This is a genomic window from Streptomyces sp. NPDC104226 (assembly GCF_055584085.1).
This window is the reverse complement of sequence record NZ_JBVJMS010000006.1, coordinates 166,937-222,017: the sequence shown is the minus strand read 5'-3', so window position 1 is coordinate 222,017 and position 55,081 is coordinate 166,937. Positions and strand designations below refer to the sequence as shown.

62 protein-coding genes and 1 tRNA gene (2 of these 63 cut by a window edge) are annotated in these 55,081 nt (G+C 68.0%); 5 read left to right on the top strand and 58 right to left on the bottom strand.

Annotated elements, in window-relative coordinates; genetic code table 11:
- The 41 genes from ACZ60J_RS20335 to rfbB form a co-directional block, all read right to left on the bottom strand.
- Positions 1-194 carry the 5' end (the start) of a glycosyltransferase family 87 protein gene (locus tag ACZ60J_RS20335; protein ID WP_469683593.1) on the bottom strand. The gene continues 1,066 nt to the left of window position 1, outside the view, so 194 of the gene's 1,260 nt are visible here — the first part of the coding sequence; it begins with the start codon at positions 192-194; the stop codon falls past the left edge of the window.
- Positions 195-260: 66 nt separating this feature from the next.
- Positions 261-1,880 (bottom strand): ABC-F family ATP-binding cassette domain-containing protein, encoded by a 1,620-nt coding sequence (locus ACZ60J_RS20330; RefSeq protein ID WP_469683591.1) that lies wholly within the window; start codon positions 1,878-1,880, stop codon positions 261-263.
- Positions 1,881-1,939: 59 nt separating this feature from the next.
- Complete coding sequence (gene truA, locus ACZ60J_RS20325) at positions 1,940-2,791, bottom strand: tRNA pseudouridine(38-40) synthase TruA (RefSeq protein WP_469683590.1); 852 nt, start codon at positions 2,789-2,791, stop codon at positions 1,940-1,942.
- Positions 2,792-2,895: 104 nt separating this feature from the next.
- Entirely contained in the window at positions 2,896-3,360 is a 465-nt protein-coding gene (rplQ, locus tag ACZ60J_RS20320; RefSeq protein ID WP_250751467.1) for a 50S ribosomal protein L17, read from the bottom strand.
- Between the two features lie 108 nt (positions 3,361-3,468).
- Positions 3,469-4,491, bottom strand: a complete 1,023-nt coding sequence (locus tag ACZ60J_RS20315; protein WP_008739666.1) for a DNA-directed RNA polymerase subunit alpha — start codon at positions 4,489-4,491, stop codon at positions 3,469-3,471.
- Between the two features lie 146 nt (positions 4,492-4,637).
- Positions 4,638-5,042, bottom strand: coding sequence for a 30S ribosomal protein S11 (gene rpsK / locus ACZ60J_RS20310; RefSeq protein ID WP_003956432.1), 405 nt, complete (start codon positions 5,040-5,042; stop codon positions 4,638-4,640).
- Positions 5,043-5,096: 54 nt separating this feature from the next.
- Entirely contained in the window at positions 5,097-5,477 is a 381-nt protein-coding gene (rpsM, locus tag ACZ60J_RS20305) for a 30S ribosomal protein S13 (RefSeq protein WP_254387356.1), read from the bottom strand.
- A 200-nt stretch (positions 5,478-5,677) separates the two neighbouring features.
- Positions 5,678-5,791: a 50S ribosomal protein L36 gene (gene rpmJ, locus ACZ60J_RS20300; RefSeq protein ID WP_003956441.1), complete on the bottom strand. Its 114-nt coding sequence runs from the start codon at positions 5,789-5,791 to the stop codon at positions 5,678-5,680.
- A gap of 76 nt (positions 5,792-5,867) precedes the next feature.
- Entirely contained in the window at positions 5,868-6,089 is a 222-nt protein-coding gene (gene infA, locus ACZ60J_RS20295) for a translation initiation factor IF-1 (RefSeq protein ID WP_003956442.1), read from the bottom strand.
- 184 nt (positions 6,090-6,273) lie between these two features.
- On the bottom strand, positions 6,274-7,125 hold the full coding sequence (gene map, locus ACZ60J_RS20290; protein WP_250751465.1) for a type I methionyl aminopeptidase: 852 nt from the start codon (positions 7,123-7,125) through the stop codon (positions 6,274-6,276).
- 99 nt (positions 7,126-7,224) lie between these two features.
- Positions 7,225-7,872 (bottom strand): adenylate kinase, encoded by a 648-nt coding sequence (locus ACZ60J_RS20285; protein ID WP_469683587.1) that lies wholly within the window; start codon positions 7,870-7,872, stop codon positions 7,225-7,227.
- Positions 7,872-9,188, bottom strand: a complete 1,317-nt coding sequence (secY, locus tag ACZ60J_RS20280) for a preprotein translocase subunit SecY (protein ID WP_469683585.1) — start codon at positions 9,186-9,188, stop codon at positions 7,872-7,874. The genes ACZ60J_RS20285 and secY overlap by 1 nt, the downstream gene beginning before the upstream one ends.
- A gap of 186 nt (positions 9,189-9,374) precedes the next feature.
- Positions 9,375-9,830, bottom strand: coding sequence for a 50S ribosomal protein L15 (rplO, locus tag ACZ60J_RS20275; protein ID WP_254387359.1), 456 nt, complete (start codon positions 9,828-9,830; stop codon positions 9,375-9,377).
- Between the two features lie 2 nt (positions 9,831-9,832).
- Positions 9,833-10,015, bottom strand: coding sequence for a 50S ribosomal protein L30 (gene rpmD / locus ACZ60J_RS20270; protein WP_215079434.1), 183 nt, complete (start codon positions 10,013-10,015; stop codon positions 9,833-9,835).
- Entirely contained in the window at positions 10,015-10,614 is a 600-nt protein-coding gene (rpsE, locus tag ACZ60J_RS20265; RefSeq protein WP_469683583.1) for a 30S ribosomal protein S5, read from the bottom strand. The genes rpmD and rpsE overlap by 1 nt, the downstream gene beginning before the upstream one ends.
- A gap of 45 nt (positions 10,615-10,659) precedes the next feature.
- Complete coding sequence (gene rplR, locus ACZ60J_RS20260; RefSeq protein WP_030008471.1) at positions 10,660-11,043, bottom strand: 50S ribosomal protein L18; 384 nt, start codon at positions 11,041-11,043, stop codon at positions 10,660-10,662.
- Positions 11,044-11,045: 2 nt separating this feature from the next.
- Positions 11,046-11,585, bottom strand: a complete 540-nt coding sequence (rplF, locus tag ACZ60J_RS20255) for a 50S ribosomal protein L6 (RefSeq protein WP_382972165.1) — start codon at positions 11,583-11,585, stop codon at positions 11,046-11,048.
- Between the two features lie 20 nt (positions 11,586-11,605).
- Positions 11,606-12,004 (bottom strand): 30S ribosomal protein S8, encoded by a 399-nt coding sequence (gene rpsH / locus ACZ60J_RS20250; protein ID WP_008739698.1) that lies wholly within the window; start codon positions 12,002-12,004, stop codon positions 11,606-11,608.
- A gap of 223 nt (positions 12,005-12,227) precedes the next feature.
- Positions 12,228-12,413 carry a type Z 30S ribosomal protein S14 gene (locus tag ACZ60J_RS20245; protein WP_003956452.1) on the bottom strand — a complete coding sequence of 62 codons (186 nt, stop codon included), beginning with the start codon at positions 12,411-12,413 and terminating at the stop codon, positions 12,228-12,230.
- Between the two features lie 5 nt (positions 12,414-12,418).
- A complete protein-coding gene (rplE, locus tag ACZ60J_RS20240) occupies positions 12,419-12,970 on the bottom strand; it encodes a 50S ribosomal protein L5 (protein WP_030008469.1) in 552 nt (183 codons plus the stop codon).
- Positions 12,970-13,293 carry a 50S ribosomal protein L24 gene (gene rplX / locus ACZ60J_RS20235; protein ID WP_469683582.1) on the bottom strand — a complete coding sequence of 108 codons (324 nt, stop codon included), beginning with the start codon at positions 13,291-13,293 and terminating at the stop codon, positions 12,970-12,972. The genes rplE and rplX overlap by 1 nt, the downstream gene beginning before the upstream one ends.
- A gap of 2 nt (positions 13,294-13,295) precedes the next feature.
- Positions 13,296-13,664, bottom strand: a complete 369-nt coding sequence (gene rplN / locus ACZ60J_RS20230) for a 50S ribosomal protein L14 (protein WP_023539336.1) — start codon at positions 13,662-13,664, stop codon at positions 13,296-13,298.
- Between the two features lie 124 nt (positions 13,665-13,788).
- On the bottom strand, positions 13,789-14,070 hold the full coding sequence (gene rpsQ, locus ACZ60J_RS20225) for a 30S ribosomal protein S17 (protein WP_243333368.1): 282 nt from the start codon (positions 14,068-14,070) through the stop codon (positions 13,789-13,791).
- Positions 14,070-14,294, bottom strand: a complete 225-nt coding sequence (rpmC, locus tag ACZ60J_RS20220; RefSeq protein ID WP_030201568.1) for a 50S ribosomal protein L29 — start codon at positions 14,292-14,294, stop codon at positions 14,070-14,072. The genes rpsQ and rpmC overlap by 1 nt, the downstream gene beginning before the upstream one ends.
- Positions 14,294-14,713 (bottom strand): 50S ribosomal protein L16, encoded by a 420-nt coding sequence (gene rplP / locus ACZ60J_RS20215; RefSeq protein WP_365042062.1) that lies wholly within the window; start codon positions 14,711-14,713, stop codon positions 14,294-14,296. The genes rpmC and rplP overlap by 1 nt, the downstream gene beginning before the upstream one ends.
- A gap of 5 nt (positions 14,714-14,718) precedes the next feature.
- The gene (rpsC, locus tag ACZ60J_RS20210) at positions 14,719-15,561 is read right to left on the bottom strand and encodes a 30S ribosomal protein S3 (RefSeq protein ID WP_469683579.1); all 843 of its coding nucleotides are present in this window, start codon (positions 15,559-15,561) and stop codon (positions 14,719-14,721) included.
- The gene (rplV, locus tag ACZ60J_RS20205) at positions 15,561-15,908 is read right to left on the bottom strand and encodes a 50S ribosomal protein L22 (protein ID WP_007265904.1); all 348 of its coding nucleotides are present in this window, start codon (positions 15,906-15,908) and stop codon (positions 15,561-15,563) included. Before rplV ends, rpsC begins: the two co-directional genes overlap by 1 nt.
- Positions 15,909-15,951: 43 nt before the next feature.
- Positions 15,952-16,233 carry a 30S ribosomal protein S19 gene (rpsS, locus tag ACZ60J_RS20200; RefSeq protein ID WP_003966956.1) on the bottom strand — a complete coding sequence of 94 codons (282 nt, stop codon included), beginning with the start codon at positions 16,231-16,233 and terminating at the stop codon, positions 15,952-15,954.
- Between the two features lie 12 nt (positions 16,234-16,245).
- Positions 16,246-17,082, bottom strand: coding sequence for a 50S ribosomal protein L2 (gene rplB, locus ACZ60J_RS20195; protein WP_469683577.1), 837 nt, complete (start codon positions 17,080-17,082; stop codon positions 16,246-16,248).
- Between the two features lie 39 nt (positions 17,083-17,121).
- Positions 17,122-17,445: a 50S ribosomal protein L23 gene (gene rplW, locus ACZ60J_RS20190; protein WP_030154694.1), complete on the bottom strand. Its 324-nt coding sequence runs from the start codon at positions 17,443-17,445 to the stop codon at positions 17,122-17,124.
- Entirely contained in the window at positions 17,445-18,095 is a 651-nt protein-coding gene (gene rplD, locus ACZ60J_RS20185; protein ID WP_254387363.1) for a 50S ribosomal protein L4, read from the bottom strand. Before rplD ends, rplW begins: the two co-directional genes overlap by 1 nt.
- Before the next feature lie 4 nt (positions 18,096-18,099).
- Positions 18,100-18,744, bottom strand: coding sequence for a 50S ribosomal protein L3 (gene rplC, locus ACZ60J_RS20180; protein WP_469683575.1), 645 nt, complete (start codon positions 18,742-18,744; stop codon positions 18,100-18,102).
- A 14-nt stretch (positions 18,745-18,758) separates the two neighbouring features.
- Positions 18,759-19,067 (bottom strand): 30S ribosomal protein S10, encoded by a 309-nt coding sequence (gene rpsJ / locus ACZ60J_RS20175; RefSeq protein WP_003948644.1) that lies wholly within the window; start codon positions 19,065-19,067, stop codon positions 18,759-18,761.
- Between the two features lie 457 nt (positions 19,068-19,524).
- Positions 19,525-20,655, bottom strand: a complete 1,131-nt coding sequence (locus tag ACZ60J_RS20170) for a hypothetical protein (RefSeq protein WP_469683574.1) — start codon at positions 20,653-20,655, stop codon at positions 19,525-19,527.
- Positions 20,656-20,857: 202 nt separating this feature from the next.
- Complete coding sequence (locus ACZ60J_RS20165; RefSeq protein WP_469683573.1) at positions 20,858-22,690, bottom strand: hypothetical protein; 1,833 nt, start codon at positions 22,688-22,690, stop codon at positions 20,858-20,860.
- Between the two features lie 39 nt (positions 22,691-22,729).
- Positions 22,730-23,629 carry a glycosyltransferase family 2 protein gene (locus ACZ60J_RS20160; RefSeq protein WP_469683571.1) on the bottom strand — a complete coding sequence of 300 codons (900 nt, stop codon included), beginning with the start codon at positions 23,627-23,629 and terminating at the stop codon, positions 22,730-22,732.
- A gap of 9 nt (positions 23,630-23,638) precedes the next feature.
- On the bottom strand, positions 23,639-24,073 hold the full coding sequence (locus ACZ60J_RS20155; RefSeq protein ID WP_469683570.1) for a DUF2304 family protein: 435 nt from the start codon (positions 24,071-24,073) through the stop codon (positions 23,639-23,641).
- Positions 24,070-24,759, bottom strand: coding sequence for a glycosyltransferase family 2 protein (locus ACZ60J_RS20150; RefSeq protein ID WP_469683569.1), 690 nt, complete (start codon positions 24,757-24,759; stop codon positions 24,070-24,072). The genes ACZ60J_RS20155 and ACZ60J_RS20150 overlap by 4 nt, the downstream gene beginning before the upstream one ends.
- Positions 24,760-24,826: 67 nt before the next feature.
- A complete protein-coding gene (locus tag ACZ60J_RS20145) occupies positions 24,827-26,158 on the bottom strand; it encodes a lipopolysaccharide biosynthesis protein (protein WP_469683567.1) in 1,332 nt (443 codons plus the stop codon).
- Positions 26,155-27,120: a dTDP-4-dehydrorhamnose reductase gene (gene rfbD / locus ACZ60J_RS20140; protein WP_469683566.1), complete on the bottom strand. Its 966-nt coding sequence runs from the start codon at positions 27,118-27,120 to the stop codon at positions 26,155-26,157. Before rfbD ends, ACZ60J_RS20145 begins: the two co-directional genes overlap by 4 nt.
- Positions 27,121-27,131: 11 nt before the next feature.
- Complete coding sequence (rfbB, locus tag ACZ60J_RS20135) at positions 27,132-28,109, bottom strand: dTDP-glucose 4,6-dehydratase (RefSeq protein ID WP_469683564.1); 978 nt, start codon at positions 28,107-28,109, stop codon at positions 27,132-27,134.
- Positions 28,110-28,213: 104 nt separating this feature from the next.
- On the opposite strand from rfbB, the gene rfbA reads away from it, so the two are divergent.
- Entirely contained in the window at positions 28,214-29,089 is an 876-nt protein-coding gene (gene rfbA / locus ACZ60J_RS20130) for a glucose-1-phosphate thymidylyltransferase RfbA (protein ID WP_469683563.1), read from the top strand.
- Complete coding sequence (rfbC, locus tag ACZ60J_RS20125) at positions 29,086-29,685, top strand: dTDP-4-dehydrorhamnose 3,5-epimerase (RefSeq protein WP_469683561.1); 600 nt, start codon at positions 29,086-29,088, stop codon at positions 29,683-29,685. Before rfbA ends, rfbC begins: the two co-directional genes overlap by 4 nt.
- Before the next feature lie 230 nt (positions 29,686-29,915).
- Here rfbC and tuf read toward each other — a convergent pair whose 3' ends face one another.
- The 5 genes from tuf to ACZ60J_RS20100 form a co-directional block, all read right to left on the bottom strand.
- Entirely contained in the window at positions 29,916-31,109 is a 1,194-nt protein-coding gene (tuf, locus tag ACZ60J_RS20120; protein WP_469683559.1) for an elongation factor Tu, read from the bottom strand.
- Positions 31,110-31,257: 148 nt separating this feature from the next.
- The gene (gene fusA / locus ACZ60J_RS20115) at positions 31,258-33,387 is read right to left on the bottom strand and encodes an elongation factor G (protein WP_469683557.1); all 2,130 of its coding nucleotides are present in this window, start codon (positions 33,385-33,387) and stop codon (positions 31,258-31,260) included.
- Between the two features lie 39 nt (positions 33,388-33,426).
- Positions 33,427-33,897 (bottom strand): 30S ribosomal protein S7, encoded by a 471-nt coding sequence (gene rpsG, locus ACZ60J_RS20110; RefSeq protein WP_215023410.1) that lies wholly within the window; start codon positions 33,895-33,897, stop codon positions 33,427-33,429.
- Between the two features lie 2 nt (positions 33,898-33,899).
- Positions 33,900-34,271: a 30S ribosomal protein S12 gene (rpsL, locus tag ACZ60J_RS20105; protein WP_007265893.1), complete on the bottom strand. Its 372-nt coding sequence runs from the start codon at positions 34,269-34,271 to the stop codon at positions 33,900-33,902.
- 432 nt (positions 34,272-34,703) lie between these two features.
- Complete coding sequence (locus ACZ60J_RS20100; protein ID WP_469683556.1) at positions 34,704-35,321, bottom strand: ankyrin repeat domain-containing protein; 618 nt, start codon at positions 35,319-35,321, stop codon at positions 34,704-34,706.
- 157 nt (positions 35,322-35,478) lie between these two features.
- Between ACZ60J_RS20100 and ACZ60J_RS20095 the strand changes: the two genes are divergently transcribed.
- On the top strand, positions 35,479-37,944 hold the full coding sequence (locus ACZ60J_RS20095) for a YfhO family protein (protein WP_469683554.1): 2,466 nt from the start codon (positions 35,479-35,481) through the stop codon (positions 37,942-37,944).
- A 104-nt stretch (positions 37,945-38,048) separates the two neighbouring features.
- On the opposite strand, the gene ACZ60J_RS20090 is transcribed toward ACZ60J_RS20095, so the two are convergent.
- The 10 genes from ACZ60J_RS20090 to ACZ60J_RS20045 form a co-directional block, all read right to left on the bottom strand.
- The gene (locus tag ACZ60J_RS20090) at positions 38,049-41,948 is read right to left on the bottom strand and encodes a DNA-directed RNA polymerase subunit beta' (RefSeq protein ID WP_469683552.1); all 3,900 of its coding nucleotides are present in this window, start codon (positions 41,946-41,948) and stop codon (positions 38,049-38,051) included.
- Between the two features lie 97 nt (positions 41,949-42,045).
- On the bottom strand, positions 42,046-45,528 hold the full coding sequence (rpoB, locus tag ACZ60J_RS20085; protein WP_469683551.1) for a DNA-directed RNA polymerase subunit beta: 3,483 nt from the start codon (positions 45,526-45,528) through the stop codon (positions 42,046-42,048).
- A 589-nt stretch (positions 45,529-46,117) separates the two neighbouring features.
- The gene (rplL, locus tag ACZ60J_RS20080) at positions 46,118-46,501 is read right to left on the bottom strand and encodes a 50S ribosomal protein L7/L12 (RefSeq protein ID WP_469683549.1); all 384 of its coding nucleotides are present in this window, start codon (positions 46,499-46,501) and stop codon (positions 46,118-46,120) included.
- Between the two features lie 110 nt (positions 46,502-46,611).
- On the bottom strand, positions 46,612-47,142 hold the full coding sequence (gene rplJ / locus ACZ60J_RS20075; protein ID WP_254387398.1) for a 50S ribosomal protein L10: 531 nt from the start codon (positions 47,140-47,142) through the stop codon (positions 46,612-46,614).
- 283 nt (positions 47,143-47,425) lie between these two features.
- Complete coding sequence (locus ACZ60J_RS20070) at positions 47,426-48,304, bottom strand: SCO4651 family lipoprotein (protein ID WP_469683547.1); 879 nt, start codon at positions 48,302-48,304, stop codon at positions 47,426-47,428.
- Positions 48,305-48,484: 180 nt separating this feature from the next.
- Positions 48,485-49,213: a 50S ribosomal protein L1 gene (rplA, locus tag ACZ60J_RS20065; RefSeq protein WP_469683545.1), complete on the bottom strand. Its 729-nt coding sequence runs from the start codon at positions 49,211-49,213 to the stop codon at positions 48,485-48,487.
- Between the two features lie 89 nt (positions 49,214-49,302).
- Positions 49,303-49,737: a 50S ribosomal protein L11 gene (gene rplK / locus ACZ60J_RS20060; RefSeq protein WP_382749955.1), complete on the bottom strand. Its 435-nt coding sequence runs from the start codon at positions 49,735-49,737 to the stop codon at positions 49,303-49,305.
- 170 nt (positions 49,738-49,907) lie between these two features.
- Complete coding sequence (gene nusG / locus ACZ60J_RS20055) at positions 49,908-50,846, bottom strand: transcription termination/antitermination protein NusG (RefSeq protein ID WP_469683543.1); 939 nt, start codon at positions 50,844-50,846, stop codon at positions 49,908-49,910.
- An 84-nt stretch (positions 50,847-50,930) separates the two neighbouring features.
- Positions 50,931-51,212: a preprotein translocase subunit SecE gene (secE, locus tag ACZ60J_RS20050; RefSeq protein ID WP_030298162.1), complete on the bottom strand. Its 282-nt coding sequence runs from the start codon at positions 51,210-51,212 to the stop codon at positions 50,931-50,933.
- A gap of 107 nt (positions 51,213-51,319) precedes the next feature.
- Positions 51,320-51,392: transfer RNA gene (locus ACZ60J_RS20045), tRNA-Trp, on the bottom strand.
- Between the two features lie 191 nt (positions 51,393-51,583).
- Here ACZ60J_RS20045 and ACZ60J_RS20040 point away from each other — a divergent pair.
- Positions 51,584-52,810 (top strand): pyridoxal phosphate-dependent aminotransferase, encoded by a 1,227-nt coding sequence (locus ACZ60J_RS20040; RefSeq protein WP_469683541.1) that lies wholly within the window; start codon positions 51,584-51,586, stop codon positions 52,808-52,810.
- 296 nt (positions 52,811-53,106) lie between these two features.
- Positions 53,107-54,126, top strand: a complete 1,020-nt coding sequence (locus tag ACZ60J_RS20035; RefSeq protein ID WP_469683540.1) for an adenosine deaminase — start codon at positions 53,107-53,109, stop codon at positions 54,124-54,126.
- Between the two features lie 17 nt (positions 54,127-54,143).
- Here ACZ60J_RS20035 and ACZ60J_RS20030 read toward each other — a convergent pair whose 3' ends face one another.
- Positions 54,144-54,560, bottom strand: coding sequence for a hypothetical protein (locus ACZ60J_RS20030; RefSeq protein ID WP_469683539.1), 417 nt, complete (start codon positions 54,558-54,560; stop codon positions 54,144-54,146).
- Between the two features lie 15 nt (positions 54,561-54,575).
- Positions 54,576-55,081 carry the final stretch of a UDP-N-acetylmuramate dehydrogenase gene (locus tag ACZ60J_RS20025; RefSeq protein ID WP_469683537.1) on the bottom strand. The gene runs 550 nt beyond the window's last position, so 506 of the gene's 1,056 nt are visible here — the last part of the coding sequence; the start codon falls outside the window, past its right edge; the stop codon is at positions 54,576-54,578.

Below are 55,081 nucleotides of genomic sequence, written 5' to 3'. Positions count from 1 at the left end.
GGGGAGACCCCGGCGAGCAGGGCGTCGGCCGCCTTGACCACGAAGGCGTTGTCCGAGCCCCAGTTCTCCCGCAGGCTCGCCGAGACGGCCACCGACAGCAGGATCACCAGACCCACGAACCGCCAGGACCGGGGGGCCGGCCGCAGCAGCCAGGCCACCCCCCGGTCCCACGAGGACGGGCTGTCCCACTTCATGACCCAGACACTCGGCCGCAGCCCCACAACGAAGTCCCCTCGACCCAAGCCGGGGGCGGTCTACCCCTAGCGCTTCCGCTCGACCCTACGTTCGTCCCAGACGGGCTCCGTAGTCTCCCGCACAACACCGTCTGAACCGAAGACCAGGTAACGGTCAAAAGTCCTGGCGAACCACCGGTCGTGCGTGACGCACAACACAGTGCCGTCGTACGCCTCCAGCCCGTCCTGCAGTGCTTCCGCCGACTCCAGGTCGAGGTTGTCCGTCGGCTCGTCGAGCAGCAGCGCCGTCGTACCGGCGAGCTCCAGCAGCAGGATCTGGAAGCGTGCCTGCTGGCCGCCCGAGAGCCGCTCGAAGGCCTGCTCGCCCTGGCGCTCCAGCTCGTAGCGGCGCAGGGCGCCCATCGCCTGGCCCAGCGGCTTGGCCGCCTCCGTCCACAGGATGTCGACGAGCGTGCGGCCGAACAGCTCGGGGTGGGCGTGGGTCTGCGCGAAGTGGCCGGGGACCACGCGGGCGCCGAGCTTCCAGTCACCCGTGTGCTTGACGTCCTCGCCCGCCATCAGGCGCAGGAAGTGCGACTTCCCGGAGCCGTTGGAGCCCAGGACCGCGACCCGCTCCCCGTAGAAGACCTCCAGGGAGAAGGGCTTCATCAGCCCGGTGAGCTCCAGGTTCTCCACCGTGAGCGCGCGGACGCCCGTACGGCCGCCCTTGAGCCGCATCTTGATCTCCTGCTCGCGCGGCGGCTCCGGCGGCGGGCCGGCCTCCTCGAACCGCTTGAAGCGGGTCTGCATCGCGTGGTAGCGGGAGGCCATGTCCGGGCTGCTCGCTGCCTGGCCGCGCAGGCGCAGCACCAGGGCCTTGAGCCGGGCGTGCTCCTCGTCCCAGCGCCGCTTGAGCTCCTCGAAGCGCGCGAAGCGCTCCTTGCGGGCCTCGTGGTACGTGGCGAAGCCCGCGCCGTGCACCCAGACGTCGGAGCCGTTCGGGCTCGCCTCCAGGCTGATGATCTTCTCGGCGGCCTGGGTGAGGAGCTCCCGGTCGTGGCTGACGAAGAGCACCGTCTTGCGGGTGGCGGCCAGCTGCTCCTCCAGCCACCTCTTGCCCGGGACGTCGAGGTAGTTGTCCGGCTCGTCGAGCAGCAGCACCTCGTCCGGCCCGCGCAGCAGCGCCTCCAGGACGAGCCGCTTCTGCTCACCGCCCGAGAGCGTGCGCACCTCGCGGAACTGCGCCGAGTCGTACGGGATGGCCAGCGCGGCCATCGTGCAGACGTCCCACAGCGTCTCCGCCTCGTACCCCTGCACGTCGGCCCAGTCGCTGAGCGCCTGCGCGTAGTTCATCTGGGCGGCTTCGTCGTCCACCGTCAGGAGCGCCTGCTCGGCCCGGTCCACCGCCTTGGCGGCCTCCCGGATCCGCGGCTGGGACACCGAGACCAGCAGGTCCCGTACGGTCGTCTCGTCGCGGACGGAGCCCACGAACTGCGACATCACGCCGAGCCCGCCGCTGACGGTCACGCCGCCGCCGTGCGGCTGGAGCTCGCCGGAGATCATCTTCAGCAGTGTGGTCTTGCCGGCCCCGTTCGCCCCGACCAGGGCGACGACCGACCCCTCCCCCACCCGGAAGGAGACGTCGGGGAGCAGAACCCGCCCGTCGGGAAGGTAGTACTCCAGGTGGCTGGCTTCGAGATGTCCCATGCGGGGCATTGTCCAGGTCCGGCGCCGATCCGCCCAAACGAGTTAGCCCGGCGCCCTTCCTAGCAGCAGCCGGCGCCCGGCAGGGTCCGCATGTTCCGTGCTTCCCTGCTCCGCGCGGCCAGCAGTTCGTCGGCCGGGTAGCCGACCTCCTCCAGGGTCAGCCCGTGCGGCTTGACCACGTGCACCGAGGAGTCCCGCACGGCCGCGGCCAGCACCTTCCCGGGCCAGTCGGTGCTCCGGTGGCCGTCGCCGACGTGCAGCAGGGCTCCGACCAGCGAGCGGACCATGTTGTGGCAGAAGGCGTCGGCGCGGACGGTCGCGGTGATGATCCCCTCCGCGTCCCGCTCCCAGCTGAGCTGCTGGAGGGTGCGGATGGTCGTGGCCCCCTCGCGCTTCTTGCAGTACGCGGCGAAGTCGTGCTCCCCGACCAGGGAGGCCGCGGCCTCGTTCATGGCGTCCACGTCGAGCGGCCACTGGTACCAGAGCACGTGCCCGCGGCGCAGCGGGTCCACGCCGGCCTGGTGGTCGCCCACGCGGTAGGCGTAGCGCCGCCAGATCGCGGAGAACCGCGCGTTGAACCCGGCGGGGGCCTCGGCGGCCTTCCACACCCGCACGTCGTGCGGCAGCCGCCCGGCGAGGCGCCGCAGGAGCTTGTCCTGGTGCTCGGCCCACACCTCGTCCCGTACGTCGAACTGCGCAACCTGCCCGCGCGCGTGCACGCCCGCGTCGGTCCGGCCGGCCACGGTCAGCTCCACCGGGTCGGGCAGCCGCATCACGGTCTGCAGGGCCGACTCCAGCTCCCCCTGGACGGTCCGCAGCACGCGCTGCTTCGCCCAGCCGGAGAAGTCCTTGCCGTCGTAGCTCAGGTCCAGCCGCACCCGGACGTGCCCGGGCTCCACCTCGTCACTCACGTGCCACATCCTCTCAGCTGCGTCTTCCGCAGGAATGCAGAACGGGCCCGCCCCGGAAGGGGGCGGGCCCGTTCAGAGCCTTGTCAGCGTGATCCCGGAAGGGATCAGGCCTCCTTGGTCTCCTCGGCGGCGGGAGCCTCGGCGGCCTCCGCCTCCTTCACGGCGCGCTTGGTGGCGGCCTCGGCCTCACCAGTGGCCTGCTGGGCGACCGTAAGGGCCTCGACCAGCTCGATCACGGCCATCGGGGCGTTGTCGCCACGACGGTTGCCGATCTTGGTGATGCGCGTGTAACCACCGGGGCGGTTCTCGTAGCGCGGGGCGATCTCGGTGAACAGCGTGTGCACGATGCTCTTGTCCGTGATCGTCTGCAGCACCAGGCGACGGTTGTGGATGTCGCCCTTCTTGGCCTTGGTCACCAGACGCTCGGCGTAGGGACGCAGGCGGCGGGCCTTGGCCTCGGTGGTGGTGATGCGGCCGTGCTCGAAGAGCGACTTCGCGAGGTTCGCGAGGAGGTGCTTCTCGTGCGCAGCGCTGCCGCCCAGACGGGCACCCTTTGCGGGACGCGGCATGGTGTTACTCCTTCATATCTGCACCGGCCGTGTCAGGTACCGGTGTCAGTTCCCCCGAGGCGGACGCCGCGGGAAAGTCTTCGTACTGCTGGTGGTGCTCGGTGGTGCTTAGTACTGCTCGGTCTCGACGAAACCGGCGTCCGCGTCGTCGTCGGCGCCGAAGGCGTCGGCGGCGGCGGTCGGGTCGAATCCGGGCGGGCTGTCCTTGAGGGCCAGGCCCATGCCGGCCAGCTTCGCCTTGACCTCGTCGATCGACTTCGCACCGAAGTTGCGGATGTCGAGCAGGTCGGCCTCGGAGCGGGCGACGAGCTCACCCACGGAGTGGATGCCCTCGCGCTTGAGGCAGTTGTACGAGCGGACCGTGAGCTCGAGCTCCTCGATCGGCAGCGCCAGGTCGGCGGCCAGGGCCGCGTCCGTCGGCGAGGGGCCCATGTCGATGCCCTCGGCGTCGATGTTGAGCTCGCGGGCCAGACCGAACAGCTCGACCAGGGTCTTGCCGGCGGACGCCATGGCGTCGCGCGGGCGCATGGCCTGCTTGGTCTCGACGTCGACGATGAGCTTGTCGAAGTCGGTGCGCTGCTCGACTCGGGTCGCCTCGACCTTGTAGGTGACCTTGAGGACCGGGCTGTAGATGGAGTCGATCGGGATGCGACCGATCTCCTGGCCCAGCTGCTTGTTCTGGACGGCGGAGACGTAGCCGCGACCGCGCTCGACGGTCAGCTCCATCTCCAGCTTGCCCTTGCCGTTGAGCGTGGCGAGGACCAGGTCCGGGTTGTGCACCTCGACACCGGCCGGGGGCGCGATGTCGGCAGCGGTGACCAGGCCGGGACCCTGCTTGCGCAGGTACATCACGACCGGCTCGTCGTGCTCCGAGGAGACGACCAGCTGCTTGATGTTGAGGATGATGTCGGTGACGTCTTCCTTGACACCCGGCACGGTGGTGAACTCGTGCAGAACGCCGTCCACGCGGATGCTGGTGACAGCGGCACCCGGGATCGAGGACAGGAGCGTGCGGCGGAGCGAGTTGCCGAGGGTGTAGCCGAAGCCCGGCTCCAGCGGCTCGATCACGAACCGCGAGCGGTACTCGTCTACGACCTCTTCGGTCAGCGAGGGACGCTGAGCGATAAGCATGTGGATTCCTTCATTCGTGGACGCCCACTATTTGACGCCCGACGGGTGCAGCTTGCGCTACGGACTACAAGGGTACGGGCGGTACGTCCCCCGCGAGGGGTTCGTACCGCCCGGACACTCAAAGACGCACAGGTGCGCCCGCTGCGTCAGACGCGGCGGCGCTTCGGCGGACGGCAGCCGTTGTGCGGGGTGGGGGTGACGTCCTGGATCGAGCCGACCTCGAGGCCGGTGGCCTGGAGGGAGCGGATCGCGGTCTCACGGCCGGAGCCGGGACCCTTGACGAAGACGTCGACCTTGCGCATGCCGTGCTCCTGCGCGCGACGGGCGGCCGACTCGGCGGCCATCTGCGCGGCGAAGGGGGTGGACTTGCGCGAGCCCTTGAAGCCGACGTGGCCGGCGGAGGCCCAGGAGATCACGTTGCCCGAGGGGTCCGTGATCGAGACGATGGTGTTGTTGAACGTGCTCTTGATGTGGGCGTGCCCGTGAGCGACGTTCTTCTTTTCCTTGCGGCGCACCTTCTTGGCAGCGCCCTGACGACCCTTGGGGGGCATCTAAATCTCCTACGGGAGGTGGTCGGTCCTACAGCGCAAGACCGCTGAACAGGACTACTTCTTGCCCGGCTTCTTCTTACCGGCGATCGCGCGACGCGGACCCTTGCGGGTACGGGCGTTCGTGCTGGTGCGCTGACCGTGCACGGGCAGGCCACGACGGTGGCGAACACCCTGGTAGCACTGGATCTCGACCTTGCGGCGGATGTCGGCCTGGATCTCGCGGCGGAGGTCACCCTCGGTGCGGAGGTTGGCGTCCACGTACTCGCGGATCTTGACCAGGTCCTCTTCGGCCAGGTCACGAACGCGGGTGTTCGGGTTCACACCGGTGGCCGCAAGGATCTCCTTGGACCGGGTGCGACCGACACCGAAGACGTAGGTGAGTGCGATCTCCACACGCTTTTCGCGCGGGATGTCAACACCGGAAACGCGTGCCATTCAATGGCTCCTGTGTGTTCGGGGGTCTTCAGCAGAACCGAACCCCGGCCGCCGACCACACCAGATGGGTGGTGGTACGTCCGGGTCCCCGGCCCCCGCCGGAGGTGCCGCCGGCCCTGGTCGGGGCTAGGCGGGTTCTGCGTATGTACGTTTTCTTACGTCGCGCGAAGAACTGCGTAGTGCAGGTCGGTCGGCGTGCGTCAGCCCTGGCGCTGCTTGTGGCGCAGGTTGTCGCAGATGACCATGACCCGGCCGTGACGGCGGATCACCTTGCACTTGTCGCAGATCTTCTTGACGCTCGGCTTGACCTTCATGTTGGTGAGGTTCTCCGGGTCAGTGCCACCACCCGCGCGTCGGGACAGGACGTCCGGACGGGAGTGAGGACAAGATCTACTTGTATCGGTAGACGATCCGGCCACGCGTCAGGTCGTACGGAGAAAGCTCCACCACGACCCGGTCATCGGGAAGGATGCGGATGTAGTGCATACGCATCTTGCCGCTGATGTGCGCGAGGACCTTGTGACCGTTCTGGAGTTCCACCTTGAACATGGCGTTCGGGAGGGACTCGATCACGGTGCCCTCGATTTCGATGGCACCTTGCTTCTTGGCCACGCTTCGCCTTTCGAATCGGCTACCTTGATCAGCTCCTCGCCTTCGCATGAGGACATGCGGGTGCAAAGGAGCCGACGAGTCAGTCTACGTCAGGGCCCACTGAAAGACGAATCCGGAAAGTGTGCCCTACAGGATAGATCATCAATCCTGCCCATACCGGTCGGCCCAGCGGGCCGGCCACGGCTCAGCCCAGCGGGTCCGGCGCGGTGGTCACGCCGTACTCCGCCAGCTTCGCCTTGCCGCAGTCCGGGGAGGTCAGGACGATCGGCCCCTCCTCGGTCAGGGCGATGGAGTGCTCCCAGTGCGAGGACCAGGTTCCGTCCGTGGTGATGACCGTCCAGTCGTCCGCCAGGACCTCCGTCTGGGCGGTGCCCAGCGAGACCATCGGCTCGATCGCCAGGCACAGGCCGGGGACGAGCTTGATGCCCTTGCCCCGCTTGCGCGAGACGTAGTTCAGCAGGTGCGGGTCCATGTGCATCTCGGAACCGATGCCGTGGCCGCCGTAGTCCTCGATGATCCCGAACTTGCCGAGGCTGTGCTCACCCGTGGTCGGACGGGGCTGCCGCTTGATGTAGGTCTCGATCGCCTTCGAGATGTCCACGAGGCGGTTGCCGAGCTTCATGGCGGCGATCCCGGCCCACATGGACTCCTCGGTCACCCGGGAGAGCTCCACGAGCTCAGGGGCGTGCCCAGAGCCCACGAAGGCGGTGTACGCGGCGTCGCCGTGCCAGCCGTCGACGATCGCGCCGGCGTCGATCGAGATGATGTCGCCGTCCTTCAGGACCGTCTTGTCGTCGGGGATGCCGTGGACCACGACCTCGTTGACCGAGGTGCAGATGGTCGCGGGGAACCCGCCGTAGCCGAGGAAGTTCGACTTGGCGCCGGCGTCCGCGATGACCTTGCGGGCCACCATGTCCAGATCCCGCGTCGTGGCGCCCGGCACGGCCGCCTCACGGGTCGCCGCGTGGATCGCAGCGACGACCAGCCCCGCCTCACGCATCTTCGCGATCTGCTCGGGGGTCTTGATCTGGACCATGACGTACCTGCCACCTTCGGATTCGGGTCTTTCAACAGTACGGCCGCGGCGTCCTGGGGACACCGCGGCCGGGCTGCACTACAGGTGAACTGCTTCTTGCTACTTCTTCAGGGCGTCCAGCGCGCGCTGCGTGACGTCCTTGACCTCACCCAGGGCCGGGATCGTCGACACGAGGCCCTGGGCCTTGTAGTAGTCGATGATCGGCTCGGTCTGGGTGTGGTAGACGTCCAGCCGGTTGCGGACGGCTTCCTCGGTCTGGTCCTCGCGCACGTACAGCTCGCCGCCGCAGAGGTCGCAGACGCCCTCGACCTTCGACGGGCGGTAGTCCACGTGGAAGATGTGCGCGCTGTCCTTGCGGCAGGTGCGGCGCCCGGCGAGGCGCTTGACGACCTCGTCCTCCTCGACCTCCAGGTCGAGGACGGCGTCGAGGTTCATCGAACCGGCCTTCAGCATCACGTCGAGGGCCTCGGCCTGCGAGACGTTGCGCGGGAAACCGTCGAGCAGGAAGCCGCCGGCGGCGTCCGGCTGCTCCATCCGGTCCTTGGCCATGCCGATGGTGATCTCGTCCGGGACGAGGTCACCGGCGTCCATGAACGCCTTCGCGCGGCGGCCGAGCTCGGTGCCCTGGCTGATGTTGGCCCGGAACAGGTCGCCCGTGGAGATGTGGGGGATGGACAAGGTCTCGGCAAGCACAGTCGCCTGCGTTCCCTTGCCCGCGCCCGGCGGGCCGACGAGGACGATTCGCATCAGCGGAGGAACCCTTCGTAATTACGCTGCTGGAGCTGGCTCTCGATCTGCTTCACGGTTTCCAGACCCACACCCACGATGATCAGGATGCTCGTCCCGCCGAACGGGAAGTTCTGGTTCGCTCCGAAGCCGGCCAACGCCATCGTCGGCACAAGAGCGATCAGACCCAGGTACAGCGACCCCGGCCAGGTGATCCGGTTGAGTACGTAGCTCAGGTACTCAGCGGTAGGCCGACCGGCGCGGATGCCCGGAATGAACCCACCATACTTCTTCATGTTGTCTGCAACTTCCTCGGGGTTGAACGAGATCGCCACGTAGAAGAACGCGAAGAAGACGATCAGGAGGAAGTAGGTGGCGATGTAGTACGGGTGGTCGCCCTTGACGAAGTGCTTGCTGATCCAGTTGGCCCAGCCGGCGGTGGAACCGCTGAACTGGACGATCAACGCCGGGATGTACAGCAGCGACGAGGCGAAGATGACCGGGATGACACCGGCCTGGTTCACCTTGAGCGGGATGTACGTCGAGGTGCCGCCGTACGCGCGCCGGCCGATCATGCGCTTCGCGTACTGGACCGGGATCCGCCGCTGGGCCTGCTCGACGAAGACCACCAGGGCCACCATCGCGAGGCCGACCAGGATGACCACGCCGAACTCGACCCAGCCGTCCGCGATCTTGCCCTGCTCCTTGATGGCCCACAGGGAACCGACGAAGCCGGCGGCGATCGAGATGAACATCAGGATCGACATGCCGTTGCCGATGCCCCGGTCGGTGATGAGCTCACCGAGCCACATGACGAGGCAGGTACCGGCGGTCATGGTGAGCACCATGACGACGGTGGTGAAGATCGACCGGTCGGGAACGATCTGGTCTTTGACGGAGCACGTCCCGAAGAGGGCTCCACTGCGGGCGGTGGCGACGAGGCCGGTGCCCTGCAGGATCGCGAGCGCGACCGTCAAATAGCGCGTGTACTGAGTGATCTTCGACGTGCCGGCCTGACCCTCTTTTTTGAGGTTCTCCAGCTTCGGGATGACCACGGTCAGCAGCTGCAGGATGATGCTCGCCGTGATGTACGGCATGATGCCGAGCGCGAAGATCGTGATCTGGAGCAGCGCGCCACCGCTGAACATGTTGACGAGACCGAAGAGGCTGTTGTTGCCCGCCCCCATCTGGTCCACACAGATCTGAACGTTCTTGTAGCTCACGCCGGGTACCGGCACGTGGGAACCGAGTCGGTACAGCACGATGATGGCGAGCGTGAAAAGCAGCTTCTTGCGCAGGTCGGGCGTCTTGAACGCCCGGGCGAACGCGGTGAGCACGGTGCCTCCTGCGACCCCCGCGCTACTGCGTCAGAGGTGACGGTCTGAGGGATCGACGAATGTGTACAAGCAAAGGTGCAGGCCACCTTACCGGCGTCTGCACCTCCCACGGAACGACCAACCGGGGATGCCCCATATGTGAGGCATCCCCGGTCGGGTTTCTAGCTATTTGTCACTGAGTTCGTCTTAGACGAGCTCGGTCACAGAGCCACCAGCGGCGGCAATCTTCTCCTTGGCGGAGCCGGAGACGGCGTCAACCGAAACCTGCAGCGCCACGGAGATCTCGCCCTGGCCCAGGACCTTGACGAGGCTGTTCTTGCGAACCGCGCCCTTGGCGACCAGGTCGGCCACCGTGACTTCTCCACCCTCGGGGTAGAGAGCGCCGAGCTTGTCCAGGTTCACGACCTGGAACTCGGTGCGGAACGGGTTCTTGAAGCCCTTGAGCTTCGGCAGACGCATGTGGAGGGGCATCTGCCCACCCTCGAAGCGCTGCGGGATCTGGTAGCGGGCCTTCTGGCCCTTCGTACCACGACCGGCCGTCTTACCCTTCGACGCCTCACCACGACCGACACGGGTCTTCGCGGTCTTGGCGCCGGGGGCGGGACGGAGGTTGTGGGCCTTCAGCGGGCTGTTCTCAGCCATGATTAGTCAACCTCCTCAACCGTCACGAGGTGGCGGACGGTGTGAACCATTCCGCGGAACTCGGGGCGGTCCTCCTTGACGACGACGTCGTTCAGGCGCTTGAGCCCGAGCGAACGCAGCGTGTCGCGGTGGTTCTGCTTGCTGCCGATGTACGACTTGACCTGCGTGACCTTGAGACGAGCCATTACGCACCCGCCCCAGCACGCGCACGGAGCAGAGCCGCGGGGGCGACGTCCTCGAGGGGCAGACCACGGCGAGCCGCGATCTCCTCGGGACGCTGCAGGCCCTTGAGGGCCGCCACGGTCGCGTGCACGATGTTGATCGCGTTGGAAGAGCCGAGCGACTTCGACAGGATGTCGTGAACGCCGGCGCACTCCAGAACGGCGCGCACCGGGCCACCGGCGATAACACCGGTACCGGGGGCGGCCGGCTTCAGCAGCACGACGCCCGCGGCACGCTCGCCCGTGATCGGGTGAGGGATGGTGCCCTGGATGCGCGGAACCTTGAAGAAGGACTTCTTGGCTTCCTCGACACCCTTGGCGATGGCCGCGGGAACTTCCTTGGCCTTGCCGTAACCGACACCTACGGTGCCGTCACCGTCGCCCACCACGACCAGCGCGGTGAAGCTGAAGCGGCGACCACCCTTGACAACCTTGGCGACGCGGTTGATCGCGACAACGCGCTCAACGTAAGCGGTCTTCTCGACGGCAGCACCGTCGCGACCCTTCCGGTCCCGCCGCTCGCCGCCACCGGCACCGCTTCCGCGGCGCTGGGGTCCAGCCATTGGATTACCTCTCTCTGTTACGTCCGTGAGTCCCGGAACCGGGGCTTAGAACTTCAGCCCGGCTTCGCGGGCGGCGTCAGCCAGAGCGGCAATGCGCCCGGCGTATCGGTTGCCACCGCGGTCGAACACGACGGTCTCGACACCCGCGGCCTTGGCACGCTCGGCGACGAGTGCGCCGACGGCCTGGGCCTGCGAGCTCTTGTCGCCTTCGCCACCGCGGATCGAAGCGTCCAGGGTCGACGCGGACGCCAGGGTGTGACCCTGGAGGTCGTCGATGACCTGAGCAACGATGTTGCGGTTGGAACGCGTCACGACGAGGCGCGGACGCTCCGCCGTACCCGAGACGTTCTTGCGGATGCGGATGTGGCGGCGAGCCTTGGCAGCGCGCTTGTACGCGTCGCCCTTGGCGATCTTCACACCGTATGCCATGGCTACTTACCAGCCTTTCCGACCTTGCGGCGGATGACCTCGCCGGCGTACTTGACACCCTTGGCCTTGTACGGGTCGGGCTTCCGCAGCTTGCGGATGTTGGCGGCGACCTCGCCGACCTTCTGCTTGTCGATGCCCTCGACCGAGAACTTGGTGGGCGACTCGACCTTGAAGGAGATGCCCTCGGGCGCCTCGATCAGGATCGGGTGGCTGTAGCCAAGCTGGAACTCCAGGTTGGAGCCCTTCGCGGCGACGCGGTAACCGACACCGCTGATCTCAAGAGCCTTCACGTAACCCGTGGTCACGCCGGTGATCATGTTCGCCACCAGCGTGCGGGACAGGCCGTGCAGGGCCTTGTTCTGACGCTCGTCGTTGGGGCGGGTGACGTTCAGAACGCCGTCCTCACCCTTGACGATCTCGATCGGAGCCTTGACGGTGAGCGCGAGGGAGCCCTTGGGGCCCTTCACGGACACAGCCTGGCCGTCGATGGTGACGTCCACACCGGCGGGAACCTGGATGGGGAGCTTGCCGATTCGCGACATTGCTTTTCCTCCGTTCCCGACTACCAGACGTAGGCGAGGACTTCCCCACCTACGCCCTTCTTGCCTGCCTGCTGGCCGGTGAGCAGACCGTGGGACGTGGAGATGATCGCCACGCCCAGGCCGCCGAGCACCTTCGGCAGGTTGGTGGACTTTGCGTACACACGCAGACCGGGCTTCGAGATCCGCTTGATGCCCGCAATGGAGCGCTCGCGGTTCGGGCCGAACTTCAGCTCGAGGACGAGGTTCTTGCCGACCTCGGCGTCCTCGACCTTCCAGCCGGTGATGAAACCCTCCTGCTTGAGGATCTCTGCGATGTGCGACTTGATCTTGCTGTGCGGCATCACGACGGAGTCGTGGTACGCCGAGTTAGCGTTACGCAGACGCGTGAGCATGTCTGCGATCGGGTCAGTCATGGTCATGAAGTGGCCTTCGGCCTCTCTCGCCGGGGTTTCCTGTATGCGCCATCCCTCTCCCCGCTCAGTGGCGGGACGGGTGCGGTGCGGGGACCTACGGCGTAGTAAGTCGTTATGGGCGGCGGACGCCCAACCACACAAGCCTAAGGCATGCGCGGCCGGGCATCCGCCGACCAGATGCTTACCGAGAGTCTCTGGTTCCTCCCAAGTCCTTGCGGACGAGAGGGAATTACCAGGAGCTCTTGGTCACGCCCGGCAGCTCGCCACGGTGAGCCATCTCACGAAGGCAGACGCGGCACAGGCCGAACTTGCGGTACACGGAGTGGGGACGACCGCAGCGCTGGCAGCGGGTGTACGCACGCACACCGAACTTGGGCTTGCGGGCAGCCTTCGCGATGAGAGCCTTCTTCGCCATCTCGCTTACGCCTCCTTGAAGGGGAAGCCGAGGTGACGAAGGAGCGCGCGGCCCTCAGCGTCGTTGGTCGCCGTGGTGACCACGGTGATGTCCATACCCCGGGTACGGTCGATCTTGTCCTGGTCGATCTCGTGGAACATGACCTGCTCCGTGAGACCGAAGGTGTAGTTGCCACGGCCGTCGAACTGCTTCGGCGACAGACCACGGAAGTCACGGATACGCGGCAGCGCGAGCGACAGCGTACGGTCCAGGAACTCCCACATGCGGTCACCACGGAGGGTGACGTGGCAGCCGATCGGCTGACCCTCACGCAGCTTGAACTGCGCGATGGACTTGCGGGCCTTCGTGACGGCCGGCTTCTGACCGGTGATCGTCGTCAGGTCCTTGATGGCACCGTCGATCAGCTTCGAGTCACGGGCGGCGTCACCGACACCCATGTTCACGACGATCTTGACGAGGCCGGGGATCTGCATGACGTTCTCGTAGGAGAACTCCTCACGCAGCTTGCCCGCGATGTCCTCGCGGTACTTCGTCTTGAGACGCGGAGTGGTAGCCATCAGATGTCCTCACCCGTCCGCTTGGCAACGCGGATCTTGTTGCCCTCGTCGTCGAAGCGGTAGCCGACGCGGGTGACGACCTTCTGGCCGTCCTTCTCCACGACCAGCTGAACGTTGCTGACGTGGATCGGCGCCTCGGTGATCACGATGCCACCGGTCTGCGAGCCACCAGCGGTCTGGCCGGCCTTGGTGTGCTTCTTGACCCGGTTGACACCCTCGACGAGGACGCGGTTCTCGCTGGGCATGGCCACGATGACCTTGCCCTGCTTGCCCTTGTCCTTACCGGTGATGACCTGGACCAGGTCGCCCTTCTTGATCTTCATGCTTACAGCACCTCCGGCGCGAGCGAGATGATCTTCATGAACTTCTTCTCGCGCAGCTCACGGCCCACCGGGCCGAAGATACGGGTGCCACGAGGGTCGCCGTCGTTCTTCAGAATGACGGCGGCGTTCTCGTCGAAGCGGATGTACGAGCCGTCCTGGCGGCGGCGCTCCTTGACGGTGCGAACGATGACCGCCTTGATGACGTCACCCTTCTTCACGTTGCCGCCGGGGATCGCGTCCTTGACGGTGGCGACGATCACGTCACCGATGCCCGCGTAGCGGCGACCGGAGCCACCGAGAACACGGATGCAAAGGATCTCCTTGGCACCAGTGTTGTCGGCGACACGCAGTCGCGACTCCTGCTGGATCACGTCTATCTCCTGTTTGTCTGCCGGTTCCCGGCGGGGGCCTCACTCCGAAGAGCTACCGCCCCCACCGAGCCTGGCGGAACGAACCTGAGGGGCCCCCGGGCTTGCTGCCCGGGGCCTCAGATAATTACTTGGCCTTCTCGAGGATCTCGACGATGCGCCAGCGCTTGCTCGCCGACAGCGGACGCGTCTCCATGATGAGGACGCGGTCGCCGACGCCGGCAGCGTTCTGCTCGTCGTGCGCCTTGAGCTTGTTCGTACGGCGGATGACCTTGCCGTACAGAGCGTGCTTCACGCGGTCCTCGACAGCGACGACGACGGTCTTGTCCATCTTGTCGCTGACGACCAGACCCTCACGGGTCTTGCGGAAACCGCGGTCAGTCGTCTCAGTCACGTTCTTCTCGCTCATCAGGCGCTCTCCACCGTCTCGATACCGAGCTCACGCTCGTGCATCAGGGTGTAGATGCGAGCGATGTCCTTACGGACGGACTTGAGCCGGCCGTTGTTCTCCAGCTGGCCGGTGGCCGCCTGGAAACGGAGCTTGAACAGCTCTTCCTTGGCCTCACGAAGCTTGGCGACGAGTTCCTCGTTGCCCAGCTCGCGCAGCTCCGACGCCTTGGTACCGGCCGCCATCACGACTCACCTGCCTCGCGCTTGACGATCCGGCACTTCATCGGCAGCTTGTGGGCTGCGCGAGTGAGCGCCTCACGCGCAATCTTCTCGTTCGGGTAGGACAGCTCGAACATGACCCGGCCCGGGTGCACGTTCGCGATCCACCACTCCGGGGAACCCTTACCGGAACCCATGCGGGTCTCGGCAGGCTTCTTCGTGAGCGGACGGTCCGGGTAGATGTTGATCCAGACCTTGCCGCCACGCTTGATGTGGCGGGTCATGGCGATACGCGCCGACTCGATCTGGCGGTTCGTCACGTAGGCGGGGGTGAGCGCCTGGATGCCGTACTCGCCGAACGAGACCTCAGTACCGCCCTTGGCCATACCGCGGCGCTTCGGGTGGTGCTGCTTGCGGTGCTTGACCCTACGAGGGATCAGCATGTCGGTCAGGCCTCCGTTCCGGTGCTCTCAACCGGAGCGGCGGCGGGGGCGTCGGCCTTGGGGGCCTCCACACCAGCAGCCTGCTGCGGCTTGCGGCCACCACGGCCGCCGCGCTCGCCACCACGGCCACCACGGCCGGCGGGACGGTCGCCAGCGCCGGCGGCACCACGGGCCGGGCGGTTACCCGCACGGGCCGCAGCGTTCTCGGCGCGAACCTCGGCGATGTTCTTGACGTCGCCCTTGTAGATCCAGACCTTCACACCGATACGGCCGAAGGTGGTCTTGGCCTCGAAGAAGCCGTAGTCCACGTTCGCGCGGAGGGTGTGCAGCGGCACACGGCCTTCGCGGTAGAACTCGGAGCGGGACATCTCGGCGCCGCCGAGACGGCCGCCACACTGGATCTTGATGCCCTTGGCGCCGGCCTTCATCGTGCCCTGCATGCTCTTACGCATGGCGCGACGGAAGGAGACGCGGGAGGAGAGCTGCTCGGCAACGGCCTGCGCGACGAGCTGAGCGTCGACCTCGGGGTTCTTGACCTCGAGGATGTTCAGCTGGACCTGCTTGCCCGTGAGCTTCTCGAGGTCACCGCGGATGCGGTCGGCCTCGGCGCCACGGCGGCCGATGACGATGCCCGGACGAGCGGTGTGGATGTCCACACGCACGCGGTCACGGGTGCGCTCGATCTCAACCTTCGAGATGCCGGCGCGCTCCATGCCGGACGTCATCATCCTGCGGATGGCGACGTCTTCCTTGACGTAGTCCTTGTACAGCTTGTCGGCGTACCAACGCGACTTGAAGTCGGTGGTGATGCCGAGCCGGAACCCGTGCGGGTTTACCTTCTGGCCCATTACCGGGAACCTTCCTTGCTGCTGACGACCACGGTGATGTGGCTGGTCCGCTTGCGGATCCGGTAGGCACGGCCCTGGGCACGCGGACGGAACCGCTTCAGGGTCGGGCCCTCGTCCACGTACGCCTCGCTGATGACCAGCGTGGAGGCGTCGGGGTGGTTGTAGTTGTGTGCGGCGTTGGCAATGGCGCTGTCCAGCACCTTGCCGACCGGCACGCTCGCGGCCTGCGGGGCGAAACGCAGGACCGCCTGAGCCTCCGTGGCATCCATGCCACGGATAAGGTCCACCACTCGGCGGGCCTTCATGGGCGTGACGCGGATGTACCGCGCCTGGGCCCTGGCTTCCATGGTTGTCCCTTCGGTGTAAGTCATAGTCGTTTCCACCCCGCCTTTAGCGGCGCTTCGACTTCCGGTCGTCCTTGACGTGGCCGCGGAAGGTGCGAGTCGGCGAGAACTCGCCGAGCTTGTGGCCGACCATCGACTCGGTGACGAACACCGGGACGTGGATCTTGCCGTTGTGCACCGCGATGGTGTGACCCAGCATTGCCGGGACGATCATCGAGCGACGGGACCAGGTCTTGATGACGTTCTTGGTACCGGCTTCGTTCTGTACGTCCACCTTCTTGATGAGGTGTCCGTCGACGAAGGGTCCCTTCTTGAGACTGCGCGGCATCTAAACCCGCTCCTAGCGCTTCTTGTTCGTCTTGCGGCGGCGGACGATGTACTTGCTCGAAGCCTTCTTCGGCGAGCGAGTACGACCCTCCTTCTGACCCCACGGGGAGACCGGGTGGCGACCACCGGAGGTCTTACCCTCACCACCACCGTGCGGGTGGTCGACCGGGTTCATCGCGACACCGCGGACGGTCGGGCGAACGCCCTTCCAGCGCATGCGGCCGGCCTTGCCCCAGTTGATGTTCGACTGCTCGGCGTTGCCGACCTCACCGACGGTGGCGCGGCAGCGGGCGTCGACGAGACGGATCTCGCCGGACGGCATGCGGAGGTGGGCCATGACGCCCTCCTTCGCGAGCAGCTGCACGGAGGCACCAGCGGAGCGGGCGAACTTGGCGCCGCCACCGGGACGGAGCTCGATCGCGTGGATCGTGGTACCGACCGGGATGTTGCGGAGCGCCAGGTTGTTACCGGGCTTGATGTCGGCCGTGGGGCCGTTCTCGATCCGGTCACCCTGCTTCAGGTTCTTCGGCGCAATGATGTAGCGCTTCTCACCGTCGGCGTAGTGCAGGAGCGCGATGCGCGCCGTGCGGTTGGGGTCGTACTCGATGTGCGCGACCTTGGCCGGCACGCCGTCCTTGTCGTGACGACGGAAGTCGATCACACGGTAGGCGCGCTTGTGGCCGCCACCCTGGTGTCGAACCGTGATCCGACCGGTGTTGTTACGGCCGCCCTTGCTGTGCAGGGGGCGGACCAGCGACTTCTCCGGCGTGGACCGCGTGATCTCGACAAAGTCGGCGACGCTGGAGCCACGACGGCCCGGGGTCGTCGGCTTGTACTTGCGGATACCCATTTCTCAGTCCTCGTCCGATTCCGGACGACTAGACCTCCGTTAGGAGGCCTGGCCGCCGAAGATGTCGATTCGGTCGCCCTCAGCGAGGGTCACGATGGCGCGCTTGGTGTCAGCGCGCTTGCCAAAACCGGTCTTGGTGCGCTTGCGCTTACCCTGACGGTTGATCGTGTTGACCCCGGTGACCTTGACCCCGAAGACCGCCTCGACGGCCTGCTTGATCTGGGTCTTGTTGGAGCCGGGCGCGACGATGAACGTGTACTTGTTCTCGTCCAGCAGCGCGTAGCTCTTCTCCGAGACAACCGGCTTGATCAGCAGGTCGCGCGGGTCAGTGAAGGTCTTGCTGGTAACGGTCGCCTCGGACATCAGGCGTCGCTCCCTTCGGTCTCGTCGGCCTTGGGGCCAGACACGAAGGACTCGAAAGCGGTCTGGGTGAAGACCACGTCGTCAGAGACGATCACGTCGTACGTGTTCAGCTGGCCCGGCTCCAGGATGTGAACCTGGGGCAGGTTGCGGGCGGACAGCCACGCGGCCTCTTCGGAGCGGTCGACGACCAGGAGCAGGTTCTTGCGCTCCGAGATCTTGCCGAACAGCGTCTTGGCGGCCTTCGTGGAGGCGGCACCCTCGACCACGCCGGTGACGACGTGGATGCGGGAGTGACGCGCACGGTCCGAGAGGGCACCGCGGAGGGCGGCGGCCTTCATCTTCTTCGGGGTCCGCTGCGAGTAGTCACGCGGCTGCGGGCCGTGGACGACGCCACCGCCGACGAACTGCGGAGCGCGGGTGGAACCCTGGCGAGCGCGGCCGGTGCCCTTCTGGCGGTACGGCTTGCGGCCACCACCACGGACTTCGCCACGACGCTTGGTCTTGTGCGTGCCCTGACGGGCAGCAGCCAGCTGAGCGACGACGACCTGGTGGATCAGCGGAACGCTGGTCTTCGCGTCGAAGATCTCCGCGGGGAGCTCGACGGTACCGGCCTTGTCGCCTGCCGGCGAAAGGATGTCAATGGTGCTCATTAACTCAAGCCCCCTTAACCGCGGTACGGACCAGGACGAGGCCGCCGTTCGGACCGGGAACTGCGCCCTTGATGAGGAGCAGACCCTTCTCCGCGTCAACCGCGTGGATGGTCAGGTTCTGGGTGGTGACGCGCTCGTTGCCCATGCGACCGGCCATGCGCATGCCCTTGAAGACACGCCCAGGGGTGGCGCAGCCACCGATCGAACCGGGGGAGCGGTGCTTGCGCTGCACACCGTGACCGGCGCCGAGGCCCCGGAAGTTGTGCCGCTTCATGACACCGGCGAAGCCCTTGCCCTTGCTGTTGCCCGTGACGTCAACCTTGACGCCGGACTCGAACACGGCCGCAGTGATCTCCTGGCCGAGGGTGTACTCGGCGGCGTCGGAGGTGCGGAGCTCCACCAGGTGGCGGCGCGGGGTGACGTCGGCCTTGGCGAAGTGGCCCTTGAGGGGCTTGTTCACCTTGCGCGGGTCGATCTCGCCGTAGGCGATCTGGACCGACTCGTAGCCGTCGACATCGTTCGTACGGACCTGGGTAACGACGCAGGGTCCGGCCTTGACAACGGTGACCGGGACGACACGGTTGTTCTCGTCCCAGACCTGGGTCATGCCGAGCTTCTCGCCCAGGACGCCCTTGATCTGCTTTGCCATCTTCTCGACGCCTCTCAGAGCTTGATCTCGATGTCAACGCCGGCCGGAAGGTCCAGGCGCATCAGCGAGTCAACGGTCTTGGGCGTCGGGTCGAGGATGTCGATCAGGCGCTTGTGCGTGCGCATCTCGAAGTGCTCGCGCGAGTCCTTGTACTTGTGCGGCGACTTGATGACGCAGTACACGTTCTTCTCAGTGGGCAGCGGCACCGGGCCCGCGACCGACGCACCAGTGCGGGTCACCGTCTCGACGATCTTCTTCGCCGAGGAGTCGATGACCTCGTGGTCGTAGGCCTTGAGCCGGATGCGGATCTTCTGTCCCGCCATGGCTACTCCGTAGTCCTGTCTGTTGTGGAAACGCTCTGGTTCCCGGCCGGCTGCGGATCCCTCCGCCGCTCTCCTCCGACCCACGCGGTCGGGCGTGTCGCGCTCCCTCTACAGAAAATTCCCATACGGAAATTCCCTCGTCCAAGGGGGCGCGGTCCCAAGACCGCAGATCGGGGGCGAACACCCACCGAGTACCTGGCAGGCACCGTGCTGACGCTTCCCGAAAGATTCCCGTACGTCCGCCCCATTGCTGCCCCGAGAGGCAGGTAGAGCGACGAGTACTGTGGGACTCGCTTCCGGTCCTCCCGGCGGGAGGCGCGCAGCATCGGCACACGGCCGAGCAACTTGAGTAGTCTGCCATACGAGACACGTATGGCGCCAATCGGGCGGAAGAGAATACCCCGCCACGCTGAGTGGTCAAACTGCACCACGCGGCGGGGGTCCCCCGGGTCTCCGGTCAGCTGCGGGCGAGCGTCCCGCAGTCCGCCCCGTCCCGTGCGCCGAGGCTCTCGCTCCGGTCGTACGGGTCCACCGGCGTGCCGGACGGGGTCGGCCCCGTCGGGGCTTGGTCGTCGAAGCGCGGGTGCAGGAAGCCGTCCGTGCTGTCGCACCTGCTGTTGCCGATGTTCCGGAGGTTCTCCTCGACCCAGAGCGCCCCCGCGGTCGCCTCCCACCTGCCCGGATCGGCGACCGAGAAGGTCAGCTCGCGCCGCACGACGGTCCGCTCCACCTGGTCCGCGCCCGGCTGCGCCTTCACGAACGGGTAGACGAAGGTGACGTCGGTCTTCACCTCGGCCTTGCCGGGCTTGTCCGCCGGCTCGACCCACATCCGGCCCCGGACCTTGACCACGTTCCCCACGAGCTTCAGCTCTGCGGGGTCGGCCCTGCTGAAGAAGTCGAGCGGATCCTTCTCCTTCGTCGGGCTCCTCAGCCCCTCCTCGATGCCCGCCTTGTACGCGCCGAGCTTCGGATCGAGCAGGGCCAGGGCCGCCTCCGGGCGCTCGCCCCGCAGGGTGGCGGGATCGAGGTTGGCCAGGACCAGGAACTGCTTCGCCTTCTCCAGCGCCCCCGCGACCTGCTCCTTCGTCATGCCTCCCACGGCCGTGGGCTCGGGCACCTCGATGCCGGCCGCCCCGTCGGCCCACTGGAGGGCCGGGGAACCGCGGAAGGGGTCGGAGAGGGTCGGCCGGTCCGGGTCCAGCGAGGAGGGCGCGGCGCTCGGCCGGGCCGTCTCGGCCGGCAGCTGCGGCCCGGCCTTCGCGTCCTGCCCGGCCTCACCGGTGAGCTTGTCGATGACGAGCTCCGGCCGTACGGCGATCAGCGCGAGCGCGGCGACGAAGGCGATGGCCAGCGCCGCCTTGAGCCGGCGCCCGCCCCTCCCCCGCTCCCGGCGCGCGACGCCGGCCCGCCAGGCGGGCGGCTCGGCGGAGCCGCGCCGGGCGTCTTCCTCGCGCAGCCGCGCGGCGACCATGCGCGCCCGCGCGGACGGCTCCTTGGGCGCCTCCCCCGCACCCGCCTCGGCCTGTGCCAGGAACCGCGCCCACTCCTCGTCGGAGACGGCCGGTATGCCCTCGTCGTTCTTCCCCATGTCCCCCCACCCCGCCTGCGGAGCCCCCTGTCACCCGGCGAAGTGGCCGGTGACGTCCGCGATCAGATCGACGCTGCCGCCGTTGTTGTAGAAGCTGACCTGCGACGATCCCCCGGATCGCCGTTGCGAACACCTCGGATGTCCCATCCGACCGCCCGGATGCTGCGGGCAGGCGTACGGGACGAGGCGCGCGGGGGCCGCCTCAGCGATGGCGCCAGAGCACCCATTCGTGCAGCGTGTTCACCTCGGCCACGTACCAGCCCTTGGGGGCCTTCGGCCAGGAGTCCTCCGGCTTGGCGTCCTTCGAGGTCAGGCGCAGTACGGCCGCGTCCGCCGCGGCCGGCGGCTGGTCGCCCTGCTCCAGCTTCCGCGTCCAGACCCGGCCGTCGTACACCTCGAACGCCTGGGCCATCCGCAGGCCCCAGTCGACGTCCTCGTCCATCACCAGGTTCTCCCCCGGCTTGAGCTCCGCGGACTGGGTGAAGCCGGTGGCCAGGTACTTGCGGATCTTCCGGTGCGGCTCGGCAACGTTCGAGGTGACCGTGGTCGTCGCGTACGTGGCGAACAGCGCCAGCGACACCGCGACGGCCCACACCACGCGGCGCCCGCCGGCCACCCGGAACATCACGCAGGCGGCGAGCACGAGCAGGGCGCCGGCGATGGTCCGCCACATGTGCAGCTTCGTCCACTCCGAGGCCAGGAACAGTGCGTCCGGCATGGCCCATGGGATGATCCAGCGCGCGTAGAGGCCCTTGCCGACCACCATGATCACGAACTCGGCGGTGACCGCGGTGAAGACCACCGCGCTCAGCACCAGCCGCAGCAGGGCTCCGGTCCGTGCGCGCCACAGGGCGGCGACGCCGACCGCGAAGAACGCGGGCACGAGCACGGCCAGGTACCGGGCGTAGACCCAGTTGTCGATCCGCTTGTCCCCCGGCAGTCCGGCGGCGGCCGCGAGCGCGATCCCGAACAGCAGGGCGACCATCGCGAAGGAGACCACCCGCGAGGCCCGGGTGAAGCGGCGGCTGAACACCGCGAACACGCACAGGGCGAGGGCGATCGCGCCGAAGCCCCAGGAGGAGACCGAGAAGTACCAGAGCTGGCCGATCGTACGGGTCACCGTGCGGCGCAGCAGCTCGGGCTCGACGAGGTTGTCCATCACCTGCGTGCCGACCGAGCTCGGCGGGGCGTCCTTGAACTGCGCCTCCAGCCAGGTGGCGAGCAGCTTGGCGCCCGCGACGGAGACGGCGAGGCCGCCCCAGGCGGCGAGCGTGGAGCGCAGCGGGGCCCACCGGAAGACCAGCGCGCCCAGGAACACCAGAGCGGTGATGGCCACGACCACGCCGCCGCGGTCGTGGACGGCCATGGAGTAGCCGGCCAGCAGTCCGGCCCCCGCTCCGTACCAGGTGCGGCGGCGCGGCTCGCCCTCGCTGAGCCAGCCGTGCAGGGTGATCAGCCAGGCGAGGAGGATCACCGGGAGCACGGTGTCGGACATCGCGAACTGGGAGTAGAAGACCACGGGCGGCATCAGCGCGGCCGCGGTGGCGAACAGGAACGAGAGTCCCCTGGGCAGGTCGAGCCTGCGCAGGGCCACGTAGGCCAGGGGGAAGACCAGTGCGTTGAGCAGCGTGTTGATGCCCATGACCAGCTGGTACGCGGTGACCGGGTCGTTCGCGATGCGCAGGGCCGGGGAGAGCAGCAGCGGGTAGCCGCCGGGGATGACCGAGCCGACCGGCATCTCGGTCGTCGGCCGCCCCGCGAGCACCCGGGCCAGCACGAGGTACGAGGGCTCGTCCGCGTGGACCGAGGGGTAGCTGTTGCCCCACACCAGGGAGAGCCGGAACAGCACCTGCGTCAGGTATCCGGTGACCAGCGCCGCGGGCCAGAACCACCGCCGGCGCAGGGCGGAGTCCCGCAGGGCGAGCAGCCGCTCGGTCCCGGCGGGCCTGCCGCTCCGCTCAGGGGCGGACGCGTCCCTTGCTCCGGCCGCGTCCCTCGATCCCGCCGCGTCCATCGTTTCGGTTCCCGACTGCACCCCGGGCACTTCCTGTTCTGGTTGGACTGCCGGGCAGGCTCAGTTCTGCCCGGTGGTGAAGGCGTGCCGGGCCAAGTTCTTGGCGCCCTCGCGGTTCCCGCGGCGCAGCGCCCCGGGGAGCATCGTGATCGCGTGGAAGCGGGAGGCACTGTGGACGCGGGCGGCGCGGGCGGCCTTGGGCCAGCCGCGGGCGTCCATCCGCTGGGCGACCGCCTCGAAGTAGCGCGCCTGCTCGGTGAAGCGGGTGCCGGTGAAGGCCTGGACCGAGGACTCGCTGACGGCGTGCCGGCGGTACTGGAAGACGGTGGCCGAGGCGTCGATCACCATCGCCTCGCCGAGTTCGAGCAGGTCGACCACGAGCGCGAGGTCCTGGACCACGGAGTACTCGGACTGGAAGTTCACCTTGCGCAGGGCGTCACCGCGCCAGGCGATGGACGGGAAGTACAGCCAGTTCCCGCGCAGCACGCTGACGGCCAGCTCCTCGCCACCCATCGTGCGGTTGCCCTTGACCTGCGGGGCGTAGAGCCTGCGCTTGACGTTGTCGGCGAGACCTGCGGTGACCTGGCCCTCACCGTCGATGACCTCGACGCCGGGCTGGATCATGCCGATGCCCGGCTGGGCCTCGGCCAGGCCCCGTACGGTCTTCAGGTAGTTCGGGTGGAGCACGTCGTCGCAGCCCATGATGACGACGTAGTCGGCCTCGGAGAGGCGCACGCACTTCTTGAAGTTCTCGTTGATGCCGAGGTTCTGCTCGTTGCGGGTGTACTGGACCCGCTCGTCGCCGAGCTCCGCGAACCAGCCGGGTACGTCCGGCTCCTTGCCGTCGTCGATCACGACGAGGCGGAAGTCCGGGTCCGTCTGCACCAGGATGCTGCGGACCGCGTCCTGCATCAGCCGGACGTCCCCGTAGTAGGGGAGCATGAAGTCGAAGGTCACCACGGTGATTCCTCAGGCCTTGACGGAGTCTGCGGGTTCGGTGGCCGGCACCTCGGGCTCGACGGGGGCACCGGTCTGGCGGGCGGCGTCCGGGCCGAGGCGCTCGTCGTTGTGGCGCGCGCCCTCGCTGAGGGCCACCGTCCGGGCCAGGTCGGTGATCTTCTTCTCGAGCGAGCGGAAGCGCAGGAACGTGTTGAGCGTGAGGAAGCCCATGGCCAGGACCATCACGTACAGCACCAGGTCGGTGCCGCGGCCGACGCCGAGCTGGTGGGCCAGCCAGGTCACGTCGGTGGGCCGCAGGACGGCGTACACGTTGACGAGGACGAACACCGAGAAGGCGATGCGCTTCCAGGCACGGGTCTTCGCCTGGTCCCAGTTGCGTATGAACATGAGGGCCAGCGACACGGAGCCCACGATGAGCACCAGCTGGATCCAGAAGTACTTCATCGGCGGCCACGCTCCCGCAGGGTGATGTCGAAGAGGATGTTGACGCCGTTGATCAGGGACTGACCCTTGGCGCGCGAGTACTCGGTGTAGAGGATGTCCACGGGGACCTCGACGACGCGCAGTCCGGAGCCGGCCAGGTAACCGACGATCTCGGAGGCGTGGGCCATGCCGTTGTGCGTGATCTGCAGCTTCTCCGCCGCCGCACGGCCCAGGACGCGCAGGCCGTTGTGGGCGTCGGTGAGGTTGAGCTTGCGGGCGGTCGGGCTGACGGCGGCGGCCGTGCGCAGCACGACCCGCTTGATCCACGGCACTTGGCCGTTCTGCTCGATGAACCGGGAGCCGAGCACCACGTCGGCCTCGTCGGAGCGCAGGACGGCGACCATCTTCTCGACGTCCTGGGTCTGGTGCTGGCCGTCCGCGTCGAACGTGGCGAAGTAGCGGGCCCCCGGCTGGGAGAGGGCGTACTTCAGGCCGGTCTGCAGGGCAGCGCCCTGGCCGAGGTTGACCGGGTGCTGCACCAGGTGGGCACCGGTGGAGGCGATGTGCTGCGCGGAGTCGTCCGAGCTGCCGTCGTCGACGACGACTATGTTCGGAAAGGTCTTGCGCGCTCCCTCGACGACACCGGCGATCACCTGGCCCTCGTTATAGGCCGGTATGACCAGCCAGACATCGTCGTATTGGGACACGGTAACTCCAGCGGAATGTGGCACATACGAGTGCTCGGGGATCTGTGGGACTTCGGAGGCGGGCACGTCACTTCCCCGCTGCGCCGGCGCCCAGCGGGCTCGCGACGTCCGTCCGCCCGGGAGCCTCGCCGGCACCCGGAACGGCGTCCGGGAACTTCAGTCTCAGCGCTGTCAGCATAGCGACGACGGTGGCGACGGAGCCGAGAGCATAGGCCAGGATCACCCGCAGGGCCACGTCACCGGGGGCGAAGGTGACCCCGACCAGCACGGCGGTGCCGATGGCCCAGCAGAGCAACTGCAGGTTGTGTCGCTTGAATACCATCAGCGCCTGACCGAGCACCATCGCGAACATGTACGCCACGGTCCCGGCGGACAACAGGAAGAAGTCGAAGCAGCCCAGGGCCGGCTTGGCGCCGAAGAGCACGCCGATCAGCCAGGGCCCGAGCACGGTGGCGGGGATGCCGCCGAGCAGGCCGAGCGCTCCGACGACCATGCCGATCCTGCGCAGCATCGCCGAGAACGCGGCCCGGTCGCCGGCCTGGAAGGCGGCGCTGAGCCCGCTCAGCAGGGAGGCCTGGAGCGAGCCGAAGACGAAGAGCGGGACCCGGGCCAGGACCAGGGCGTTCAGCAGGGCCGCGATCAGCACGCTGTCCGTGGGCGCGAGCAGCTTGGTGCTCATCACGGCGGCGTTGACCACGACCTGGGACAGCAGGGTCGAGCAGATCAGCAGGCCCAGTCCGGAGGTCAGTTCGCGCCAGGCGATCTCCTCGCCGGGTTCGACGGCGCGCAGCAGCGCGGGCAGCGTGACCAGGGCGGCGATGACCGGGGCCACCGCCAGTACGAGGCTGAAGGCGAGCGCGGAGTCCGGCAGGGCCACGGCGCAGCCGAAGGCGAGCACGATCCGCAGCCCGCCGTCGAGGGCGAGCTGGGTGCCGTACGCGCCGAACCGGCCGAGGCCGGCCAGTACCCCGCGGGTGAGGTAGCAGACGGCCATGCCGGTGAAGGCACCGCCGAGGGCCGCCACCAGGGCCCGGTCCCCGTGGAAGAGCAGGTCCGCGAGGGGGCCGGCGGCGGCGGCGAGCACGAGCAGGGTCGCGCCGAGGATGGCCGCGGTGAGCAGGGTGGCCCGGCGCAGGACGGGGGCCGCCCCGTGTCCGTCGACCGCGCGGGCGGCGACGATCCGGGTGAGCTCCTGCTCGATGGGGAAGAAGATGCCGAGCCCGATCGCCATCACGATCGTCCACAGCACCGAGACGTTCGCCATGGCTTCCGTGGACAGGCTGTGGCCGGCCACGCCGAGGTGGACGTACGAGGCCGCCCCGAGCACGACGGTGCCGCCGGCCACCGCGACGGTGCCCGGCGGCAGGGCCGCACTGATCTTGCTCAGCAGGCTCTTCATCCCGAGCTGCCGTTCCTGTCCGCGCCCTCGGGCGCTGCGAAGGCGGGCAGTGCCAGGGCTGCTGCCAGCTGCTCGCGCCAGTCGGCGAGCGGGGGCAGGCCGGCCTCGGCCCAGCGGTCGTGCGCGAGCACGCTGAACGCCGGCCGGACGGCGGGGCGTACGAACGCGGAGGAGTCGGTGGGCCGGATCCGCTCGGGGTCCAGACCGCTCAGCCGGTAGGTCTCGCGGGCCAGGCCCATCCAGGTGGTCCGGCCGCTCGCGGTGCCGTGGTAGACCCCGCCGGGGGCGCGGCCCGCCAGGGCGGCCTGACCGAGCTCTACGAGGCGGCCGGCCAGCGCGTAGGACCAGGTGGGCTGGCCGTGCTGGTCGTCGACCACGTCGAGGGTGTCCCGCTGGGCGGCGAGCTTGAGCATGGTGGCCACGAAGTTCGGGCCGTGCTCGCCGTACAGCCAGGCGGTGCGGACCACGTAGCCGTGCTGCGGCAGCAGTTCGGCCACGGCCTGCTCGCCGACCAGCTTGGAGCGGCCGTACGCGTTGACCGGGCCGGTCGCGGAGTCCTCGGCGTACGGCTGCTCGGCGTCGCCGGGCAGCACGTAGTCGGTGGAGACGTGCAGGAGGCGGGCTCCGGCCGCGGCGCAGGCCTCGGCCAGGACGCGTACGCCGGTGCCGTTGACGGCGGTGGCGGCCTCTTCGGCGCTCTCCGCACCGTCGACGTCGGTCCAGGCGGCGCAGTTCACGACCACGGCGGCGCCCTCGACGGCGGCCCGGACGGAGGCCGGGTCGGTGATGTCGAGGTCGGTGCGGCGCAGGCCCGTCGCCGTGATGCCGGCGTCCTTGAGGACGGCCAGGACGTCCTGGCCGAGCATGCCGGCGGCGCCGGTGACGACCCAGCGGGCGCCCGCGGTGCCCGCGCTGCCCTGGGCGCTGTCGGCGCCCTCGGTACCGTTGCTGCTCTTGCTCACGTCCGCGGCGGTCACTTCTGCAGCGCTGCCTTGGCCTTCAGGGGCTCCCACCAGGCGCGGTTCTCGCGGTACCAGGCGATGGTCGACGCGATGCCTTCCTCGAAGGTGACCTGCGGGGCGTAGCCGAGCTCCGAGCCGATCTTGCTGATGTCGATGGAGTAGCGCAGGTCGTGGCCCTTGCGGTCCTCGACGCGCTCGACCATGTCCCAGCCCAGGCCCGCGGCCTCCAGCAGGACGCCGGTGAGCTCCTTGTTGGTGAGCTCGACGCCGCCGCCGATGTTGTAGACCTCGCCGCCGCGGCCCTTGCGCATGGCCAGGTCGATGCCGCGGCAATGGTCGGAGACGTGCAGCCAGTCGCGGACGTTGCCGCCGTTGCCGTACAGCGGGACCTTCTTGCCGTCCATCAGGTTGGAGACGAACAGCGGGATGACCTTCTCCGGGAACTGGTAGTGCCCGTAGTTGTTGGAGCAGCGCGTGACCACGACGTCCATGCCGTGCGTGCGGGCGTAGGCCAGCGCGAGCAGGTCGGAGGAGGCCTTCGAGGCGGAGTACGGGGAGTTGGGCACCAGCGGCCACTCCTCGGTCCAGGAGCCCTCGCTGATCGAGCCGTAGACCTCGTCGGTGGAGATGTGGACGAAGCGGCCGACGCCGTGCTTGCGGGCGGCGTCCAGGAGGACCTGGGTGCCCACGACGTTGGTCATCACGAAGGGGCCCGCGCCGGCGATCGAGCGGTCCACGTGGGACTCGGCCGCGAAGTGCACGACGACGTCGTGGCCGGGCATCACCTGGTCGACGGCCTCGGCGTCGCAGATGTCACCCTTGACGAACGAGTAGCCGGCGTGGCCGGCGACCGGTGCGAGGTTGGCTTCGACGCCGGAATACGTCAGCTTGTCGAAGACGGTGATCTGGGCCGTGGGGTCCGAACCGAGCTGCTGGCGGACGAATTCTGAACCGATGAAGCCGGCGCCGCCGGTCACAAGGATGCGCATAATACAAACAGTCTAGCCGCTCGCCTACTCCGCCCCGGCCGCACGCCCGCTCGCTTCCGGGCCCGGACGGCGCGCCTCCGCCGGTCTCGCATAGGGTTGTGCCTATGCGTGGAATTCTCTTGGCCGGCGGCACCGGATCCCGACTCTGGCCGCTGACGCGGGCAGTGTCGAAGCAGCTGCTGCCCGTCTTCGACAAGCCGATGATCTACTACCCGCTCTCGACGCTGGTCATGGCCGGGATCAGCGAGATCCTCGTCATCACCACCCCGGAGGACCGCGACCAGTTCGAGCGTCTGCTCGGCGACGGTTCGCAGTTCGGCATCCGGCTGGAGTACGCCGTCCAGGAGCGCCCCGAGGGCATCGCCCAGGCCTTCGTGCTCGGCGCCGACTTCATCGGCGACGACTCCGTCGCCCTGATCCTCGGCGACAACATCTTCCACGGCAGCGGCCTCGGCACGCGCCTGGCGGAGCACACCGACTCCAAGGGCGGCCGGGTCTTCGCGTACCCGGTGGCGGACCCGACGGCGTACGGCGTGGTCGAGTTCGACGAGAACGGCCAGGCCATCTCCATCGAGGAGAAGCCGGCCCAGCCCAAGTCCCGCTACGCCGTGCCCGGTCTGTACTTCTACGACAACCGCGTCGTGGAGATCGCCCGCGAGCTGAAGCCCAGCGCCCGCGGCGAGCTGGAGATCACCGCCGTCAACGACGCGTACCTCCAGGCCGGTGAGCTGAATGTCACCATCCTCGACCGCGGTACCGCCTGGCTGGACACCGGCACCTTCGTCTCGATGGTGCAGGCCTCGGAGTTCGTGCGCGTGATCGAGGAGCGCCAGGGCTTCAAGATCGGCTGCATCGAGGAAGCCGCCTGGCGTGCGGGCCTCATCGACTCCGCGCAGCTGCGCGCGCTGGCCGAACCGCTGGTCAAGAGCGGCTACGGCGACTACCTGATCGGTCTGCTGGAAGAGGAGGCCGCACGATGAAGTTCCGCGAACTCTCCATCGAGGGCGTTTTCGAGATAACGCCCCAGCAGCACGGTGACCCGCGCGGCATGTTCATGGAGTGGTACCGCTTCGACCACCTCGCCGAGGTCGTCGGGCACCCGCTGAACCTGGCGCAGGCCAACCTCTCGGTCTCCCAGCGCGGCGTGGTCCGCGGCATCCACTTCGCCGACGTCCCACGCGGCCAGGCCAAGTACGTCACCTGCGTGCGCGGCGCCGTGCTCGACATCATCGTGGACATCCGGGTCGGCTCCCCGACCTTCGGCCGCTGGGAAGGCGTCCGGCTGGACGACGTGGACCGCCGCGCCGTCTACCTCCCCGAGGGCATGGGCCACGGCTTCTGCGCGCTCACCGACGACGCCACCCTGTCCTACCTCTGCTCGGAGACGTACAACCCGACGGGCGAGCACTCGGTCCACCCGCTCGACCCCGACCTGGGCATCGACTGGCCGACCGACGTCCCGCTGCTGTCCGCCCGGGACGACGCGGCACCGTCGCTGGCCGACGCCGCCGCCTCCGGCCTGCTGCCGGACTACGCCGCCTGCATGGAGTTCACGGAGTCCCTGCGGGTGAAGTGACCGCCGCGCACGGAGCCGCGCATGCGAAGAGGGCCGCACCCCCCCCGGGGTGCGGCCCTCTTCGCATGCCCGTGCCGCGGCCGCGCACGCGGGCCCGTACACCGGGAGGCTCCGTACGCCGGGAAGTCCGTACGACGGAGGGCCCCTCCCCCGTCGCGTGAACGACGGGGAAGGGGCCCTCCTGTCAAACGTGGTGCTCGATCGAACGAGCTACCAGGTCAGAACACGAATTACTTCGTGATCTTGGTGACCTGGCCGGCGCCCACGGTACGACCACCCTCACGGATGGCGAACTTCAGGCCCTCCTCCATGGCGACCGGCTGGATCAGCTGGACCGACATCTCGGTGTTGTCGCCCGGCATGACCATCTCCGTGCCGGCCGGCAGGGTGACGACACCCGTGACGTCCGTGGTACGGAAGTAGAACTGCGGACGGTAGTTGTTGAAGAAGGGGGTGTGACGGCCACCCTCGTCCTTCGACAGGATGTAGGCCTGGGCCTCGAACTCGGTGTGCGGGGTGACCGAACCGGGCTTGATGATGACCTGGCCGCGCTCGACGTCCTCGCGCTTGATGCCGCGGAGGAGCAGACCGACGTTCTCGCCCGCCTGGCCCTCGTCGAGGAGCTTGCGGAACATCTCGATACCGGTGACCGTGGTGGTGGTCTTGGTCTCCTTGATACCGATGATGTCGACGGTCTCGTTGACCTTCAGGACACCACGCTCGATACGACCGGTGACGACGGTGCCACGACCGGTGATCGTGAAGACGTCCTCGACCGGCATCAGGAACGGCTGGTCGACGTCACGCGGCGGGGTCGGGATGGCCTCGTCGACGGCGGACATGAGGCCGAGGAGCTTCTCGCCCCACTCCTTGTCGCCCTCGAGCGCCTTGAGCGCCGAGACGCGGACGACCGGAAGGTCGTCGCCCGGGAACTCGTAGTCGGAGAGGAGCTCACGAACCTCGAGCTCGACGAGCTCCAGGATCTCCTCGTCGTCCACCATGTCGGCCTTGTTCAGGGCGACGACGATGTACGGAACGCCGACCTGGCGGGCCAGGAGCACGTGCTCCTTGGTCTGCGGCATCGGGCCGTCGGTGGCGGCGACCACGAGGATCGCGCCGTCCATCTGCGCGGCACCGGTGATCATGTTCTTGATGTAGTCCGCGTGACCGGGGCAGTCGACGTGGGCGTAGTGACGCGCCTCGGTCTGGTACTCGACGTGCGCGATGGAGATGGTGATACCGCGCTGGCGCTCTTCGGGAGCCTTGTCGATCTGGTCGAAGGCCGAGGCCTCGTTCAGGTCCGGGTACGCGTCGTGCAGCACCTTGGTAATGGCGGCCGTGAGGGTCGTCTTACCGTGGTCAATGTGACCGATGGTGCCGATGTTGACGTGCGGCTTAGTCCGCTCGAACTTCGCCTTCGCCACGGGGTCCTCCTGGAGAGTGGTTCTGTACGCCTTACAGATCGGCGCCAGGTGATCTTTGCTGGAAAGCCGGTTCCCCGGGGCAACGGGAGGGTTGCTCCTGTTGCCCCAGAGGCTCCGGTGACAAGCCTAAAGCGTGTACTCGGAAGAGTTACTCGCCCTTGGCCTTCGCGATGATCTCCTCAGCGACGTTCCGGGGAACCTCGGCGTAGGAGTCGAACTGCATCGAGTAGCTGGCGCGACCCGAGGTCTTGCTGCGGAGGTCTCCGACGTAGCCGAACATCTCCGAAAGGGGCACGAGGCCCTTCACGAGGCGCGCACCGTGACGCTCCTCCATGGCCTGGATCTGGCCACGGCGGGAGTTGATGTCACCGATGACGTCACCCATGGACTCCTCCGGCGTGGTGACCTCGACGGCCATCATCGGCTCGAGGAGCACGGGAGAAGCCTTGCGCGCGGCCTCCTTGAACGCCTGCGAACCGGCGATCTTGAAGGCGAGCTCGGAGGAGTCGACCTCGTGGTAGCCACCGTCGATGAGGATGACGCGAACGCCGGTCATCTCGTAGCCGGCGAGGATGCCGAACTTCATGGCTTCCTGCGCACCCGCGTCGACCGAGGGGATGTACTCCCTCGGGATGCGGCCACCGGTGACCTTGTTCACGAACTCGTACGCCGGACCGTCGGCCTCGAGGATCGGCTCGATCGCGATCTGCACCTTGGCGAACTGACCGGTACCACCGGTCTGCTTCTTGTGGGTGTAGTCGTGACGCTCCACCGCCTGGCGGATCGTCTCGCGGTAAGCGACCTGCGGCTTGCCGACGTTGGCCTCGACCTTGAACTCGCGCTTCATACGGTCGACCAGCACCTCGAGGTGCAGCTCGCCCATACCACCGAGGATGGTCTGGCCGGTCTCTTCGTCCGAGTGAACGTGGAAGGAGGGGTCCTCCTCCGCCAGGGACTGGATGGCGACACCCAGCTTCTCCTGGTCACCCTTGGACTTGGGCTCGATGGCGACCTGGATGACCGGAGCCGGGAAGTCCATGGACTCCAGGATCACGGGTGCCTTGTCGTCACACAGCGTCTCACCGGTGGTGGTCTGCTTCAGGCCCATGACGGCGACGATGTCACCGGCGCCCACCGCTTCGATCTCTTCACGCTTGTTGGCGTGCATGCGGTAGATCTTGCCGATGCGCTCCTTCTTGCCCTTGACGGAGTTCAGCACCGAGGTGCCGGCCTCCAGGCGGCCCGAGTAAACCCGGACGAAGGTGAGCTTGCCGAGGTGCGGGTCGCGCATGATCTTGAACGCGAGCGCCGCGAGGGGCTCGTCGTCCGAGGGCTTGCGCTTCACGACGACCTCGGCGTCCTTGACGTCGTGGCCTTCGATGGCCTCGATGTCCAGGGGCGACGGGAGGTAGCGGACGACCGCGTCGAGCAGGGGCTGAACGCCCTTGTTCTTGAACGCCGTGCCACAGAACACCGCGGTGACGGTGGCGCCACCATCACCCTTGGAGCTGATGATGATGCGACGCACAGCGGCGTGCAGCTGCTCGACGGTGGGCTCGACGCCCTCCAGGAACAGCTCCATGATCTGGTCGTCGTTCTCGGCGACGGTCTCGACGAGCTTCGCACGCCACTCTTCAGCGGCTTCGGTGTGCGTGGCCGGGATGTCGACGATGTCGTACATCTCGCCCTTGGTCGCCTCGGCGGACCAGACGAACGCCTTCATGGTGACCAGGTCGACAACGCCCTGGAAGTCCATCTCGGCACCGATGGGGAGCTGCATGACGATCGGAACCGCACCGAGGCGGTCCTTGATCATCTCTACGCAGCGGTGGAACTCGGCGCCGGTGCGGTCGAGCTTGTTGACGAAGCAGATGCGCGGGACGCCGTAGCGGTCCGCCTGACGCCAAACGGTCTCGGACTGCGGCTCGACGCCGGCCACACCGTCGAACACGGTGACGGCGCCGTCGAGGACGCGGAGCGAACGCTCCACCTCGACGGTGAAGTCGACGTGACCCGGGGTGTCGATGATGTTGATGGTGTGGTCAACATCTTCGAGCGGCCAGTGACAGGTGGTAGCGGCAGACGTGATGGTGATACCACGCTCCTGCTCCTGCTCCATCCAGTCCATCGTGGCAGCGCCGTCGTGGACCTCACCGATCTTGTACGACACACCGGTGTAGAACAGGATGCGCTCGGTGGTGGTCGTCTTGCCCGCGTCGATGTGGGCCATGATGCCGATGTTGCGCACCTTGGCCAGGTCAAGCGAAGTGGTAGCCATATCGGCTCAGTCTTCTCTCGGTCTCGATGTGGGTTCGGACTACCAGCGGTAGTGCGCGAAGGCCTTGTTGGACTCGGCCATCTTGTGCGTGTCCTCGCGCTTCTTGACGGCAGCGCCAAGACCGTTGGAGGCGTCGAGCAGCTCGTTCATGAGGCGCTCGGTCATCGTCTTCTCGCGGCGGGCGCGGGAGTAACCCACGAGCCAGCGCAGCGCGAGGGTCGACTGACGACCCGGCTTGACCTCGATCGGCACCTGGTAGGTGGCGCCACCGACGCGGCGGGACTTGACCTCGAGCGACGGCTTGACGTTCTCGAGCGCGCGCTTCAGCGTGATGACCGGGTCGTTGCCGGTCTTCTCGCGGAGGCCTTCCATGGCGCCGTAAACGATGCGCTCGGCGGTGGAGCGCTTGCCGTTCAGGAGGATCTTGTTGATGAGCGACGTCACCAGAGGAGATGCGTAGACCGGGTCGATGATGACCGGGCGCTTCGGGGCGGGGCCCTTACGAGGCATTTTTACTTCTCCTTCTTGGCGCCGTAGCGGCTGCGGGCCTGCTTGCGGTTCTTGACAGCCTGGGTGTCAAGCGCACCGCGGATGATCTTGTAACGAACACCCGGCAGGTCCTTCACACGGCCACCACGCACGAGCACGATGGAGTGCTCCTGCAGGTTGTGTCCCTCACCCGGAATGTAAGCGGTGACCTCGATGCCAGAGGTCAGACGCACACGCGCGACCTTACGCAGCGCCGAGTTCGGCTTCTTCGGGGTGGTCGTGAACACTCGCGTGCAGACGCCGCGACGCTGGGGCGAAGCCTCGAGCGCGGGGGTCTTTGTCTTCTCGACCTTGTCCTGCCGGCCCTTACGGACCAGCTGCTGGATCGTAGGCACTACTTCTCCGGTTTCTGTGTGCCGTGTAGTGAAGCTAACCTGGAACATTTGCCGACCCACGCGGTCGGGTGTGTCGGATCCGGCGGAGCTCCGCGCAAGCACGGAGACGCATGAATCGCGGTGGCTGATGTGGCTCACGTGCGGTTGATGGACACGCGCGGGAGCCCAGGCACACCCCAGGCACAAGGTCTGAGCGTACCCACCGCATCCACTTCGGTCAAAACAAAAGCCCCGGTCCCGGCAGCCCGAAGGGCCCACCGGCCAGTCGCCGCAAGGCCGAGGCCGGGATGCAGTCCCTCCGACGTGCGGCCGTGGTGCAGGTGTGCTAAGCGGAGCCCCCCGCACCTCCCCGCCGCCGACGCCTCCCGTACGGCCACGCAGGCCCCTCCGCGGCGCTCCGCACGCGGGGCGGCGGCCCTCCGGCGGGCGCCGTCAGGCCTTGGTCCGCTCGGGGTACAGGGCGGCGTACAGGGCGTTGAAGAGGGGCCTGTACACCGCCTCGTCCTCGGGCGACCGCTTCCCGCGGTGGTACGCCGCGCTCAGCGCGCGCTCCGTCGGTTTCGCGCCGCGGTGCAGCAGCCAGCGCGCCATCCGCCACTTCCCGGACCCGACCGCGAGCTCCAGCGCCGTGCTGCCCCGCATCACGACGTCGATGTCGTGGCCGCGGTCGAGGAACTGCGCCACGAGGTGCGGGTAGCCCTCGTCCCCACCCGTCGCCGCCACCGGCATGGGTACGAGGCCGTGCTTGCCCTGGGGGCCCACGGGAGCCCCGGCGTCGAGCAGGATCCCGACCACCTCGGCGTCGGGGTGCATCGCCGCCATGAGCATCGGCGTCAGCTCCTCGTACTCACCCGCCCGGCCGCCCGGATCCGCCCCCGCGGCGAGGAGCAGCCGGACGGTCTCCGCCCGCCCCGCGCACACCGCGAGCTCCAGGGGCGTGCGCCCGGCCGCGTTCCGGGCGTCCGCCGCGGCTCCCCCTGCGAGCAGTCGTGCCGCGGTGGCCGCGTCGCCGTCCTGCGCCGCCTTCGCCAACCGATCCGGTAGGTCCATGCCCACATGATCACCGACCCTGCCCGATCCCGGGCGGCAGAGCTGCGCCCGGGGCCGCCGGAGTACGCGGCGGGCCCCCGCGGCCGACCTAGACTGGCGAGTCGGACAAAGCCTCCGACGGCAGCACTGACCAGCAGGGAGCACAGCATTGGGGACCGTGGCCGAGGAGCCCGCCGAGCACAGCAGCCCAGCCCCCGCAGGGGACCGGGAGGACCGGCCGGCGCCGCGCCGCGCCCGCCGGTTCTACGCCCCCCTGCTCGCCTTCCTCATCGCCTCGGGCGCCTTCTGCGCGTCCTGGGCCGCCCGGGGCACCTTCCCCTTCGGCACCACGGGCCGGGCCGTCAACGACCAGGCCAACCAGTACGTCCCGTTCCACCGCGCCCTGTGGGACCTGGTCCACGGCCAGGCCGCCGGGGACCTCCTCTTCACCTGGCGCGGCGGCTTCGGCCAGCAGTTCCTGTCCGACTACTACACGTACCTCGGCAACCCCTTCTCCTGGCTGGCCGTCCTCGTCCCCCGCGCGCACGTGGACCTCGCCGTCTTCCTGATCTCCCCGCTCACGATGGGCACCGCCGCCGCCCTGATGGCCGTCTACCTCGGCAAGCTGCAGCCGGGCCCGTGGTGGCAGCGCGGCGTGCTCGGAGCCGTCTACGGACTGTGCGGCTGGGCGCTCAGCGACGCCTCGTACATCCCCATGTGGATGTGGGGCCTGGTCGCGCTCCCGCTCCTGGGGATCGCCGTCGAGTGGTGCCTGGAGGAACGCCGCTGGCCGGGCGTGGCGCTGCTGGTCGCGCTCGCCTGGTTCGGGAACTTCTACACCGCGATGATGGCGACGATGGCCGCCTGCGTGCTGCTCGCCGTCCGCCTGATCGTGCTCGACATGACCGGGGCCCAGCGGCTGCGGGCCGTGTGGCGGGCCGCGACGGCCGCCGCGACCGGCATCCTGCTCACCCTCCCCCTGCTCCTGCCCTCGTTCCTCTCCAGCGGAGCCGCCCAGCCCACCAAGGCGGCCGCCTTCGATCCCGTCCGGATCGAGATCTTCCTGACCGGCATGCTCCCCGGCACCTACCTGTGGGGCGGCCGGCCCCGGCTGTACGTGGCCTCGCTCGGCCTGATCCTGGCGGGGTCCTTCCTCCTCAACACGGCCGTCGCCCGCCGGACCCGCCTGGTGTGGGCGGCGGCGACCCTGCTCGTCGTCCTCTCCTTCCAGTTCCCGCCCACCCAGTACGTGTGGCACGGACTGGCGGTGCCGAACGGCAACCCCTACCGCGAGGCCTTCGTCTTCAGCGGCATGGTGGTGGTCCTCGCCTGGCTCGCACTGGCCAACCGGCCGCGCCCGCTGCACCTGGCGCTGAGCGCCGCCCTGCTGGTCGTCGCGACCTTCGTGCTGCGCCACACCAACGACTTCGGCGGCACCACCTGGCCGGCCGTGCTGGGCGGCGGCGCTGTGTCGCTCCTCGCCCTGGTGCTGCTGGCGCTGGGCGAGAAGCGCCGGGTACTGGTCCCCGTGGCCGCCCTGCTCATGGTCGGCGTCGTCTTCGCCGAGTCCACGGCCGCCGCGGTCAACGCGGACGCCCGGCGCGCCCGCGAACGCTGGGCGAAGCCGATCGCCACGTCCAGCCAGTCGATCACGAACCACCTCGACGCCGTCCGCTCGGTCGACGGCTGGCCCGCGTACCGGACCGACTCGGGCGCCCCGCAGACCTCGTACAACGACGCGCTCTCGCTCCAGGCCGAGGGACCGCAGTACTACAGCAGCTACCTCCCCGAGAACACGTACAAGGCCCTGGAACCCCTCGGCTACGGCTACAAGAACGACGGCCGGACCATCTTCGGCGCCGCCAACCCCGTCCTGGACGCGATCTTCTCGATCGGGGCCCGCGCCGAACCGGGCCCGCAGAAGAACAGCTGGACGGCCCGCACGTTCCCCGCCCCGCCCCTGGTCACCGTCCGCAGCGCCCCGTACTCCTCCCCCAATCCGCCGGGCAGCGTCTACGCCCACCAGGAGCAGGTCCTCGGCGCCACCGTCTACCGGGTCCCGCCCGTCACCGCCGGCGGCACCCCCACCCGGCAGACGTACGCCGCCCGGTGCGAGCCCGGCTCCGAGGCCTTCTGGTACTCCCCCCAGCTGTACGGAACCCTCACCTCCGGCGGCGCCACCAGGCCCCTGGAGGACCGGATGACCGGGGTCGTGAGCCTCGGCGAGGTCCCCGCGTCCGGCGCCGTCGACGTCACCGTGGACACCCGGACCCGCGACGCCACCGCCGGCGAGCACCCCATCGGCTGCCTGGACCGGGCCGCGCTCACCCGGGCCGTCGACCGCCTCACCGCCACGGGCGCCACCCGGGTCGCCGCGGGCGGCCACACCATCGAGGCCACCCTCCCGAAGACGGCCTCCGGCACCGCCGTCTTCGCCATGACCGACGTCCCCGGCTGGCAGTGCTCGGCCCCGGTGAAGAGCTTCCACGGCCTGGTCTCCCTGGACATCGCCCCGGGCACGGACAAGGTCTCCTGCACCTTCACCCCCAAGGGCCTCACCCCCGGCCTGGCCGGCGCCACCCTCGGCCTCCTGGCCCTCGCCTCGGTCACCGTGGCGGGCCTGCGCCGCCGCCGTCGGGCCTGATCCGCACCGCGTCCCGGCCCGGGACGCGGAGAAGGAAACGAAGAAGCCCCCCGCCTCTCCTCTCGGAGCGGCGGGGGGCTTCTTCGTACTACCTGCTACTGGACTCAGCCGTTGTACGGGCCGTAGTCGTAGTCCTCCAGCGGGACGGCCTGGCCGGAGCCGGTGCCGAAGGGCGAGTAGTCGATGTCGTCGTAGCCGACGGCCGAGTACATCGCGGCCTTGGCTTCCTCGGTCGGCTCGACCCGGATGTTGCGGTAGCGGGCGAGGCCCGTACCGGCCGGGATGAGCTTACCGATGATGACGTTCTCCTTGAGGCCGATCAGGGAGTCGGACTTGGCGTTGATCGCCGCGTCCGTCAGAACCCTGGTCGTCTCCTGGAAGGACGCCGCCGACAGCCAGGACTCGGTCGCGAGCGAGGCCTTGGTGATACCCATCAGCTGCGGACGGCCGGAGGCGGGGTGACCGCCCTCGGTGACCACACGACGGTTCTCGGTCTCGAACTTCGACCGCTCGACCAGCTCGCCCGGCAGGAGCTCCGCGTCGCCGGACTCGATGATCGTCACGCGGCGGAGCATCTGCCGGATGATGATCTCGATGTGCTTGTCGTGGATCGACACGCCCTGCGAGTTGTAGACCTTCTGGACTTCGCCGACCAGGTGGACCTGGACCGCACGCTGGCCGAGGATGCGCAGCACGTCGTGCGGGTTGGTGGCACCCATGGTCAGCTTCTGGCCGACCTCGACGTGGTCGCCCTCGCCGACGATGACCTTGGCGCGCTTGGAGATCGGGAAGGCCGTCTCCTCGCTGCCGTCGTCCGGCGTGATGACGATCTTCTTCGTCTTCTCGGTCTCCTCGATCCGCACGCGGCCGGCGGCCTCGGAGATCGGGGCGACACCCTTCGGGGTACGGGCCTCGAAGAGCTCGACGACACGCGGCAGACCCTGCGTGATGTCGTCACCGGCCACACCACCGGTGTGGAAGGTACGCATCGTCAGCTGGGTACCGGGCTCACCGATGGACTGGGCGGCGATGATGCCGACCGCCTCACCGATGTCGACCAGCTTGCCGGTGGCGAGCGAGCGTCCGTAGCAGAAGGCACAGGTGCCGACCGCGGACTCACAGGTCAGGACCGAGCGGGTCTTGACCTCCTCGACGCCGTTGGCGACCAGGGCGTCGATGAGCACGTCACCGAGGTCGACGTTGGCCGGCGCGATGACCTTGCCGTCGATGACGACGTCCTCGGCCAGCATGCGGGCGTAGATCGAGGTCTCGACGTCGTCGGCCTTGCGCAGCACGCCGTCCTCGCCGCGAACGGCGATCTTCAGCTTCAGGCCGCGCTCGGTGCCGCAGTCCTCCTCGCGGATGATGACGTCCTGCGAGACGTCCACCAGACGACGGGTCAGGTAACCCGAGTCGGCGGTACGCAGGGCGGTGTCCGCCAGACCCTTACGGGCACCGTGCGTGGAGATGAAGTACTCCAGAACGGTGAGGCCCTCACGGAAGGACGCCTTGATCGGACGCGGGATGGTCTCGTTCTTCGCGTTCGACACCAGACCACGCATACCGGCGATCTGTCGCATCTGCATCATGTTTCCTCGGGCACCCGAGTCAACCATCATGAAGATGGGGTTCGTCTTGGGGAAGTTCGCGTTCATCGCCTCGGCAACCTCGTTGGTCGCCTTGGTCCAGATCGCGATGAGCTCCTGCGTGCGCTCGTCCTTGGTGATCAGACCGCGCTCGTACTGCTTCTGGACCTTCTCGTCCATCTCTTCGTAGCCCTTGACGATGGCCTTCTTGGCCTCGGGCACGACGACGTCGGAGATGGCCACGGTGACGCCCGAACGGGTCGCCCAGTGGAAGCCGGCCGCCTTCAGGTTGTCGAGCGTCGCCGCCACGATGACCTTGGGGTAGCGCTCGGCCAGGTCGTTGACGATCTCGGAGAGCTGCTTCTTGCCCACCGAGTAGTCGACGAACGGGTAGTCCTCGGGCAGCAGCTCGTTGAAGAGCGCGCGACCCAGGGTCGTCTTCAGACGGAAGCTGTCGCCCGGCTGGAACTCCTGCTCGCCCTCTTCGGCGACCGGGGCCACCCAGCCGCGCGGCGGGATGGTGCCCACCGGGAAGCGGATGTCGACGGCCGACTGCAGAGCCAGCTCGCCACCGTCGAACGCCATGGTCGCCTCGGCCGTGGAGCCGAACGCGCGGCCCTCGCCCTTGGTGTCACGGAGCTCACCGTCGGTGGTGAGGAAGAACAGGCCCAGCACCATGTCCTGGGTCGGCATGGTGACGGGACGACCGTCTGCCGGCTTCAGGATGTTGTTCGAGGACAGCATCAGGATGCGGGCCTCGGCCTGCGCCTCTGCCGAAAGCGGCAGGTGCACGGCCATCTGGTCACCGTCGAAGTCCGCGTTGAACGCGGTGCAGACGAGCGGGTGGATCTGGATGGCCTTGCCTTCGACCAGCTGGGGCTCGAAGGCCTGGATGCCGAGGCGGTGCAGCGTGGGCGCACGGTTCAGCAGAACCGGGTGCTCGGCGATGACCTCTTCGAGCACGTCGTAGACGACCGTGCGGCCGCGCTCGACCATGCGCTTCGCCGACTTGATGTTCTGCGCGTGGTTCAGGTCGACCAGGCGCTTCATCACGAACGGCTTGAAGAGCTCCAGCGCCATGGCCTTGGGCAGACCACACTGGTGCAGCTTCAGCTGCGGGCCGACGACGATCACGGAACGCGCGGAGTAGTCCACGCGCTTGCCGAGGAGGTTCTGACGGAATCGACCCTGCTTGCCCTTGAGCATGTCGCTCAGGGACTTCAGCGGACGGTTGCCGGGACCGGTCACCGGACGACCACGACGACCGTTGTCGAAGAGGGCGTCGACGGCCTCCTGGAGCATGCGCTTCTCGTTGTTCACGATGATCTCGGGGGCACCGAGGTCGAGAAGGCGCTTCAGGCGGTTGTTGCGGTTGATCACGCGGCGGTACAGGTCGTTCAGGTCGGAGGTCGCGAAGCGGCCACCGTCCAGCTGCACCATCGGACGCAGGTCCGGCGGGATGACCGGGACGCAGTCCAGAACCATGCCCTTGGGCTTGTTGCTGGTCTGCAGGAACGCGGAGACGACCTTGAGGCGCTTGAGCGCACGGGTCTTCTTCTGGCCCTTGCCGGTACGGATGATCTCGCGGAGGCGCTCGGCCTCTTCGTCGAGGTCGAAGGACTCCAGACGCTTCTGGAGCGCCGCGGCGCCCATGCAGCCGTCGAAGTACGTACCGAAGCGGTCGCGCAGCTCGCGGTAGAGCAGCTCGTCGCCCTCGAGGTCCTGGACCTTGAGGTTCTTGAAGCGGGCCCACACCTCGTCGAGGCGGTCGATCTCGCGCTGGGCGCGGTCACGGAGCTGCTTCATCTCGCGCTCGGCACCTTCGCGCACCTTGCGGCGTACGTCGGCCTTGGCGCCCTCGGCCTCGAGCTCGGCCAGGTCGGTCTCGAGCTTCTTGGCACGGCCTTCGAGGTCCGAGTCGCGTCGGTTCTCGATCTGCTGGCGCTCGACGGAGACGTGCGCCTCCAGGGACGGGAGGTCGCGGGTGCGGCGCTCGTCGTCCACGAACGTGATCATGTACGCGGCGAAGTAGATGACCTTCTCGAGGTCCTTCGGCGCGAGGTCCAGCAGGTATCCGAGGCGCGACGGGACGCCCTTGAAGTACCAGATGTGGGTGACGGGAGCGGCAAGCTCGATGTGGCCCATCCGCTCGCGACGCACCTTGGCGCGCGTGACTTCGACGCCACAACGCTCACAGATGATGCCCTTGAAGCGGACACGCTTGTACTTACCGCAGTAGCACTCCCAGTCCCGGGTCGGACCGAAGATCTTCTCGCAGAAGAGTCCGTCCTTCTCGGGCTTGAGGGTGCGGTAGTTGATGGTCTCCGGCTTCTTGACCTCGCCGTGGGACCAGGTTCGGATGTCGTCCGCGGTGGCAAGGCCGATCCGCAGCTCGTCGAAGAAGTTGACGTCGAGCACTGTGCGTCAATCCCTCTTTCGGGGTCGAGTCTCAATCATGGTCTGAACGGTCCCGGGGATGACGGGGGGCTCTTGAGCGAGCCCCCCGTCAGGCCCGTCAGACCTCTTCGACGCTGCTCGGCTCGCGCCGGGACAGGTCGATACCGAGTTCCTCCGCCGCGCGGAAGACGTCCTCGTCGGTGTCGCGCATCTCGATGGACATGCCGTCCGAGGACAGCACCTCCACGTTGAGGCAGAGCGACTGCATTTCCTTGATGAGCACCTTGAAGGACTCGGGAATGCCCGGCTCGGGGATGTTCTCGCCCTTGACGATGGCCTCGTAGACCTTCACGCGGCCGGTCACGTCATCGGACTTGATGGTCAGGAGCTCCTGGAGCGCGTACGCGGCGCCATAAGCCTCAAGCGCCCACACCTCCATCTCACCGAAGCGCTGGCCACCGAACTGCGCCTTACCACCCAGCGGCTGCTGCGTGATCATCGAGTACGGGCCGGTCGAACGGGCGTGGAGCTTGTCGTCGACCAGGTGGTGCAGCTTCAGGATGTACATGTAGCCGACCGAGACCGGCGACGGGAACGGCTCGCCGGAGCGGCCGTCGAACAGACGCGCCTTGCCGGACGGGAGGACCAGGCGGTCGCCGTCGCGGTTCGGGATCGTGTGCTCGAACAGGCCGGCGAGCTCGTCCTCACGCGCACCGTCGAACACCGGGGTGGCGACGTTGGTGCCGGGCTCGACGCGGTCGGCGCCGATGACCTTCAGTCGCTCGGCCCACTCCTCCGCGAGGCCGGAGACGTCCCAGCCGCGGCTGGCGAGCCAGCCGAGGTGGATCTCCAGGACCTGTCCCGGGTTCATTCGGGACGGGACACCCAGCGGGTTCAGGATGATGTCGACCGGCGTGCCGTCCTCGAGGAAGGGCATGTCCTCGATCGGAAGGATCTTGGAGATGACACCCTTGTTGCCGTGGCGGCCGGCGAGCTTGTCACCGTCGGTGATCTTGCGCTTCTGGGCGACGTAGACGCGGACCAGCTGGTTCACGCCCGGGGGAAGCTCGTCGCCCTCCTCACGGTCGAAGACGCGGACACCGATGACCTTGCCGATCTCACCGTGGGGGACCTTGAGCGAGGTGTCACGCACCTCGCGGGCCTTCTCACCGAAGATCGCGCGGAGCAGGCGCTCTTCCGGGGTCAGCTCGGTCTCGCCCTTGGGCGTGACCTTGCCGACCAGGATGTCGCCGGCGACGACGTCCGCACCGATGCGGATGATGCCGCGCTCGTCGAGGTCCGCCAGGACCTCCTCGGAGACGTTCGGGATGTCCCGGGTGATCTCCTCGGGGCCCAGCTTGGTGTCACGGGCGTCGACCTCGTGCTCCTCGATGTGGATCGAGGAGAGGACGTCGTCCTGTACGAGGCGCTGCGACAGGATGATCGCGTCCTCGTAGTTGTGGCCTTCCCAGGGCATGAACGCGACGAGCAGGTTCTTGCCGAGGGCCATTTCGCCCTCTTCGGTCGCGGGACCGTCGGCGAGGACCTGGGACTCGATGATCCGGTCACCCTCGTTGACGATGACCTTCTGGTTGACCGAGGTGCCCTGGTTCGAGCGGGAGAACTTGGCGACGCGGTACGTGGTGTACGTGCCGTCGTCGTTGGCGACGGTGATGTAGTCGGCCGAGACCTCCTGGACCACACCGTCCTTCTCCGCACGGATCGAGTCACCGGCGTCGACCGCACAGCGGTACTCCATGCCGGTGCCGACGAGCGGCGCTTCCGCCTTGATGAGCGGAACGGCCTGGCGCATCATGTTCGCGCCCATGAGGGCACGGTTGGCGTCGTCGTGCTCGAGGAAGGGGATCATCGCGGTGGCGACGGACACCATCTGGCGCGGGGAGACGTCCATGTAGTCGACGTCGCCGCCGGCGATGTAGTCGATCTCGCCGCCACGACGGCGGACCAGCACGCGGTTCTCGGTGAAGCGCATCTCGTCGTTCAGGCCGGCGTTGGCCTGGGCGATGACGAAGCGGTCTTCCTCGTCGGCCGTCAGGTAGTCGACCTCGTCGGTGACGACACCGTCGATGACCTTGCGGTACGGGGTCTCGACGAAACCGAACGCGTTGACGCGGCCGTAGGACGCGAGCGAGCCGATCAGACCGATGTTCGGGCCTTCGGGGGTCTCGATCGGGCACATGCGGCCGTAGTGCGACGGGTGAACGTCTCGGACCTCGAAGCCGGCCCGCTCACGGGACAGACCACCCGGGCCAAGCGCCGACAGACGGCGCTTGTGGGTGAGACCCGACAGCGGGTTGTTCTGGTCCATGAACTGCGACAGCTGGCTGGTGCCGAAGAACTCCTTGATGGAGGCGACGACCGGCCGGATGTTGATCAGGGTCTGCGGCGTGATCGCCTCGACGTCCTGGGTCGTCATCCGCTCGCGGACGACGCGCTCCATACGAGCCAGACCCGTACGGACCTGGTTCTGGATGAGCTCGCCGACGTTGCGCAGACGACGGTTGCCGAAGTGGTCGATGTCGTCGGTCTCGACGACGATCGAACGGCCCGACTCACCGATGGTCTCGGTCTCGCCCGCGTGGAGCTTCACGAGGTACTTGATCGTGGCGATGATGTCGTCGGTGGTGAGCACACCGGCGTCCAGCGGCTCGTCGGCGCCGAGCTTCTTGTTCACCTTGTAGCGGCCGACCTTCGCGAGGTCGTAGCGCTTCGGGTTGAAGTAGAGGTTCTCGAGCAGCGTCTGAGCGGCCTCGCGGGTCGGCGGTTCGCCCGGACGCAGCTTGCGGTAGATGTCGAGCAGCGCGTCGTCCTGGCCCTGGGTGTGGTCCTTCTCCAGGGTGGCGCGCATGGACTCGTACTCGCCGAACTCCTCGAGGATCTGCTCGGTGGTCCAGCCGAGAGCCTTCAGGAGGACGGTGACGGACTGCTTGCGCTTGCGGTCGATGCGAACACCGACCATGTCGCGCTTGTCGATCTCCATCTCGAGCCAGGCACCCCGGGACGGGATGATCTTGGCGGCGAAGATGTCCTTGTCGGACGTCTTGTCGATGGAGGAGTCGAAGTAGACACCGGGGGAACGGACGAGCTGCGACACGACGACACGCTCGGTGCCGTTGATGACGAAGGTGCCCTTGTTGGTCATGAGCGGGAAGTCGCCCATGAAGACCGTCTGAGACTTGATCTCACCGGTCTCGTTGTTCGTGAACTCGGCGGTGACGAAGAGCGGCGCCGCGTACGTGAAGTCGCGGTCCTTGCACTCGTCGACCGAGTTCTTCGCCGGCTCGAAGCGGTGGTCGCGGAACGTCAGCGACATCGACCCGGAGAAGTCTTCGATCGGCGAGATCTCCTCGAAGATCTCTTCCAGACCGGACTTGGTGGGAACGTCCTGTCCGCTCTCAAGCGCCGACTCGACGCGAGACTTCCAGGCGGCGTTGCCGAGCAGCCAGTCAAAGCTCTCGGTCTGCAGCGCCAGGAGGTTCGGAACCTCGAGGGGCTCCTTGATCTTTGCAAAGGAGATGCGCAGCGGGGCGGTGCTGGCACCGTTGTTCGTATTGGTCGAGGCGTTGCGCGAGGCGGCCAAGAGGGGGTCCTTCCGAGGGCTCGGACTCACTACGCGCGTACCGGTCCCAGCTGACACAGAAGACAAGCGCCCCCCATCTGGTCAAAAGGACCAGCTCAGGGCCGTTCAATCAAGTGTGCTCATGCGTGGGCATGCCCCTGGCGACGGGCAGGGGGCAGCTAACAGGCAGCGCAAAGGGTCAGTGTAGCCACTCGGCTCACTGATGTCCAGACCAGGTTTCCGGAAACCGGCAACAGGCCTTCCCCATGTCGTGTCAACTGCGTCCAACGGTTCGGCTCTCGCATACAGAGCGCGTAACAGTACTGCCCTCTTCGTAGTCGATCCATGCCCGCAGCGGGCCCGATCCATGCCTCGGATCTCGGATCGACTCTGCCGCTCTCGCGACGGATCTGAGAATTGCGCGCCGCGTCCCGTTCGTCAAGGCCCCCTGCTCCGAGCGGATCATCGTGGGACCCTGCCGCAGAGCAACGAAGATCACCCTACTCCCCAACGAGACGGGGGCAAATCAGGCACTCCGGGTACGCCAAAGGGCGACCACCCTTACGGGTGATCGCCCTTTGGTTGGGGCCTCAGAGAGGCCCCAGAGGCATTACTTGACGGTCACAGACGCGCCGGCAGCCTTGAGGGACTCGGCAGCCTTGTCAGCGGCCTCCTTGGCGACCTTCTCGAGGATCGGCTTCGGGGCGCCGTCAACGAGGTCCTTGGCCTCCTTCAGACCCAGGGAGGTCAGCTCGCGCACGACCTTGATGACCTGGATCTTCTTGTCGCCGGCACCGTCGAGGATGACGTCGAACTCGTCCTGCTCCTCGGCGGCGGGGGCGTCGCCGCCACCGACCGGACCGGCGGCAACGGCAACGGCCGCAGCGGCGGTGACGTCGAACTTCTCCTCGAACGCCTTCACGAACTCGGAGAGCTCGATGAGGGTGAGCTCCTCGAACTGGGCGAGGAGTTCGTCCTGGGTGAGCTTCGCCATGATGGGCGATCCTTCCACTAAATCGGCAGGTGCCGGATGTATAGAGAGGCGGGCGTAACGGCCCGCTGCGACCCGCGCACTAGGCGGCGCGGATCAATGCGCGAGCCGAATTACTCGGCACCGCCCTGCTCGGCGAGCTTGACGCGAAGCGCTTCCGCAGTGCGGACGAACTTCGACGGCAGCGCCTGGAAGAGCGAGGCAGCCTGAGACTGCTTGCCCTTGAACGCGCCGGCCAGCTTGCTGAGCAGAACCTCGCGGGACTCGAGGTCCGCAAGCTTCTTGATGTCATCGGCGGAGAGCGCCTTACCATCAAGGACACCCGCCTTGATGATCAGGTTGGGGTTTTCCTTGGCGAAGTCACGCAGGCTCTTCGCCGACTCCACCGGGTCACCGGTGATGAAGGCGACCGCGGTCGGACCAGCGAAGTGCTCGTCCAGCGCGGTGATCCCGGCCTGGTTGGCCGCAATCTTGGTCAGCGTGTTCTTCACCACGGCGTACTGGGCGTTCTCACCGAGGGAACGACGCAGCGTCTTGAGCTGCGCGACGGTGAGACCCCGGTACTCGGTCAGCACGGCGGCGTTCGAGCTCTGGAACGCGTCCGTGAGCTCGGCTACCGCGGCAGCCTTGTTGGGCGTCGGCATAGTGCGTCGGCCTCCTTCCGGGTGATGAGGACCGCTCAGAAGGGGCATAAACACGAAACGCCCGGGCGCAGGCGCCAGGGCGTAGCTCAACCGAGAACGAATTCCGGGAACTTTCCTTGAACACCTGCGCAGGACGTCCGCAGTTAGCGGATCCTTCGGCCACCGCCCCCTTGCGGGCACGGCAACGACCAGCGGTCTTTGGCTTCTCCGGAAGAGTACGGGACCGGTGCCGCGCAGAGCAAATCGGTCACCCGACGGCCCCGCGCGGCCCGGAAATGCCAGGTCAGCCCTGTTCCTGACCGGCGCCCTTCATCATCTCGGCGAGGTCCACGACCTGGTCGGCGGGCGGCGAGGCCACCTCGACCGGCTGGTTGTAGTCCAGGAACTTGATGGTCGTGTCCACAGGGCCCTTGGCCGCGTCGCCGCGGGTGCGGACCTGCTTGGTGTGGTCCGACTCGTCGATCCACATGTCCAGGGTCAGGTTCTTGACGCCCTGTGCCTCCAGGGCCGTGACCGACTGCTCCTGGCGCTCCTTGGCGTCGGGAGCGGCCTCGGCCGCGGCGGCCCGCAGCTCGTCGAGGGAGACCGTGCCGCTGAGGTGCTTGGTCTTCACCCCGTCGACGGTCTCCTCGCCGACGAACTTGAGGTCCTTGGCCTTGAGCAGCTCGCCCGCCCGGTCCCCGGGGTTCTCGCCGCTCTTGTTCGCCGTGCCGGCGGCGCTGTTCAGCTTCTCCGCCATGGACGGGTCCAGGCTCTTCATGTCGAACTTGATCCACTTGCCCTCGGCGCCGATGTACATCGCCTCGTCGAGGAGGCGGATCTCGGCCGCCTGGCCGCCCTCGCCCGAGGTGCTCATCTTCATCGACATCGCCACGGACGGCTTGATCCGCATGGAGACGTCACCGGAGAACTGCTGGCCCTCCGCGGTGCCGGTCATCGAGTAGCGCAGGGAGGTGATCTCCTGCGACTTCGTCTTGACCTTCTCGAGGTAGGCGGCCGGGACCACCTCCACCGCACCCTTCCCGGCGCCCTGGGCGGCCCCTGCCTTCCCCGTGTCGGCCTTCTGCCCGCTCTCGCACGCCGTGGCCCCACCCACGAGCAGTACGGCGGCCAGCGCGGCCCCGGCGGTCTTCGTCGAGCTGTTGTTCCGGTTCGCGAACAAGAGTCCCCACCCTGATGTGATCGATTGACGTGTTCCGACCCTACGGGGCGTGCTGCCGGTCCCCCCGCCATTTTCGGCGCGCCCCGCAGCCGGAAACGCAGAACGGGCCCTTCCCTCCCCCGTGAAAGGGGAGGGAAGGGCCCGTTCGGGCAACTCAGCGGGCCGTCAGGCCCGGCTCAGTCAGACCGCGGCCGGGTCTTCCTCGACGAGGAGGTTCCGGGTGCGGTTCGGGTCCAGCGAGATGCCGGGGCCCATGGTGGTGCTGAGGGCGGCCTTCTTGACGTAGCGGCCCTTCGCGGCGGACGGCTTCAGACGAAGGATCTCGTCCAGGGCCGCGCCGTAGTTCTCGACCAGCTGCTCATCGGAGAAGGAGACCTTGCCGATGATGAAGTGCAGGTTCGAGTGCTTGTCGACGCGGAACTCGATCTTGCCACCCTTGATCTCGGTGACAGCCTTCGCGACGTCCATCGTGACGGTGCCGGTCTTCGGGTTCGGCATCAGGCCACGGGGACCGAGCACGCGGCCGAGGCGGCCGACCTTGCCCATGAGGTCCGGCGTGGCGACAACGGCGTCGAACTCGTTGAGGCGGTTGCCCTTGGCGATCTCGTTGATGAGCTCGTCGTCGCCGACAATGTCGGCGCCGGCGGCTTCCGCGGCCGCAGCACGGTCACCGGTCGCGAAGACCAGGACCCGGGCGGTCTTGCCGGTGCCGTGCGGGAGGTTCACGGTGCCGCGGACCATCTGGTCGGCCTTGCGCGGGTCGACACCCAGGCGGAAGGCGACCTCGACGGTGCCGTCGAACTTCGTGGTGGAGGTCTCCTTGGCGAGACGGACGGCCTCGAGCGGGGCGTACAGCTTCTCCCGGTCGACCTTGGCGTCCGCAGCGCGGAGAGTCTTGCTGCGCTTCACTTCTGCTCCTGTGTTGTGGCTTCAGGTGTGGAGTCGTGGTGCGGACCAGCGCTTGGCCCTACCACTGTGGTGCTCTGGAGGTGGCTGAATCAGCCTTCGACCGTGATGCCCATGGAACGGGCGGTGCCGCGGATGATCTGCTCCGCAGCGTCCAGGTCGTTGGCGTTCAGGTCGGGGAGCTTGATCGTGGCGATCTCGCGGACCTGGTCACGCGTCAGCTTCGCGACCTTGGTCTTGTGCGGCTCGCCAGAGCCCTTCTCCACGCCCGCGCTCTTCAGGATGAGGCGCGCGGCCGGCGGCGTCTTGGTGATGAAGGTGAAGGAGCGGTCTTCGTAGACCGTGATCTCCACCGGCACGACCATGCCACGCTGCGACTCGGTCGCGGCGTTGTAGGCCTTGCAGAACTCCATGATGTTGACGCCGTGCTGACCGAGCGCGGGGCCGACCGGCGGAGCCGGGTTGGCCGCGCCGGCCTTGATCTGGAGCTTGATAAGCCCCGTGACCTTCTTCTTCTTGGGAGGCATTGCTCTCTCCGGGTCCTAGTGAGAGTTTTCGCCGCCAATCCGGTCATCCGGATGGAGGCATACCGCACCACGATAACGGGTATCGGTGCGGGGCTGAAAACCGAGCAGGTCAGACCGCCCGCAAGGGGGCAATCTGACCTGTCCGGAAGCGTGTGCCAGAAGGCTGTGGATCAGTTCTTCTGGATCTGGTCGAAGCTGAGCTCGACCGGGGTCTCGCGGCCGAAGATCTCGACGAGACCCTTGACCTTCTTCGAGTCCGGGTTGATCTCGTTGATGGTCGCCTGCAGCGTCGCGAACGGGCCGTCGGTGACGGTGACCGAGTCGCCGACCTCGAAGTCCAGGACCTCGATGGCGCGCTTGACGGAGGGCGCCGGCAGACCGGCCTCTTCCGCCGCCTGCTTGGCGGCCTTCTCCTGCAGCTCCGGAGCGAGCATCTTGACGATCTCGTCCAGGGTCAGCGGGTACGGGTCGTACGCGTTGCCCACGAAGCCGGTGACGCCCGGGGTGTTGCGGACGACGCCCCAGGACTCGTTCGTCAGATCCATGCGGACGAGAACGTAACCGGGCAGCTTGTTCTGCCGGACGTTCTTGCGCTCGCCGTTCTTGATCTGGACGATCTCTTCCTCGGGCACCTCGGCCTGGTAGATGAAGTCCTCGACGTTGAGCGAGACGGCGCGCTGCTCCAGGTTGGCCTTCACGCGCTTCTCGTAGCCGGCGTAGGTGTGGATGACGTACCACTCGCCGGGCAGGAGGCGCAGCTCGTCGCGCAGGGCCTGAATGGGGTCGACGGGCTCGGCGGGCTCGACATCGGCGGCCTCGACGGCCTCCGCGTCGTCCTCGGCCTCGGCCTCGTCGTCAGCCTCGTCGGAGACCTCTGCGTCGTCCTCGTCGGACTCGTCGTCGGCCTCTTCGGCCTCCGCGTCGTCCTCGGCTTCGGCGTCGACCTCGTCCTCGACGTGCAGCGCGGCCAGTTCGGCGGCGACACCCGCCTCGGCGTCGGCGAGCTCGGCCTCGTCGGGGTCCACGGCGTCTGCAGCCTCGACGATGTCGAGCTCGTCCTCGACGGACTCGACGGAGTCGGGGCTCACGTTCAGGTTCGGGTCAGACACGGTGGCTGCTTCTTCCTGGATACAAAAGGTGGTCGAACATGCGAAAACGGGCGGCACCCATCAAGGCGCCGCCCTCCGCGGGGATCAGCCGAAGACGAACTTGATGGCTTCCTGGAACCCATAGTCAATCACGGTCACCAGACCGATCATGATGACGACGAAGACGATCACCACAGTGGTGTACGTCGTCAGCTGGTTGCGAGTGGGCCAGACAACCTTGCGGAGTTCCGCGACGATCTGGCGGTAGAACAGCGCGAGACGGCCGAGAGGGCCCTTCTTGCCGCGCTTGCCGCCCTTGCGGGCCTTCTTCTCGCGCGTGTCATCCTCGGCGTCAGGCATGTCGATGGAGCCCAGGGCGTCCGTCACGTCTCTCACCTGAATCCGGGTCGTGGCCGTAGCCGCGCCCGGTTGCGCCGCACGGCACTGCATCTAAGTACGTACCTGCGCACACACGTCCGAGAAGGAGTGTGGAGCAGGGCCGGAGGGACTCGAACCCCCAACCGCTGGTTTTGGAGACCAGTGCTCTACCAATTGAGCTACGACCCTTTGCGTGCCCCAACCTACCGCATCCAGACGAGTGCACGGTGTGCTCACGCTCTGCAGCGGTCGACTTGGGCCAACGACGGTTGAGTGTACGTGGTCCGGGCCCTGACGTCGAACAGCACCGTCCGGAGAGCGGCCGTCCGGTAACTGAAACGGAGTGCGGCGCTCGTTTCGCGTCTGGGACGATTGGCCGCATGACCTCTGAAACGCCTTCCGCCGAGCGCCGCGTATCCGCCCGTATCGGTGCCATCTCCGAGTCCGCCACCCTCGCCGTCGACGCCAAGGCCAAGGCCCTCAAGGCCGCCGGGCGTCCGGTGATCGGTTTCGGCGCGGGTGAGCCCGACTTCCCCACCCCGGACTACATCGTCGACGCCGCGGTCGAGGCCTGCCGCAACCCCAAGTACCACCGCTACACGCCGGCCGGCGGTCTGCCCGAGCTGAAGGCCGCCATCGCCGCGAAGACGCTGCGCGACTCCGGCTACGAGGTCGACGCGTCCCAGGTGCTGGTGACCAACGGCGGCAAGCAGGCGATCTACGAGGCGTTCGCGGCGATCCTGGACCCGGGTGACGAGGTCATCGTCCCGGCGCCGTACTGGACCACGTACCCGGAGTCGATCCGTCTCGCCGGCGGTGTCCCGGTCGAGGTCGTCGCCGACGAGACCACCGGTTACCGGGTCTCCGTCGAGCAGCTGGAGGCGGCCCGCACCGAGCGCACGAAGGTCGTCCTCTTCGTCTCCCCGTCGAACCCGACGGGCGCCGTCTACTCCGAGGCCGACGCCGAGGCGATCGGCCGCTGGGCCGTCGAGCACGGCCTGTGGGTCCTGACCGACGAGATCTACGAGCACCTGGTCTACGGCGACGCGAAGTTCGTCTCCCTCCCGGCGATCGTTCCCGAGCTGGCCGACAAGTGCATCATCGTCAACGGCGTCGCCAAGACGTACGCCATGACGGGCTGGCGCGTGGGCTGGGTCATCGGCCCGAAGGACGTCGTCAAGGCCGCGACCAACCTCCAGTCGCACGCCACCTCCAACGTCTCCAACGTGGCCCAGGTCGCGGCGCTGGCCGCCGTCTCCGGCAACCTGGACGCCGTCCACGAGATGCGCACCGCCTTCGACCGCCGCCGCCAGACCATGGTGCGGATGCTGAACGAGATCGACGGCGTCTTCTGCCCGACCCCCGAGGGTGCCTTCTACGTCTACCCGGCGGTCAAGGACCTCCTCGGCAAGGAGATCCGCGGCAAGCGCCCGCAGACCTCCGTCGAGCTCGCGGCCCTGATCCTGGACGAGGCCGAGGTCGCCGTCGTCCCGGGCGAGGCCTTCGGCACCCCCGGCTACCTCCGCCTCTCCTACGCCCTGGGCGACGAGGACCTGGTCGAGGGCGTCTCCCGCATCCAGAAGCTCCTCGCGGAGGCGAAGGCCTAGCCCTCCCCCGCACCGAGTCCCGAGCGGCGGTTCCCCACGACGGGGGCCGCCGCTCGGGCGTATCCAGCCCCACCAGCCTCATTCAGCCCCGCCGGCGTTTGAGGCGCGGGGTCCGGGGCGGAGCCCCGGGGAACGGCGGAAGGGCGGGTAGGGGACTCCGCCCGCGCAGCGGCCCCCCGACCCCGATCCGGCACTCGGGCCCCGCCCCGCCCCCGTACCCAGAATTTCCGTTCGGGCAAGCCCCCGTTCAGGGAATCGGGCTGCAGCCCGAGGTGAAAGTGCGGCAGGATCACCAGATGGAGCACGTACGCGATCTCACGCTTCTGCCGAAAGCCCACCTCCACCTGCACTTCACCGGCTCGATGCGCCCGTCGACCCTGCTGGAGCTCGCCGACAAGTACGGCGTCCGCCTCCCGGACGCCCTCACCTCCGCCGAGCCACCGAAGCTCCGCGCCACGGACGAGCGCGGCTGGTTCCGCTTCCAGCGGCTCTACGACGCCGCCCGCTCCTGCCTGCGCGAGCCCGACGACATCCGCCGTCTGGTCCGGGAGGCCGCGGAGGAGGACGTGCGCGACGGCAGCGGCTGGCTGGAAATCCAGGTGGACCCCACCTCCTACGCCCCCCTCCTCGGCGGGATGATCCCCGCCGTCGAGATCATCCTCGACGCCGTGGACGCCGCCTCCCGCGAGACCGGCCTCGGCATGCGGGTCGTCATCGCGGCCAACCGCATGAAGCACCCCCTCGACGCCCGCACCCTGGCCCGGCTCGCCGTCCGCTACGCCGACCGCGGCATCGTCGGTTTCGGCCTGTCCAACGACGAGCGGCGCGGCATGGCCCGCGACTTCGACCGGGCCTTCGCGATCGCCCGCGAGGGCGGGCTCCTCGCGGCCCCGCACGGCGGCGAGCTCACCGGGCCGTCCTCGGTCCGCGACTGCCTCGACGATCTGCACGCCGCCCGCATCGGGCACGGCGTGCGGGCCGCCGAGGATCCCCGCCTGCTCCAACGGCTCGCCGACCGCCAGATCACCTGCGAGGTCTGCCCGGCCTCCAACGTCGCCCTCGGGGTCTACGAACGCCACGAGGACGTCCCGCTGCGCATCCTCTTCGAGGCCGGGGTGCCGATGGCCCTCGGGGCGGACGATCCGCTGCTCTTCGGGTCCCGGCTCGCAGCCCAGTACGAGATCGCCCGCCGGCACCACGCCTTCACGGACGCGGAGCTCGCGGAGCTGGCCCGCCAGTCGGTGCGCGGCAGTGCCGCGCCCGCCGGCGTGCAGGAGAAGCTGCTGGCCGGGATCGACCACTGGATCGCCTCGTAGGACCCGCCGGTGGCGGGTCAGCGCGTGAGCCGCAGGTCGCCCTCGTGGCAGTCGGCGCGCACCCGTGCGCCGTCCGGGAAGCCGATCTCCAGGTGGGTGCGCCCCTGCGCGGGCAGGGCGTACTCGGCGACCGATTCCACGGTTTCGCCGAGGTGGCGCAGGAAGGGGTGGTCGCCGAGGTCCTCGCCGACCTCGATGCGGCCCCACTCCCCCATGTCGTAGGGCTCGTGCGGCGCTTCGGATTCCACGATGAGGCAGGCGTCGGACCCGGTGGTGATCCGGGTGGACTCGCCGTCGCTGTCGAGGAGCCAGACGTCCAGGGGCGCCTCGGAGCGTTCGCCCTCGCTGATGTGCCAGGACGCGACGACCCTTCTGATCGTGCGTCCCACCAGCCGGGTGGGGTCCGTACCGGCCCCGTGCAGGGGACAGAGCATGGGGGCCGGGACTCCTCAGATGCTGACGCCGACCGTCACCGGCTCGTTGACCAGGGTGACGCCGAAGGCCGCGTGGACGCCCGCGACCACCTCGCGGGCCAGGGCGAGGAGGTCTTCGGTGGTGGCCTCGCCCCGGTTGGTGAGGGCGAGGGTGTGCTTGGTGGAGATGCGGGCGGGGCCGTCGCCGTAGCCCTTGGTGAAGCCGGCCTTGTCGATGAGCCAGGCCGCGCTGGTCTTCGTACGGCCCTCGCCCGCCGGGTACGCGGGAGGGGCGGTCTCGGGGCCGAGCCGCTCCTGGGCGCGGGCGAGGAAGGCGGCGTACGCCTCGTCGCCGAGGATCGGGTTGTGGAAGAAGGAGCCGGCCGACCAGGTGTCGTGGTCGGCGGGGTCGAGGACCATGCCCTTGCCGGCGCGCAGCCGCAGGACGGTCTCCCGGGCGCGGGCCGCGGGCACCCGGTCGCCGGCCTCCACGCCGAGGGCGCGGGCCGTCTCGGGGTACTTGACCGGCGCGGACAGTCCGC

Coding starts and splice junctions, on each gene's coding strand:
- ACZ60J_RS20330 (WP_469683591.1), bottom strand. CDS start 1,880: ATGGGACATCTCGAAGCCAGCCACCTGGAGTACTACCTTCCCGACGGG.
- rplQ (WP_250751467.1), bottom strand. CDS start 3,360: ATGCCGCGTCCCGCAAAGGGTGCCCGTCTGGGCGGCAGCGCTGCGCAC.
- ACZ60J_RS20315 (WP_008739666.1), bottom strand. CDS start 4,491: ATGCTTATCGCTCAGCGTCCCTCGCTGACCGAAGAGGTCGTAGACGAG.
- rpsK (WP_003956432.1), bottom strand. CDS start 5,042: ATGCCCCCCAAGGGTCGTCAGGGCGCTGCCAAGAAGGTGCGCCGCAAG.
- rpsM (WP_254387356.1), bottom strand. CDS start 5,477: ATGGCACGCGTTTCCGGTGTTGACATCCCGCGCGAAAAGCGTGTGGAG.
- rpmJ (WP_003956441.1), bottom strand. CDS start 5,791: ATGAAGGTCAAGCCGAGCGTCAAGAAGATCTGCGACAAGTGCAAGGTG.
- map (WP_250751465.1), bottom strand. CDS start 7,125: ATGGTCCAGATCAAGACCCCCGAGCAGATCGCGAAGATGCGTGAGGCG.
- ACZ60J_RS20285 (WP_469683587.1), bottom strand. CDS start 7,872: ATGCGAATCGTCCTCGTCGGCCCGCCGGGCGCGGGCAAGGGAACGCAG.
- rplO (WP_254387359.1), bottom strand. CDS start 9,830: ATGGCTGAGAACAGCCCGCTGAAGGCCCACAACCTCCGTCCCGCCCCC.
- rpmD (WP_215079434.1), bottom strand. CDS start 10,015: ATGGCTCGTCTCAAGGTCACGCAGGTCAAGTCGTACATCGGCAGCAAG.
- rpsE (WP_469683583.1), bottom strand. CDS start 10,614: ATGGCTGGACCCCAGCGCCGCGGAAGCGGTGCCGGTGGCGGCGAGCGG.
- rplR (WP_030008471.1), bottom strand. CDS start 11,043: ATGGCATACGGTGTGAAGATCGCCAAGGGCGACGCGTACAAGCGCGCT.
- rplF (WP_382972165.1), bottom strand. CDS start 11,585: ATGTCGCGAATCGGCAAGCTCCCCATCCAGGTTCCCGCCGGTGTGGAC.
- rpsH (WP_008739698.1), bottom strand. CDS start 12,004: ATGACCATGACTGACCCGATCGCAGACATGCTCACGCGTCTGCGTAAC.
- ACZ60J_RS20245 (WP_003956452.1), bottom strand. CDS start 12,413: ATGGCGAAGAAGGCTCTCATCGCGAAGGCTGCCCGCAAGCCCAAGTTC.
- rplE (WP_030008469.1), bottom strand. CDS start 12,970: ATGGCTACCACTCCGCGTCTCAAGACGAAGTACCGCGAGGACATCGCG.
- rplX (WP_469683582.1), bottom strand. CDS start 13,293: ATGAAGATCAAGAAGGGCGACCTGGTCCAGGTCATCACCGGTAAGGAC.
- rpsQ (WP_243333368.1), bottom strand. CDS start 14,070: ATGAGCGAGAAGAACGTGACTGAGACGACTGACCGCGGTTTCCGCAAG.
- rpmC (WP_030201568.1), bottom strand. CDS start 14,294: ATGGCGGCCGGTACCAAGGCGTCGGAGCTGCGCGAGCTGGGCAACGAG.
- rplP (WP_365042062.1), bottom strand. CDS start 14,713: ATGCTGATCCCTCGTAGGGTCAAGCACCGCAAGCAGCACCACCCGAAG.
- rpsC (WP_469683579.1), bottom strand. CDS start 15,561: ATGGGCCAGAAGGTAAACCCGCACGGGTTCCGGCTCGGCATCACCACC.
- rplV (WP_007265904.1), bottom strand. CDS start 15,908: ATGGAAGCCAGGGCCCAGGCGCGGTACATCCGCGTCACGCCCATGAAG.
- rpsS (WP_003966956.1), bottom strand. CDS start 16,233: ATGCCGCGCAGTCTCAAGAAGGGACCCTTCGTCGACGGACACCTCATC.
- rplB (WP_469683577.1), bottom strand. CDS start 17,082: ATGGGTATCCGCAAGTACAAGCCGACGACCCCGGGCCGTCGTGGCTCC.
- rplW (WP_030154694.1), bottom strand. CDS start 17,445: ATGTCCGAGGCGACCGTTACCAGCAAGACCTTCACTGACCCGCGCGAC.
- rplD (WP_254387363.1), bottom strand. CDS start 18,095: ATGAGCACCATTGACATCCTTTCGCCGGCAGGCGACAAGGCCGGTACC.
- rplC (WP_469683575.1), bottom strand. CDS start 18,744: ATGGCAAAGCAGATCAAGGGCGTCCTGGGCGAGAAGCTCGGCATGACC.
- rpsJ (WP_003948644.1), bottom strand. CDS start 19,067: ATGGCGGGACAGAAGATCCGCATCCGGCTCAAGGCCTACGACCACGAG.
- ACZ60J_RS20170 (WP_469683574.1), bottom strand. CDS start 20,655: ATGGGGAAGAACGACGAGGGCATACCGGCCGTCTCCGACGAGGAGTGG.
- ACZ60J_RS20155 (WP_469683570.1), bottom strand. CDS start 24,073: ATGAAGTACTTCTGGATCCAGCTGGTGCTCATCGTGGGCTCCGTGTCG.
- ACZ60J_RS20145 (WP_469683567.1), bottom strand. CDS start 26,158: ATGAAGAGCCTGCTGAGCAAGATCAGTGCGGCCCTGCCGCCGGGCACC.
- rfbB (WP_469683564.1), bottom strand. CDS start 28,109: ATGCGCATCCTTGTGACCGGCGGCGCCGGCTTCATCGGTTCAGAATTC.
- rfbA (WP_469683563.1), top strand. CDS start 28,214: ATGCGTGGAATTCTCTTGGCCGGCGGCACCGGATCCCGACTCTGGCCG.
- rfbC (WP_469683561.1), top strand. CDS start 29,086: ATGAAGTTCCGCGAACTCTCCATCGAGGGCGTTTTCGAGATAACGCCC.
- fusA (WP_469683557.1), bottom strand. CDS start 33,387: ATGGCTACCACTTCGCTTGACCTGGCCAAGGTGCGCAACATCGGCATC.
- rpsG (WP_215023410.1), bottom strand. CDS start 33,897: ATGCCTCGTAAGGGCCCCGCCCCGAAGCGCCCGGTCATCATCGACCCG.
- ACZ60J_RS20100 (WP_469683556.1), bottom strand. CDS start 35,321: ATGGACCTACCGGATCGGTTGGCGAAGGCGGCGCAGGACGGCGACGCG.
- rplL (WP_469683549.1), bottom strand. CDS start 46,501: ATGGCGAAGCTCACCCAGGACGAACTCCTCGCCCAGTTCGAGGAGCTC.
- rplJ (WP_254387398.1), bottom strand. CDS start 47,142: ATGCCGACGCCCAACAAGGCTGCCGCGGTAGCCGAGCTCACGGACGCG.
- rplK (WP_382749955.1), bottom strand. CDS start 49,737: ATGCCTCCCAAGAAGAAGAAGGTCACGGGGCTTATCAAGCTCCAGATC.
- ACZ60J_RS20040 (WP_469683541.1), top strand. CDS start 51,584: ATGACCTCTGAAACGCCTTCCGCCGAGCGCCGCGTATCCGCCCGTATC.
- ACZ60J_RS20035 (WP_469683540.1), top strand. CDS start 53,107: ATGGAGCACGTACGCGATCTCACGCTTCTGCCGAAAGCCCACCTCCAC.
- ACZ60J_RS20030 (WP_469683539.1), bottom strand. CDS start 54,560: ATGCTCTGTCCCCTGCACGGGGCCGGTACGGACCCCACCCGGCTGGTG.